We start from the raw sequence: 57,671 nt of genomic DNA on the forward strand, positions 1-57,671 counted from the left end.
AACGTCTCCGGCCACCGCATGGGCACCGCCGAGGTGGAAAGCGCTTTGGTGCTGCACGAGAAAGTCGCCGAAGCGGCCGTGGTCGGCTTCCCGCACGATGTGAAAGGCCAAGGTATTTATGCCTATGTGACGCTGATGAGCGGCGTTGAGGCTAGCGATGCGTTGCGGCAGGAGTTGGTCGAACTGGTACGCCAGGAAATCGGCCCGATCGCCAAGCCGGATGCCATTCAGTGGGCGCCGGGACTGCCGAAAACCCGCTCGGGCAAGATCATGCGCCGGATTCTGCGCAAGATCGCCTGCAACGAGTTGGACAGCTTAGGCGATACCAGCACCCTGGCCGACCCTGGCGTTGTCGATCAGCTCATCGAGCACCGCGTCAACCCGTAACGAACCGTCATCGGCCCGATGGCAAGCGCTATCGGGTCCGCCTCGACTGTGCCGCCGTACGTCGCGTTAACGTTCTGCGGCTCTCGCAACACTATCGCTATCCGCCGCTCGCATCAGCGGGAGGCGGTGCCTTTGCGCGTGAGCAAACAGCCGAGGCTCCTCACTATTCACGGAAGGAGTCCGTACGATGGCTCAAACCAAAAATCGGTGGCTGATCGCTTTATCCGCCATCGCGATCCACCTCTCTATCGGCGCAGCCTACGCTTACAGCGTCTACATCAACCCGATTCGTCACAACATGGGCTGGTCAACGACGGAGATTACGCTGGCATTCACTATCATGATGGCGCTTGCCGGTATCGCGGCAGCGTTTTTCGGCACTTTCGTCGAGCGTAACGGCCCGCGTAAATCGGCTATGCTGGCCGCACTCTTGTTCGGTGCCGGTCAAGCCGGCTCGGGCGTGGCGGTGGCGCTTGATTCATCGACCTTGTTTCTGCTCACCTACGGGGTAGCGAGCGGCCTGGGGATGGGCCTTGGCTATATCTCACCCGTTTCCACCCTGGTTAAGTGGTTTCCGGACCGGCGCGGGCTGGCGACCGGCATGGCCGTCATGGGCTTCGGCGCCGGCGCCTTGATCACCGCCCCCATTGCCGCCAGCCTGATGGAGAGTATCGGCATCACTAACACCTTCTATGTACTGGGTGCCGCTTACTTCCTGTTCATGATGTTGGGCGCGTCCTACATCGCCCCTCCCCCGCAAGGCTGGTTGCCGGCCGGCATGCAAAGCAACGGCGCCACCGGCCAGCAAAAGCTCCCGCAAGACCTTACCCAGTGCACGGCAAAAGAGGCGGTGCGCACCCGGCGCTTTTGGATGCTGTGGACGATGATGTTGATCAACACCACGGCGGGCATCATGATGATTTCCGTCGCCTCGCCGATGGCGCAGGAGGTGGTGGGCCTATCGGCGGCCGCGGCGGCTACCATGGTGGGCATCATGGGCGTGTTTAACGGCGGCGGCCGGCTTGCCTGGGCGGCAGCGTCAGACTACATCGGCCGGCCGACCGTGTTCATGCTCTTCTTCATTCTGCAGATCATCGCCTTTATCTCGCTGCCCAGCATTACCAACGTGCTGTTGTTCCAGGCGTTGATTCTGATCGTGGTGAGCTGCTACGGCGGTGGCTTTTCTAATCTACCCGCCTTTATCGGCGACTTGTTCGGGGTCAAACAGCTCGGCGCCATTCACGGTTACATGCTCACTACCTGGTCGATGGGCGGCATTCTCGGCCCCTTGTTGGTGTCGCAGATTTACGAGCGTACCGGCAGCTATATTCCGGTGTTCTATCTGTTTACCGGATTGATTCTGATTGCCTTCGCGATCTCCCTGCTCATTCAGCAGGATATCAAGCGGATCAAACGGCAACAGGCGGGCGACCGAGAGCAAGAGGCGATCGATACACGGAAACCCGTCGAAGCTTGAGCATACCGTCCTGGGGCTGCGCCCCAGGACGATTCACGCGGCACGCTGAGCAACCCATTGCTCGAATTCCGACGGCGGCATTGGCTTACCGAAATGGAAGCCTTGGCTCCGGTGCCAATGCCGTTGTCGCAGACGCTCGGCGACCTCGGCCGTTTCCACGCCTTCGGCAATCAACTCCAACTGCCTGGCGGTGGCGAACGCACTTAAGGCATCCGCCACCGCCAGGCTGCCCACATCGTCGCCCAGCCTGCGGATAAGCGCCCGGTCGACTTTGAGAATATCCACCGGCAGGTCGCCAAGTTGGTCCAGGCTCGCGGGCCCCGCGCGATCGAGCACGATTTTCACGCCAGTCGCCCGCACCGCCGCTAGCGTTTGCCGAACCTCCGGCGGCGCTTGAATAACCGCCGACTCGTTCACCTCAAGCTGGAGATCGCCGGGGGCAAGCCCATTGGCCCTGAGCGATTCCTGAAGACGCTCCATCACCTGCGGCGTTTGCAGTTCCGCAACGCTTAAATTGACGCTCACGGGAAATGCCGGCATGCCCTGTTTGCGCCAAACGCCCTGTTGTCGGCACGCTTCTTTCATCACCCAGGCGCCTAGCGCCGGCATCAGCTCCGCCTTCTCGGCTACCGGCAGAAACACATCCGGCGCCAAACCCGAACCCGGCCACCGTAGCAACGCCTCGACACCGAGGAGTTTCCCTACGTCGAGGTCGACCACGGGTTGATAGAACAGCGCCAGCTCGCGGCGGTCGATTGCCTCGTGGATACTCCGACGTAACTTCAGCGTGTCCTCTAGCGCTTGATTGGCTTGCTCGGTGAAGAATCGAAACCGATTGCGGCCGGATTTCTTGGCTATGTACATCGCTCGATCCGCACAAGTAATCAGCGCATCGATGTCTTGCCCATCGCGAGGGTAGACGCTGATACCAACGCTTGAGGAGGTATACAGTTCGTGCGCTCCGAAACGGTAAGGAAGGGCAAGATTGTCCACGCAGTGCTGAGCGACTTTAGCGATGTCCTCGTCGGTCTGCACCTGGGAGAGGACGACCACAAACTCATCGCCGCCGATTCGCCCCACCAAGTCACCGCGGCGGACGCTATCGCTTAACCGCTGCGCCACCTCCTTGAGGACCGCGTCGCCCGCATCGTGGCCGTAGGTATCGTTAATCGGCTTAAAACGGTCCATATCGACAAACAGCACGGCAATCCGGCCGCCGTTACGACGCGCCGTCGCCAGTAACGGACCGGCGAACTCGTCCAGTAATACGCGATTCAACAGGCCGGTGAGCTTGTCGCGCTGAGACTCGTGGCGAATGCGCTGTTCGTGCCTTTTGCGTTCGGTTACGTCAACCGCCGTGCCGGTCACGCGGATAACGCTGCCCGTGGTCTCGTCGATAATTCCCAGCCCTCGCAGGGCAATCCAGCGGTAAGCGCCGTCGCGATGCCGAATCCGATACTCCAGTTCGAACGGTGGCTCCGGCCCCCAGCGGCAGCGGCGCAGGCGCTCGATAACCCGCTCGCGGTCGTCGGGGTGTAACCGCGACAACCAGGCATCCATGCGGTTAGGCAAATCCTGCTCGTTGCAGCCAAGCTGCCGCCTCCACTCCGGGGAGAAGTAAATCTCGTCGGTTTGGCGGTTCCACTCCCAGACCCCCAAACCGGAAATGTTCGCTGCCAACTGCAACTTTGCTTCGGTAGCGCGCAAGGTAAGCTCGGCCTCCTTACGCTCGGTGATGTCCAGCATCACCCCCATGACCTTCGCAGGCGTTCCCTGCTCGCCCCATTCGGTTACTTTCGCCCGACTTTGCAACCAACGCCACTGACCCTGTTTGTGGCGAATTCGAAATTCGGCGAGAAAGAACGCCGTCTCGCCGCGCAGGAAAGCCCGCCAGAGAGGGTAATCCCGCTGATAATCCTCAGGGTGCACGAAGCCTAACCACCATTCCAGGCTATGCCCAAGCTCCCCTGGGGCATACCCCAAGGCTATCTCTATTCGCTCTTCTTGCCGGAACTCATCGCTTGCAGGATCGTATTGCCACAGATAAAGCTCCGCAGCCTCTACCGCCAGCTCCAAACGGCGCTCGCTTTCCCGCACCGCCTGCTCGGCTTCGCGGCGATCGGTTATATCGCGGGTAACGACAGCAAAGCCGCGCACGCTACCATCGTCGTCGCGCAGCGCAGTCATTCCGGTTAGAACGTAATAGGCACGGCCGTTCCGCTTCCGGCACCAGCCTTCCGAGACGGCATGGCCGTCGCGCCGGGCTTGATCGAGCAGGCGAACAGGATCGGTAGCTAATACACCCGCCGAGCAGAAACGGGAAAAAGGCACGCCGAGCACCTCGGCCGGCCGATATCCGCTCATGGCTTGGGCGCCGCGATTCCAGCTTGTTATGTCGCCGCGAGCATCCAGCATGTAAATGGCGGAATCGGCGACGCTCTCGACCAGTTGCTCGTAGTCGGCAACGGTGCGGGCCAACTGCCGACGCTGGGCACGAGCCGCGATCTCGGCCTGGTCCATCAGGGCGGCCTGGCGGATAAGAAGGGCTGCGATCGCCACAATCAACAATACGCTGGCCAGGGAGAAAGCGAAGATGTGGTTGTACCACCCCTGTGCCTCGCCCTGATAAACCAACCAAAGTATGGCGACAGGCAACACGATCGTCGGCACCGACAAACGCCAAAGCACTTTGCCGCCGGTGGTTTGCGAGCGAATCCGGCGCGTGGGGCCATAAACCGGCTCTGCCAAAATCGTACCCACGGCTACCAGCAGCCCGGAAACCGCCACCGGTAAGGCCACCGGCCGGTAAGCGCCTAAGTGAAACAGGATTTCTTGGCCGTAGAGATACCCCGTAAAGACAAACAAGGCGAGCAGGAACCCAAGCCAGGCGGCCAATTGACTCAGCGCCGCTAACGCAAGCTGCCGGCTGTTCAACAAGCCGACGGCCGCGGCAAGCAATAAGGTCAGGCTGATAGTGCCCAGGGGCATTAGCAGCCAGGGCGAGATGGTAAAGCCCCCAGCATGCGCCAGCGCGTTGACCAGCGCTACCGTCGCCGCGAAGGCCGCGGCCCAGCGCCCGGCTCGCCTTCGCCACGGCCGCGACAAAGCCGGGTAGCTGAGCAAGAGCGCGGCGGCACAGCCTCCCAACGCAGCGGCTGCCGATAAGGAGGGGAAGAGAAAAGGATCGTAGGCCCCGGCATAAAACGGCCACAACAACACCGATATGGTGCTGACAAAGAAAGCGGTCCCACCCAACCAACAGATAGAGCGGGCGAGCCGATCGGCTGGATGCCCCGGTGCCATGGCGCCCCTGTCGCAACGTAAGCCCTGCAAGGCGGCACTGCGTAGCACAACAGCACGATACAGCTTAGCCGCTGTAACCATCCCGACGCGAACGATCCGCAATGCCCCGCTGCCGGTGTCTTTTATCGTCTATTGGTGCGGGCCGGAGAGATTCAAGTGAGCCCCCGTCCGACGACTTACTGGGGCGTCGCCGCCAGCCGGCGCGATAGCTCCTGTTTGAGTTCGTCAGCCGCTTCCTCCGCTTGCTCTAAAATGGCTTCGATGCGGTTAAAGTGCAGCATTCTGACATTGGAGCTGCTCGGCTTGATATAGATATCCGGCCCGTTTCGCTCCAGGCGGTGAGCGATCATCGATTGCTGCATGATCGTAAAGGTGCCGAACAGCAAATCCAGCCATTCCGCCTCGGTACTGTCTGTCGGCGTTCGGCTGCCGGAGACGTCCACGGCTACAACCAGGTCGTAGTCGCCTTGCAACAAATCGAACGGCAAAGGATTGGAGGTGCCGCCGTCGATCAACAGCCGGTCGCCCTTAACCACCGGTTTGAACAGCCCCGGCACTGCCATGCTCGCCTTGATGGCCGAGAACAGGTCGCCTTCGTCGATCGTCACCGTTTCGCCGCTCCAGTAATCGGTAGCGACGACCACCAGCGGAATTTCCAAGTCGTCGAAGCTGCGCGCCTCGACCCGACCGGCGATGAAGTCGATAAAGCCGCTGGGGTCGATCAACCCGCCGTTGGCCAGATCGATGTTGAGGAGGTCGATCAGCGTCAGTTCCGCCGAGGGGCGCATGAGCCGAAAGATCACTTGCGACTCGGAGCCATTGAACTCCTCGAAGATGGCGTGAATTTCATCCGCGCTCAGGCCCGCCGCGTACAGCGCGCCGATAATCGCGCCGATGCTGGTGCCGGCAATACGATCGGGCCGGGTGTCGAGTTCCTCGAACACCCTCAGCATGGAAATATGCGCTAGCCCGCCGGCACCGCCGGAGCCCAGGGCAAGCCCGATGGTAGGGTCGCCTTCCTGTTTGGGCGAGGCCGCGGCGGACGGCGCGGCGAATACAATCAAAATGCTCAACGCCAGGGCCGATGCCAGCGATTTCATAGGTTCTCCTTTACACCTGCGGCCGCGCCGAACGGCTGCGGCCGGTTCAACTCCTGAATAACAGGACGATCACCAGCACTGCAAGTGCTAAGGAGACACTTTGCCAAAAGCGTACCGGATCGCGCTCCAATAAGGGCGGACGCGTTTTATTGAGTATCGCCTTACTCGGCTGACGCAGTTCGAAGATGAATTCGGAGAGGTCTTGGTAGCGCTGGTAGGGGTCGGGGTGCAGTGCCTTTTTCAATACGTCGTTGATCCACACCGGAATGGCGCGTTCATCGCCCAGAATCGGCTTGTAACGAAGTTTTCGCTGGGCACCCTTGCTGCGCGTCTTGGCAACCTGGGTGCCGTAGGGCAAGTTGCCGGTTAGCATTTGGTAGGTAATCACCGCCAGGGAGAACAAATCCGAACGCGGGCTCCCCACCTCGCCCAAAAAATACTCCGGCGCGGTGTACTGAGCCGTGCCGAGCAGGTTGCTACGCTCGATGGGCGCGGCGATCTCGCGCAGGCCGGCGACGCTGGCGGAGCCGAAGTCGATGATTTTCACCGTGCCGGTCTTGTCGATCATGATGTTATTGGGCCGCAGATCCTGATGCAGCATCTCCAGCCGATGGAAGGCGCGCAGGCCCTTGGCGATCTGCTCGACGATACCCCGCACCGTCTCCAAGTCCGGCTTGGGATTGTCGATCATCCATTGCGCCAGCGTCTGACCCTCGATGTATTCCGTGACGATATAGAGGTGGCTGCGTTTGCGAGTCTGTTCGCAGGGCTTTAATACATAAGGGCTGTTAATCCGCCGGGCGATCCACTCTTCCATCAAAAAGCGTTCGAGGTACTCCGGGTCCTCGCGTAGGTCGACCGAGGGCGCTTTTATAACGACCGGCGTGTTGTGCTCGCCGTCCACCGCGAGATAGACGTGGCTGCGGCTACTGGCATGGACTTTACGGACAATCACATAGCCGTCGATGACGGCGCGGGCTTGCAGGTCGGGCGGGAAAGGCAGCTCGGTCAGTTGCTTATAAAACTCGTCGGCGTTCTGCTCCGGCAGGCTATCGACACGCAGCAACTGTGCGGTGAGATTATCGTCGCTGCCTTGCTCGTAGGCCTTATCGACCAAGCGCTTGGCCGCTACATCCAGGTCGTCGGCGTGCTCGTCGACGATGGTAACCATACAACGCGGGCTGACGTGCTCGTAAACGCCGTCAGTCGCGAGCAGGAAGACGTCGCCGGCCTCGATGGGCGTCGTCAGATAGTCGATCTCCAGCTGCGGACTCACACCGACGGCACGGCTAAGGTAACTCTTATCCTCCGCCACCCACAGCCGGTGGTCATTCGTCAGCTGCTCCAGATCGCCGCCGCGCAGGCGGTAGATGCGGGCATCGCCGGCGTGGAAGAGGTGCGCGGTATTGGACTTCACCACCAGCGCGCTCAAGGTACAGACGTAGCCGCGGTCCTTGTCGTAACGGTACTGGCTGCGGCGGGTTTGCGCGTGGAGCCAGGAGTTGGTGGCGGTCAGTACCCGCTGGGCCGATTTCTGCACCGACCACGCCTCCGAGGTGCAGAAATAGTCGGCGAGAAAGCTGCTAACCGCCACTTCGCTGGCAATGTGGCTGACGGTAGAGCTACTAATTCCGTCAGCCAGGGCAATGGCTACGCCTTTGGTCGTTAGCTGCGGCTGTTCGGGAATATAGGCGCCGTGAAAATCCTGATTGGTTTCCTTGCGGCCTTTGTCGGAGTACTGGCCAATGGAGACGGTCAAGGAGCTGGACATGCGAATTCCAAAGCGGGCCGCCGGCACAAGCGGCGGCCGCGTAGTGGCTACTACTGAAGTGCGCGCTTGGCGCCGGTGCGAACGTGGGTCGCGTACAGGGTCAAGCCGGTCAGCGTCAAGCCGCCGACGAGGTTGCCCAACACCACCGGGATTTCGTTCCAGATCATGTAATCCCAGACGGAGAAATCGCCGCCCATCATCAAGGCCGAGGGGAACAGGAACATATTGACGATGGAGTGCTCGAAGCCCATCGCGAAGAACAGCATAATCGGCATCCACATGGCGATGACCTTGCCGCCGACGGTGGTGGAAATCATCGCGCCGACCACGCCCAGGGAAACCATCCAGTTACACAGCACGCCGCGGATGAACACGGTGAGCATGCCGGCGGCGCCAAACTCCTTATAGCCCAGCGTCCGGTCCTTACCCATTTCCGAGATCGCCACGCCCACCTCGTCCGGCGGCGTAGAGAAACCATAGGTAAATACAATCGCCATGAACACGGCCACCGTAATGGCGCCGAACAGGTTACCCATGAACACCACGCCCCAGTGCTTGAGGATACCGCTAATCGTTACGCCGGGGCGGCGGTCCAACCAGGCCAGCGGCGTGAGCACGAAAACCCCGGTGAGCAAATCGAAGCCGAGCAGGTACAACATACAAAAGCCGACCGGGAATAACAGCGCACCGATCAGCGGCGAGCCCGTTTGCACCGATATAGTCACCGCAAAAGCGGCGGCCAGGGCCAGGATGCCGCCGGCCATGAAGGCACGGAGAAAGGCATCGCGGGTGGCCATAAACAGCTTGGACTCGCCAGCATCGACCATTTTGGTCACAAACTCTGAAGGCATTAAGTAAGACATAACGTCACTTCTCTCTCATAAGCCCAGGGCAAAAGAACCCCTACCCGTCGCCAAAGGGCGGGCTCGATAACATCGATCAACGCGGTGCAGAGCGCCGGCCGGGACGGCCGGCGCCGCTATGCAGGCGGGTTTAGGCGGCGATCTCGACCAAATCGCCGTTCAAACGGGCCGACCACACGCGCAAGTACTGCTCCGAGTCCTCCAGGCAGCGGCCGTCTTCCAGACTAAAGTGCTGCTTGTAGAGCGGTGCGGCGATGACGTACTCGTCTTTGATCCGGCCGACGATGCCGCGACCGATGACGTTGGCGCCGGATTTCGGGTCGCGGTTTTCAATGGCGAAGACCTGCTCGCCCTGCTCCGTCTCGGGCAGGTAGAACAGCGCCACCTGGGCGCCGTCGAACCAAGCGACGACGCCGGAGTTGGCGACCAGATCGTCGCGGCTGCAAAGTACCTGCCACGGCCCCGGCTGGGGGGCAAGTTGAGCGGATGACATACGTACGGCGTTGGCTTGACTCATTAGAGGGCCTCCTCGGTAACGGGAATTAGATGCAGTTCGGAGGCGCGCGCCGGTCGGCGCTGGCCTCGTTCTTTAACGAAGTGAATGTCCGGGTCGCCGCGCTCGTCATTGACGAAGGTGCGGAACCGCTTGAGTTTCTCGGGATCTTGCAGGGCGTTGGCCCATTCGCACTCGTAGGTATCGACGACGTGCTGCATCTGCGCTTCTAGCTCCTCGGCCAGACCGAGGCTATCGTCGATAATGACTTCCTTGAGATACTCCAGCCCGCCTTCCAGGCTCTCGCGCCACACCGAAGTACGTTGCAACTTGTCGGCGGTACGGATGTAGAACATCAGGAAGCGGTCGATGTAACGGATCAAGGTCTTGTCGTCGAGATCGGTAGCGAACAGCTCGGCGTGGCGCGGACGCATGCCGCCGTTGCCGCACACATACAGGTTCCAGCCTTTGTCGGTGGCGATCACGCCGACATCCTTGCTCTGCGCCTCGGCACACTCGCGAGTGCAGCCGGAAACGGCGAACTTGAGCTTATGCGGCGAGCGCAGGCCCTTGTAGCGGTTCTCCAGAACCAGCGACATGCCGACGCTGTCCTGCACGCCGTAGCGGCACCAGGTGCTGCCGACACAGGATTTCACGTGCGCACGGACTTACCGTAGGCGTGGCCGGTTCGAACGGCTTCGATCAACTCCGACCAAATGTCCGGCAACTGATGCAGCTCGGCACCGAACAGGTCGATCCGCTGGCCGCCGGTGATTTTGGTGTAGAGGTCGTACTTCTTTGCCACCTCGCCGAGCACGATCAGCTTCTCCGGCGTAATCTCGCCGCCCGGCACCCGCGGTACGACCGAGTAGGTGCCGTTCTTCTGCATGTTGGCCATGAAGGTGTCGTTAGTGTCCTGTAACGGCACCAACGCCGGATCGGTAATCGGTTTGTTCCAGCAGGACGCGAGAATGGAGCCGACGACCGGTTTGCAGATATCGCAGCCGATGTGGCCGCGGCCATGAGTCTTCAGCAGCTCGTCGAAGGTTTCTATGCCCTCGACGCGAATGATGCCGTAGAGTTCTTGGCGGGTGTAGGGAAAGTGCTCGCACAGGCTCTTATCGACTTCGACACCGCGCGCGGTCAACTCGTGCTCGAAAACCTGCTTGAGCAAAGCCGCGCAGCCGCCGCAGCCGGTTGCCGCCTTGGTTTGGCCCTTGAGTTCGGCCAGATCGGTGCACCCTTCGTCCACAGCGCAGCACACCGCCCCCTTGCTGACGTTATGGCAGGAGCAGATCGTTGCCGTATCCGGCAGCGCGTCGGCTCCCAAGACAGGGGCGCCGTCGGATACCGGCATGATCAGGCTGGACGGATCTTGCGGCAGCTTGATGCCGTTTTGTGCATATTGCAGCAACGTGTCGTAGTAGCTGTTATCGCCCACCAGTACGGCACCGATAACTTGCTTGCCGTCCGGCGAGATCACCAAGCGGCGGTAGCCGGCGTTGGCTTCGTCGATGAAGCGGTAGCTGACCGAGCCCGGCGTCGCGCCGTGGGCATCGCCAATGGAGCCGACATCGACACCGAGCAGCTTTAGCTTGGTGGACATATCGGCGCCGGTGAAAGCCTCGCATGGCTTGCCCGCGAGTTGGGCGGCAACGCAACGTGCCATGGTGTAACCGGGCGCGACCAGGCCGAAGATACTGCCGTTCCAGGAAGCGCACTCGCCGATGGCGAAGATGTTCGAGTCGCTGGTGCGGCAATGGTTGTCCACCACGACGCCGCCCCGCTCGGCGATCTCGAGCTCCGCTTGGCGGCCGAGCGCATCCTGCGGACGGATGCCGGCGGAGAAGACGACGATGTCGGTTTCCAGGAACTCATCGTCTTGGAAATTCATGCGATAGGCATACTCCTCGCCGGCGACGATCGCCTGCGTCGCCCGCGACACATGCACCGAGACACCCAATGCCTCAATTTGGGCTTTAAGTGCGGCGCCGCCTTCGGCATCGAGCTGTACCGGCATCAGGCGCGGTGCAAACTCCACCACGTGCGCCTCCAACCCCAGAGACTTGAGCGCGTTAGCCGCCTCCAACCCGAGCAAGCCGCCGCCGACCACCACCCCGCGCCGCGCACCGGCCGACGCGGCGCGAATCGCATCGAGATCTTCCAACGTCCGATAAACCAGGCGGGAATTTCCCTCGGCGCCAGGAATCGGCGGTACGAACGGGTACGAACCGGTAGCCAGTACGAGCTGGTCGTAGGGCTGGCGTCCCTGGGCGGTAACAACCTCTTGCTGCGCCCGGTCGATCTCCACCACCTGCGCGCCCAAGTGCAGATTTACACCGTCGCGCTCGTAGAAGTCCGCCTCGCACATAGCAAGCGATTCGGCGTCGCGACCACCGAAGTATTCGGACAAGTGGACGCGGTCATACGCACGCATCGGTTCTTCGCCGAACACGTGCACATCGTATCGATCGAGCCCGCCTTGCTCGATGAATTGCTCAACGAAATGGTGCCCGACCATCCCGTTACCGATCACAACCAGGGTGTCGCGCTTGTTCCGGGTGTCGTTAGCAGTCATAGCCTTTCCTCAGTCGAAGCCGCCGCTGGGGCCTGGCCAAAAAACAAAAAGGCGCCTGGAGCTGTCGAGTACTCTCGCAACTCCAGGCGCCTTTGCCTGGTGTTCATTCGTGAAGGAAACGCTGACCCGACCCCTCGCCCCACGCCCGTTGCGGGACTTGGCGGTCACGATCTAAATGCTGTTTTGCGTTTCCTTTTAAGCAAGGATGCGACCTCTAGGGCGCCGTTGCCCGATTCGCCGGTCCCGAGCCTGCTTAGGCCCTGTGAGCGCCATTGATCACGTGGGACTTCCTTGCGGATACAAAGGAGGGAGCAAAGAGCGTGCCAGGAAGGAAATAAGCGTTTCTCTCGGTCGAGAAGAGTGCGGCGAGGGCAAAAAAAGCCTGTCGTGGCGGGCACTACGAGCGCTTTAGCAGGCACTTTAGCATCATGCCCTAACTTAGTTCAGGCACTGCACCGGCACGGAAAAATGAACCAACTTAGTGCGCATGCACGCTTTTGGTTCGCCATTGTGGTGCAATGCGCCAGCAGTGCTCAATAGCCCATACCTCTTTAAAGGCAGCGCTTTTGTTCAATAGCATTGACGAGGCGAGCACCCATAACGACGTTTGAATGCCGTGGCAAAATTCGTTGCCGAGGCATAACCGGCTACCTCCGCGGCATGGGCCACCGTATGCCCGTCTAACAAGGCTTGACGGGCTTTATTCAGACGAATTTCCCGCAGCTGCTCAAACACGGTACGCCCCCATGCTTTACGCGCCAACGTTTGTAGCGACGACGGGTTGCTGTGAACAGCCCGTGCGATGTCGGCAACGCTCATCCCCAGAACTTCGTCGCTGGTCAGTAATTCGGTTAGGCGTTGCAAGCGGCGCCGTTCTCCGGGGCGCAGCCTGTCGCTGGTCGAAACGGGTGGCAGCAGCGTTGCTAACGCCTCGCTCGCCAACTCAACGCAATGAGCCTCCAAGTAAAGTCGCTGCAAGCCGGGCAAATAGACCGCGGGCTGAAGCAGACGCTGAACCAAACTGCGCGCCCGAGCCGATACCGCCCAAGGCATAAAAGCTAAATGCTGCCTGGCAAACGCTAGGAAACCGCCGCTGTCGGCCGTTTCGTCCAGACCGATCTCGGCCAACCATTCCTGGGTCAGCGTCAAGCTGATCTTGCGCTCCTCTCGTCCACGTTGCCAGCGACGGCTGAACCGCTCCTCTTCCGCTAGGTTGACCAACGCCGCTTCTGTGCCGCCCGTGCCCAGTCGAAAGCGACGATTGCCGAACGCCACATCGGTCAACCCTCCGGTCACAACCAAAATCTTGATGCCTGGCTGCAAGCGGTTGTGCGTATGCACATCGCACAAATCCCGCACCGCTGCGGAATGCAGGATTAAACCGGGACGCAAGCAAACCGTCTCGAAATGCCCACTGAGAACCGCTTGTTCGCGCTCAACCAAAGCGCCTTCGAATACGTAATCCTGTGCCACCGCATCGAGGCGTCGCAACAGCTCGGCGCACGAAATGCGCCGCTCTCCAAAGTTCGCGGTTTTAGCTAACTCAGCCTCTGGCACAAACATTTTTCTTTCTCCCGCAGAGGTATTCGCCACAGCATACTCATAACCTACCGCAAATGAGAATTATTATCTTTAAATAACTGAGTAAGGGTTCTCCGACGTGCCTAACCGCATCCTAGTAATGACTGGGAAACACTGTTTTCCGCTGCTACTGCTCGGCCTATGCTCTTTCTCGCTGAGCGCTCAAACGCCCGACTCGCCCCAGGCCTTGGACACGGTTGTCGTCACCGCCTCCTCCGCTGCGCAAACGCTTCGCGATGCACCTGCCAGCATTTCCGTTATTACTCGCGAGGATATCGAAGCACGGCCCGTGCAAGAACTTGCCGAACTACTAGGAACCGTAGAAGGCATAACCCTTTCTCGTAGCGGTAACTCGGTACCGGGGGTACAGATTCGGGGGTTCGACCAGAGCTACACGCTCATGTTGATCGACGGAAAGCGCGTCGACTCCACCAACGTCATGTTTCGCGGCAACGACTACGACACCGGCTGGCTGCCCATTGCCGAAATCGAACGCATCGAAGTGGTACGCGGGCCGATGTCTTCCCTCTATGGTTCGGATGCCATCGGCGGCGTGATCAACATCATCACTCGCAGAGTCGGCGATCGCTGGCGCGGCTCCGTCAAGCTCGATGCCGTTCGACAAGAACGTAGCGCAGCGGGAGACACGCGCGCCGCTAGCGTCAGCTTAAGCGGGCCATTAATTCCGAATGTACTAGGGCTGCGGCTGGGCGCAGGGTACGATCAACGCAAGGCGGACGGCGCGGTAAACGAGGCGACGGAAGACAACGGGACGGCCCTACCAGGCTTTCCGCGCATCGAAAACCGCCACTTGTCGGCGCGCCTTTCGTGGACGCCGACAGAAAGCCACGAGGTCGACCTCGACCACAGCCGCAGCGAGCGCGACCACCGAGGCTTTGAGTTGACGCGGGAAGCAACCTCGCTGCGCCATGCCGGCGACTTCGACTTCGGACACACCGACATCACTTTAAGCTATGACTCCACGCGCAATCTTACCGGCGCGGTCGGTGGCGGAGAAAATCCAAACCGGGCCACCGATATTGCCGCGACCGGCAAGGCGACCCTACCGCTCAATCTTTTCGACCAACTGCTTACGGTAGGCGGCGAGCTACGGCGAGAAGAACTGAGAGACCCAACTAACCTTGCAGGGATGCCGGGCGTTCCTGGGCATAGCGATAATCCGGAAGCGCGAGTTAACCACTATGCGATATTTATAGAGGACGAAGTCTGGTTGCATGACAGACTCATGCTCACGCTAGGCACCCGACTCGATCACCACGAACACTACGGCAGCCATAACAGCCCGCGCATTTACGCCGTTTACCACCTCACGCCTTCGATGAGCCTTAAAGGCGGTTGGGCAAGAGCGTTTCGGGCGCCGACGCTACTACAGAACAGCCCCAACTGGGGCTCGGTTTCCTGCGGCAGCCCCACGGTCGGTTGCTACATCATCGGCAATAGAGATCTCGACCCCGAAACCAGCACCAGCAAAGAACTCGGCCTACAGTTCGACTTCGGGCGCTGGGGCGGCGGCCTCACCGTATTCGACAATACGCTGAAAGATATGATCGATATCAGCAGCCGCACCGCCAATCCGGATCTCGCCCCCGAGTTTCCTAACTTTGTCGGTTTTCTTCCCGACGGTCGGCCGATTTTCGCGTACCAGAATATAGCCAGCGTAGAAACCCAGGGCCTCGAAAGCAGTCTCCGTTGGACGCTATCTCCCGCCTGGCAGCTGCGTGCCAATTACACTTATACAGACGCTAAGAACACAAGCGGCGACAGCGATTTGCCCCTCACGTACCGACCGCGCCATACCGCCAACGCTAACGTCGACTGGCGCCCAACGGCGCGTTGGTCCGCCCACGCTACGGCGCGTTACTCCGGCAATCAGTACATTAGTGTCCCGCAGAACGGGCAAAATAGAGTTCAAAAGTCCGGCTACAGCGTGTTCGACTTAAGCACCGCCTATCGGTTTGCCCAGCATTTCACGGTCCGCGCCGGCGTTCTGAACCTAATGGACGAAGGCGATAACCGGGAACTGGTCAGCGATTTCAACGAAGAGGGTCGGCGTTATTTCGTTTCGTTAACTGCCGAGATGTAACAACATGATGATTTCGCACCGGTTACAGAGCCTGTTGGCAGCAACAGCCATGACGATATTCCCATTAAGCCTCGCCGCCAGCGAAACCGCGCTAACGGCGGGCCAATCGAGCAAAGGCTATCTGGACGCCGAAGCAACCGGCCGTTATGTACTGACGCTTGCCCAAGGCGATTTTGTTCGGGGGGCGCTGGCAGGCACGGCCCTGCATCTACGCTTACGCGACGCCCAGGGAAAGCATATCCGCCAATTGGCATCCGGCCAAGGCGAGGTGCAGCCGTTTATGTTTGTTGCCGGCGACGCATCGCCCTATACGTTGGAGATCCGAACCGAGCAAAGCGGGGCGTATCGGCTGGCCATCGAAGAGATCGTTCCGCTAGCAGCGCAGACACCGCCGACATCGGAGCTTGCCAGCCCGCGCCTTCGTGCCCTCGCCAAGACCTTGGCCGAAGGCGGCGACAGCCAAGGCTTCTGGCAGGAAATCGAGCGCCAAGGCACGCCGCTGATCGAATCCTCGGAAACCGTCCCGGACCTCGACGACGACGAGCGCTTGGTGACTTTCCTGTGGCGCGGCGCTCGCCATAATGTCCGTCTATTAGGCGGCCCGTCCAACGATCACGATGCGTTGCAACGCTTAGCCGATTCCGATGTCTGGTTTAAGACCTATCGAACTTCCAGCAGCACCCGACTCAGCTACCGGCTAGCGCCGGACGTACCCGAACTGGATGCCCCCGCACGCCTTCGACGGCGCGCGATCCTCGCCACGGCGCAGGCCGATCCCCTCAACCCACGACGTTTTCCCGCACAGGCGGCAGATCGTTTCAACGCCCGATCCGTTCTCGAACTGCCGGATGCACCCTCGCAGCCCTGGGTCGAACCGCGCGCAGACACGCCGTCCGGCGAACTGGTGCGACACCGCTTGCAAAGCGACATCCTGGGAAATACGCGTAATATTTACTTATACCGCGCCGCCACCTATCGGCCCGGCAAGGAAGGCAATGCGCTGCTCGTGTTATTCGATGCCGAGGCTTACCTGCAAGAAGTCCCCACACCAACCATTCTCGATAATATGGTTGCAGCGGGCATAATCCCGCCCACGGCGGCGATTCTCATCGACAACCCCAGCCGCGAAAGCCGCTCCCGCGAACTCCCCCCGAATCCGGATTTCGCCCGCTTCCTCGCCGCCGAGCTGATGCCGTGGGCACGCGAGCAAGGCATTTACGCCGATGCCGGGCTCACGGTGATCGCTGGCGCCAGCTACGGCGGGCTAGCCGCCACCTACGCCGGCTTTACGCACCCGGAGCTATTTGGAAATGTGTTGAGCCAATCCGGATCGTTCTGGTGGGCTCCGGGCAGCGAACCCGGTGTTTCCGGTGGCGAAGCAGGCTGGTTAGCACGGCAATTCATTGGCGCACCGCGTAAACCGCTACGTTTTTATCTGGAAGCCGGCCGCTTCGAAACCCACCGTGCGAACCACGCCGGCATTCTGGAAACCACGCGGCATTTACGCGATGTGCTACGCGCACTCGACTACCCGGTGCACTACCGAGACTACTCCAGCGGCCATGACTACTACCATTGGCGCGGCACGCTCGGAACCGGTCTGCAACTACTCATCGGCATTGACAAGGACGCGGCCGACTCTTGATCCAGAACCGGCCGCGTCCACGGCGAGGTCGATTAAAACCGCAGCACGGCGTCGATAGACCAGGCATCTTGCGAATCCATCGTCCGATAACTCACCCCGCCGCCCAGTGCAGGGGTGAGGAATTTGCGGGCGCGAACCTCGTGAATGGTATCCGACGGTCCGGAGTCGTAGTCCCGATAATAGACCGCCCCTCCCACGCTGATGGCTCGGTTGAAATAAAAATCGGCACCTAAACCGTACTGATCGTAGTGCTCCATGAAATCCGCATGGGCGGTAAGATTCAACGCCTGCGCACCCCAGCCGGTATAAACCCACTTACCGCGTAAGTGCCAGTTACCGTCGTCGGCATCCGAATATTCGACCGAAATCAAAGAACCGTCGATGGGCGCATAACCAACGCCAGCGCTCCAATCCGTTTCGTTCCCCCAAGCATTGTCAAAGTAGGATAAGCTCGCCAAAAGCAGGAGCCGATCGAAATAAAAGCCCGCACTTATCTGCGAAAGATCTGCTTCGTCGTCTCCCGGGTCGGCGCGCGAAAAACTAGCGCTCACCCTGCTTGCCCTCTCCATGAAAGCGGCTTCTGCAAGCGGATAAGCAGCGTTGCGCACCGGCGCGAAGTAATACGTACCCCTTACCGACCAAACATCGAAATCGTCGAGGTCGTTGGCACTCGGCTCTACTCGTTGGTAGCTGCCGCCAAGTTCCAAGCGGTGATCGGAAGCCGCCGCCACGTGCGGCAATGCCAGCGCGCCCAGAAGGACGAGGGAACAAAAACGCGATGCCGACATCGAAAATATTCCTCTATTAGTTGTTCGTTATTTCGAGCATGCCCTGACATGTTCGGACGATATAATACACGCAATGTAAGAAAACGTATGCTCGACAAACAATCATTTTCGACTACGGATCGTTGCGGACAGAAAATCTTCGCGTTGCGCTAAGAAAACACGCCAATTCCCGCAGAAACAGCAGGCAACTAGTCCTTTTGTTATTTTAATAAATTCTCCTAAGCCAGTTATTTCGTGACATTTTGTCAGATTTAACACGCAGCTATTGTTTTGCCCGCTTATTTCTCGCATTAGCGTCGACGGCACCAAGCAAAAACAACGGACAACCCGTTTCCGTTTACGTCGTCGCCTCGGCACCACCGTCAGTAGAAAGCCACGAAAACATCATTAAAGTGTCATTGCCGCCGGCTACGGTAGTCGCTCCGATGAAATCCCAAAGAGGATATAAACAATGCGATTACGTCTCCGTGCGGCGGCGGCTAGCTGCTGCTTAGCCACGCTATTGGCAACGCCCGCACAAGCGGCCTTCCCCGACGACGTCACTTTCTTCGCCATACTGGATGTCGGCTTTCACTATCTCGATAACGGCCCCGACGGCGAGGACCAGCTCGGTCTCACCCACGGCGGTTTAACCGGCTCCCGCTGGGGCGTGCGCGCGGTGGAGAACATCAGCGACGACCTGCGCGCGATGGCGGTGCTGGAGGGGGAGTTAACTCCACCGACGGCCGAAGCTTGCAGGGGCCTGCCGGCAACCAGCGCTTATTCGGTCGGCAGGCCAATATCGCTCTGGAAAGCCGCCAGTGGGGCAAGATCACGCTGGGGCGGCAAAACACCCAGATGATCACCTGGATGAATAAATACAACCCCTTCGTTAATGCCAACTTCTCATCCATCAAGCGAATCGACCCAGCGTTCGCCGACCGTATGGACAATGCGGTGAAGTATGAAAACCGCCTGGGCGATGTAACCGTCGCAGGCTATTACAGCTTCGGTTGGAACAACGACCAAGACTGGGCCGACGACAAGCTCGGCCGCATGGCCGGCGGAGGCATTCGCTACAACCCAGGCGCGTTGGACATGGCGCTGCTCTATCACAGCAAACATGCCAACAACCCGGCAAACGGCGCCAGCAGCGACAACCGGGAGGACCGGGCCGTGGCTGGTGTTTCCCTCAAGCTCAATCCGTTGACGTTCTACGGCGGCTATCGCTGGCTAGAACAAGAGCTAGCCGATCGCGAACTCACCAGCCACCTGTATTGGCTAGGCACCCAGTTCGAGATTACGCCCGCCTCGCGCCTGTCGTTCGCGGCGTTTCATCTGGATGGAACGGTGTGCAGCAATCTCAACGCCGCCAGCTGCCCAGCCGCTCATGCTAGCGAATCGCAGCGACCGACTCTGCTCGTTGTCGGCAAGGAGTACGACTTTAGTCGCCGCACCACGCTTTATACCAACGCTGCCTACGCGGCCAACGACCGCGGCTCGTCGGTGAGCGTGATAGGCGGCGGTTACGGCGCAAACGTCGACCCGGGCGAGGATCAGTTCGGCCTCATCGTCGGCCTTCGCCACCGTCTGTAACACAACAGGAGCCATCGGGCAGGGGCTCAAACGGCCCCTGCCTTTTCTAGTGAGGGGTGAACATAAAGCAATGTTTTCTGTTTCTACGCAGCGCGAGCGCGCTTTAAATGTGTACGCCGCCGGCCCCGGCAGTTTGATGAAGCGGTTGATCGCCGATTTTGCAGCGCGACCCATATCGATGTCAATCTGTTTCAAGCGACTACGGGTAAAGTGCTCGCCCGTCTGGAGGCGGAAGCGGATAACCCGCGGGCGGATGTTTTTATTTCGGCGTCTTGGGATCTCGCCATCGAGCTCGATAAGCGCGACTGGCTGCTGCCCTACGAGAGCCCAGCAGCCGCAACCGTGCCCGCCGCGTTCAAAACACCGACCTATATCGCGCAAGCCTTCTCGGCACTCGGCATCGCCTGGAACCGCCGTAGCGGAACGCCGGAGCCGCAGGATTGGGCGGACCTCGCGCAACCTGCCTTCCGGCATCGCATCACCACCCCCGACCCGAGTCTGTCGGGTGCTTCGCTGGATCTTCTACTCGGGCTGCAGGATGCCATGGGCGACGCAGCTTGGAACCTACTGACGCAGCTACGAGATAACGGCATGACCCTCGCAGCCGCGAATGATCAAGCGTTGTCCCCGGTTTTACGCGGTCGAAAAGCGGCCGTTTTCGGCTGTGTCGACTACATTGCCTACAACCACAGCGAAAAGGGCGCGCCCCTGAAGGTCATTTTCCCGCATAGCGGCACCGTGATCGCACCGCGCCCGATGATGATTTTAAAATCCTCTCGCTCGCCCGAACAGGCTCGCAAGCTCATCGATTATCTGCTGTCGGAGGCCGGTCAGCGCAGCGCGGCGGATGCTTGGTTAATGCCCGCAAGGCAGGACATTGCGGCCAAACGGCCGCCTTTCCAAGCACTGCGCCTGCTACCGTTAAGCAATGCGGTAGATGCCCATCGGCGCGCTGCTCTGGCGCGTTTTGCAGGCTTATTCGACGGCGAGCCCGGCGCGGCGCCGGGCTCTACAGCTACATCGCCACCGGCAATTTCTTGCGGCTAAACGCCGTTAGTCCGACCAGGAGCGCAGTGGTAGTGAAAATCGCCACTACGCTCATGGCCATGCCGACACCCGGCGAACCCTGCTCGAACTGATTGAACACAAAGGTGGACACGGTACTCATGCCGGCTGGCGCCACCATCAACGAAGCAACCAGCTCACGCGATGCAATCGCGAACACCAAGAGCATCGACACCGCCAAGCTAGGCGCCAGCAATGGCAGGATGATCCGGACGAACGCTTGGGCGAAACCGGCGCCCGCCACGCGCGCTGCCGCCTCCAGATTCTCGCCCATCTGCCGAAAGGCCGCGGAGCAATACCGAACCGGATACGGCAGCAATAAGCAACTGTACGCCAACAGCAAGATAAGACTGGTGTTGTAGACCGTTACCGGCCAGAAGCTTTGGTTCCAGGCCAGGATGAGGCCGACCGCGACAACAATCCCCGGCACCGTGTTCGGCAATAAGGACATCAAATCCAGCAGCCGTTTGCCCTTAATGCTCGCCCGCACCACCATATAACCGACCAACGCACCCAATACACCCGTCAGCAGCGCAGCGCCCACCGCCAGGCCGAGGCTGGTTCCGAGCGCCTTTAATGCCCCGTCGCGGTCGCTTGCCAACGCCTCGAAGTGACGTAGCGAGACGTTATCCCAAGCCAGGCCGCCGGATAGGGTGGCGGTTAAGGAAGTTGCCAGCACCGCCAATAGCGGCACGGCGACCGATAACACAGCGACCGCAACGAAGTAAGCCAACACCAACCAGCGCCAAGGGCCTAGCTCAACCGGATCGAAAGCCACGGGTTTGCCGCTGATGCTGACGTAATTACGCCGTGTGGCCAGCCAGTGCTGGAGATAAAAGGCGCCCATGGCCAGCAGGACCAGCAAGACGCTCAAGGTCGCGGCACCGGGCATATCCAAAGGCCAATCGGAAAAGCGCTGGTGGATGCCGGTCACTAACACGTGGAAGCCGGCCTGCGCGCCCAGCGTCGCCGGGGTGCCGAACTCCTCGATGGTTAGCGCAAACACCAGCAGCAACCCCGCCACCAGCCCCGGAATCGCCAACGGCAAGGTAATCCGCAGCAAGGCAACCGAAGGCCGCGCCCCGCATACCCGGCCGACGGCGGCGAAACGACCGCCAACGGCAACTAGGGTACGCGAAACGGCGAAGTACACGACCGGGAACACGTTCAAGGTCATCACCATCACGATGCCCCAGAAGGAGAATAAAAAGTCGTTGCCGTTAATGCCGACTAGCTGCTCGGCATAGCCCCGGTTCTGGAGGGTCATGACCCAAGCCAGCGCGGCAATATAGGGCGGAATCATGAAGGGTATCAGGAAGATCAGATCCCAGACGGCACCGCCGGGCACGCGGGTCAGTGCCCGCAAGGCACCCAACGGCACCGCCAGCACGGCGGCAACCAGCACCACCGCCAAACCAAGCCGGAGCGTGTTCCCAATAAGGACCAGCAGTTCGGGGTCGGCAAGCGTCGGTTGCAAGCTGCTAAAGGGGGCCTCAAGGCTGCCCCGGGTTATCCCGGGGAAGACCACCTGTAGCGCTATGAACAGCAACGGCAAGCCCACCAGCAGGAGCAGGCCAAACAGCGCAATCGCCATGATGACCGACTGCCCCGATAAGCTACCGACCCCACGCTTAAACGTCGAGGCAACCCTACTCATCGGCTCACTGACTCATGACTTGCCGAAAACGCCGTAAGATCTGCTCGCGCTGCGCTGTCATCTCGGCGCTGTCGACATCGATGACGTTGAGCGCCGACAAGCTTGGCCGCAAGCCTTCAACGTCGCTTCTGGCCGGCATCAAATAGGCTTCGGCAACGCGCTGCTGCCCCTGCTCCGACAGCATAAAATCGAGAAAGGCTTTGGCTTGGTCGGGCTGTCGGCTATAGCTAAGGATCATCATCGGCCGCGGCGCGAGCACGGTACCGCTGGTCGGGAAGATCACCTCAATCGCTTCCCCGTTTGCCCGCTGGCCTAGGGCAATATAATCCACCGCCCCGAAAACCGCCGACTTCGCCCCTTGCAATACCGGATTAAGCGCCCGCGCGTTCGGGCCGGGAACGACCATTCCGTTCGCCCTCAGCGACTGCATCAAATCCCAGGTCGGCTCCTCGCCGAGCGCGGTCAGTAGCCCGGTCAGCAATTCGAAGGCAGCGCCGCTTTGCGCCGGATCCGGCATCGTGACTTCATTACGGTATTCGGCACGGGCGAGATCGCTCCAGTCGGTGGGTTTTGGCGTATCGCTGCGGCTATTCCATACCAACGCCAAGGCCGCGACACCTTGCGCGATGTAATGACTGTCCCGTAAAGAATCCGGCACCTGCTCGGCGCCGGCGGGCGTGTAGGCCAGCAAATCGCCCGCTTCTTTCAACGCTTCGGCGGAATCCCAGGAGGCGGAAATCAACACGTCGGCCACCGGATTCGCGCGCTCGGCCTCAAGCCGGGCCAGAATCTGCCCGGTCGTGCCTTGAAATACCTCGACCCGCGTACCGGTTTCGGCTTGAAAATCACGCGCCAGGTTGGCAATCAGCCGGTTAGGCCCCGCCGAATAGACGGTAAGACTCTGAGCCTGGACGCTCACCGCGCTCAAACCCAAACTGACCGCTAGAATAGACACACCAAGCGGTTTTCGAACCGAACGGGTTGAGGTGGACAATAACTGTTGCAGCCCGCCCACTACCGTGGTCAGGACATTTTCTAGGCGTTTCATTGTTTGATCCTCTTCGGGATTTCATCGGAGCCGCCAGCCTAGAAGGGCGTTGCTACGGGCTTATGACAGTTTCGGGAAGATTTCGATAAGAGTAAGAGGCAGCGCCGGGCAGCCCGCCCGGCGCTGTACTATCCGTTATGCCGGAATCGCGAACGGTTGCGGTTTGAGCTTGATGTCAATCGGACTGCCGTCGCTAGACCAGGCGCAGAGCGCCTCGGCGTTCATACTTACCCGTACCGGCGTATTCACCGGCGGGCAGTCCGACACTTGCATTTTTAGCTGCGGCCCGTTTTCCAACTGAACACGCACCGCATAGTATTCGCCCTGAAACACACGCTGGCTAATGCTGCCCTTAATCGGCCCTTCGGCATCCAAACTTAAGCCGCGCCGGGGAAACAAAACCTGGACTGGGCCTTGGTGAGCGTACTGGGGGCAAATCTCGACCGCTTGCCCGCCCAGCAATAGGGTTTGGTGTAATAACTGCCCCTCCAGCAAGGTGCCGGCATCCAGAAAGCGGGCGATGTCCGGCGAAGCCGGGGCGTTATAAAGGCTTTCCGGCGCAGCCAGTTGGGCAATGCGACCTTTTGCATGACCGCCACCCGATCCGCCAAGGCGTAGGCTTCCTGTTGATCGTGGGTAACGAACACCGCGGTAAGCCCCAACTCGTCGATTAAGGTGCGGATTTCAAGGGCTAGCTGCTCGCGCAGGCTTTTATCGAGATTCGATAAGGGCTCGTCCATCAACAACAAACGAGGCTGACCGACAACGGCCCGGGCCAACGCGACCCGTTGTTGCTGCCCGCCCGAGAGCGTATCGGGACTGCGCCCGGCCATCCCGCCCAGACCCACCAGCTCTAGGGCCCACTGAATCCGTCGACTGCGCTCGCTGCGCCCAAGCCCCTGCATGTGTAAGGGAAACGCCAGGTTCTCGCCGATCGTCATGTGCGGCCATAGGGCGTAATCCTGAAACACCATCCCAAGCTTACGGCGCTCCGGCGGCAAACAGCGATTCCGATCGGCAACGACTTGGCCTTGAATCAGAATCTCTCCCGCATCCGGCGCCATAAGGCCGGCGATACAGCGGAGCAAGGTTGTCTTACCGCAGCCCGAAGCACCTAGTAATGCCAGAACTTGACCTTGAGGGACGCTAACGTCGAGCTCGACAAGGGCCGCAGCATCGCCGAACGTTTTGGTTAAACCTCGAATGTGTAAGGGAAGGGCGGTATCGGCCGTCACAGTCGCCTCCTTCTGATGTTAGCCGTCCTTTCTACCCGTTTTGGATGACAAACGAATGACACAGAGGCTGATTTCCCTGCTTCCGCCCCCATGTCGACTCTGGGAATTTCGCAATGACCAGGAGGCTCGATTGTGTCCTTACGCTTAGGAGATACCGCACCGGACTTCATACAGGACTCGACCGAAGGCAAGATTCAGTTTCATGACTGGATCGGCGATCACTGGGCGGTGCTGTATTCTCACCCAGCCGACTTCACCCCCGTATGCACGACCGAATTAGGCCGCACGGCTAAGCTGTCGGAAGCGTTTGCAGCACGCAATACGAAAGTCATCGCATTAAGCATCGACCCCGTAGAAGCGCACCATAAATGGATGAGCGATATCGAAGAAACCCAAGGTCAGGCCGTAGATTTCCCGATCATCGCCGATCATGACCGCAGAGTCGCCGAACTTTACGACCTGATTCACCCGAACGCCGGTACCACCGGCACGGTTCGAGCAGTATTTATTATTGATCCCGCCAAAAAGATCCGCGCCACCATCACGTACCCAGCCAGCACGGGACGCAATTTCGCCGAGATACTGCGGGTGATCGACTCGCTGCAACTCACCGACAGTCACAGCGTAGCCACACCGGCAGATTGGGAGCAGGGCGACGAATGCGTCATCCTACCCAGCATCAAGAGCGAAGAAGAACTCAAGGCCCTCTTCCCTAAGGGCTGGAAAGAACTGAAACCCTATCTGCGGACAACGCCGCAGCCGAATAGATAAAAGCGCTCAGGCTTCGGGCTCATAGCTCACCTCCGGCCAAGCGTCCTTGATTTCGGCCGCCTGATGCTCGGCAGCGAACTGCTCCCATAAGATCCCGTTGCAGTCGAGATCGCTAGTAAAGGCTTCGGCACCCGCCACCTCCCAGCCCAGGTGGCGAAGCTTACCGGCGTCTTCCTCCGCGACTTTGCGCACCGAGACGTTCAACGTATCCGTCCGCCACAATGCGTAGGCACCCGCAATCACCAGCTCGGGCGCTTGCCCGAAACGTTGACTATAATCGGCAACGGTAGCTTCTATGTCCGCCACGCCCAATGCTAAATGAAGCTTTTTCATGCTACTTATTACTCTCCATGGCGATGGGTTATCGCTTTACTCAGAAACCTACGATTCTACAGCTATGGTATGGCGGCTCGCCTTCATTGGCTCGGCTGAAAACGTCGGCGGGCAAATGGACGGTATCGGCAACCGCCGACAGCGGTAAATCGATGATCAGCAGCGGAACGATTAACAAGGAATAACCCAAGGACGACAGCCAGTATTCGCTGAAAATCCCTTGCAATACCCACTCGTTGGCGCACTGCCACGCCTTCATATTCGCACTGACACCGCTGTAAACGAAGCCGGGCCCGACATCGTACTCGCCACGGACGCCACCATCGATTCTAGCGCCAAGGGTCGAACAACCGGCGATAACACTACCTAACCACAGCATGGCCAGAACCAAGCTACACCGATTTAGATACAAGCTACGTTGCCCCGAGCACGCTGGTACGAAGCCACGGCACGCCCCCTCTACCCCGTCAATTCCGCTTATTGTTAAGCATTAAGAAGATGCTTAACAACGACCTTACCATCATTTCTTTGCCGGCTCCGACAAGTCCAACTGATGCGAGACCCCAACCGCTTGCACAAACGTTTCGTCATGAGATACCAGCATAAGCGCACCGGGATATTCGCTAAGCGCATCTTCCAGCAATTCCCGAGAATCGAGATCAAGATGGTTGTCGGGCTCGTCCAACAAAAGCAAATCCGGTGCCTGCTCAGCCTGCGTGACAGCCAACAAAGCCACTTTTAATCGTTCGCCGCCACTTAAGGCAGCTACGGGCATGAGGGCTTTATCGCCGCGTAGGCGGACGCTACCCAACCAGGTCCGCCACGTGCTGCGGCTAATCGTAGGATGCAAGCGATGCAGGTTATCGACGGCCGATGCTCGTTCGTCTAGCAGGCTAAAGTCCTGATCCAAGTACAGACACCTACCGCGTACGCGGCAACGCCCGGCAAGCGGCGCCAGCCGAGCGGCGATGACCTTAAGCAAGGTCGACTTGCCGGACCCGTTGGCACCTTTCAGCCGCCACCGCTCGCCGCTGCGTACGTTCATGGTAATCGGCGAGCGGTTTAGCCACGGCAACGCTAAACCCTCAAGCTGTAAGCATATCCCGCCCCGCAAAGCTGGCTGTCCCATGACGAGCTGCTGCCGCCGCAGCCTATCTCGCTGCGCCTTCGCCACGCCTAATTGCTCCCGCAACTGCTCCTCGCGCTGAGCCTGCCGCACTTTATCGCGTCCGCCACTATTCTCGGCCTTTTGCGCCTTGGCATCGAGAAGTACTTTGCTTTGCGAGCCGGATCGACGCAAACGCTCGCCTTGCCGTCGGCGCCTGGCCGCTCGCTGCTCGGCCGCTTGTCGCTCGCGATCAACGCGCGAAGTTGCTTTTCCGCGCGCCCGACGCGCTGTTCCAGGGCTTCGACTTCCGCCATTCGCACCGAACGGTACAAATCGTACCCCCGCCGTACTCTCGCAGCCCCTGCTCCGTCAGCTCTAAGATATGCCCGACCCGCCTTAATAAATCCCGGTCATGGCTAGCCACCAAGGCACCGCCCGGATGAGCAAACACCTGCGCCATAAACCACTCCCGACCGGAGGCATCCAGGTGGTTAGTCGGCTCATCCAATAATAAAAAGTGATCCTGCCGCAGTAATGCGGCGCATAATGCCACCCGTGTACGCTGCCCACCGCTGAGCTTAGCCATCGGCGTGTGCAGAGGAATATCCAGCCCTGCGTCCGCTAGCCGTTGCTGCCACTGCACCGGTAAATGCCATAGATCGGCCACCCGGTCCAAATCGGCTGGGCTGCCCCGCCCCTGCTCAATCAGGGCAAAGACTTCGTACAAATCGGTCACGCCTAAAGCGTCGGCTACCCTTGGCCCGTATGCGTCGTGGAGTTGATCGACGCGATAGACCGGACACATCCAGCTGATTTCGCCTGAGGAAGGCGTTAAGTCACCGGCCAAAAGCTTAAGTAACACGGACTTGCCGCGACCGTTAGGGCCGATCAGACCGCTAACGCCCGCACCCAGCGTCGCACTCAAATTCTCAAACAAGCGCTGTGCGCCGAATGCCATTGAAAGCTGAACGAAACGACAAACCGTAGACATACCCTGCCTCCCAATTGCCAGGGCAGGCAGCGGTACGCTATCGGTCGATCATGATTCGTAAGGAAGAAGCAAAGCGCTCACGCCGCCTGCACACGAATACCAACCCCAAACCAGGGCTACGCGTTGGAACTCCGTGTGAACAGGCATTACTTCATTGGCGTGCTCGCTCCAAAGAAAGGATTCGATTCGTACTAGCATAATCGGGCGACATCGCATCTGCAACACGGCCCGCCGAACCGGTAACTCTATGCGTGAAGGCGTACTAGGCGCGCTCAAGCAAAGCGACGCTGAGCTTGACGAAATCGGCCGACGTTAGAATACCCACCAGCCTACCGTCCTCCAGCACCGGCAAACTCCCGTGCTTACACTCGAGAAAGAACTTACCGGCCTCGACTAAAGACAGCTGCGGTTGAATCGTCTCGACGTCTTTGCCCAGTATTTCGGACACGGGGCGTTGCTCGGTTTGCGAGGCCACTCCCTGAATACCGAATTGATCGGTTATCCGGAGGATTTCGGCCAACATGGCTTTCTGCGTTACCACGCCGACAAACCGATCGCCCTCGTCGACCACCGGCAAATGGCGAATGCTATGCGTATTCATTAACGCTCGGGCCTGAGCGATTGTCGTGGTGGGCCGAACGCTAATAACGTCGGACGTCATGATGTCTGCGGCGGTTTGCGGGTTGGTGATCATCGTGTAGTTCCTGAGTCAATCGTTGAATCCGCTAGACAACACATCGGCAGCAACGGGATAAACCAAAGACCCTACCATTGGCCCGGAAATCGAGGCGCTTCTATCAGGGTGCGGAAAAACTGTTCGACGCCCTGACCGGAGGGCGCAGGGATATAGCCGAGGTTACGAGCCGGGAACAATCCAAGAGAGCCGTTTCCGCATCCTGCTAAAACCTGTCGACCGGCTCAAATAACCGGCAAATGTCGCCGTTCCCGCCTTAGGGAGGATTCATCCAAACAAAGGGGGGTAGACAGACCTGTCTTTCTATGCCAATATAGCACCATACACACAGCCAAGAACGAATTTAGAAAGTAACGACAATAAGGGGAAACGCACATGAAAACGAAAGCTACCGCTCTGTTAGTTGCCTTACTCGCCGCTTCCAGCGCTTCCGCATCGGACGCTTTAGATCGTCACCTGATCGAGCTAGGCTTCTTAAGCGCTCCGGTCGAGCAAAGCATGATCGTCCGCAACGCCGGCGTCCAACCGCAGGATGCCATTGAAGCCAGCGCTATCGAAGCCGGATTCCTTACGCTGCCGGCTACCTCTTCGGTAGCCACCGTTCAACTACAACAGCACAAATCGGGCATGGATATCTTGACCGAGAACTTGCTGAGAAATGGCTTTATTACGCCCACGCTAGATACTATCTCGGTAGAATCCGGCGCGACGGCAACCAACTAAAGCTCCGACGGCGGCACTCCACTCGTCGGTAGACCGAAAATCAAAAGCCCAACACGCTCAGGCTTCCTGAGCCGTTGGGCTTTGTTCATCCCGCTCTCCTATTCAATACGGCCTTTGCCGTACACTTACGGCTGTCCCGCATACGCAAACGGATTTTGGTAACGCCAAGCATAAGGACTGCCTCTTGAACCGATCAGCGACTTTCCTCCCCATTAGGGCGATACTCGCCGTCCCTTCGCTAGCGGTCTGTTTATTAGCCGGTCCGGGGCAAGCGGAAGCGGCACCGGAAGACGCCCCCATGCCGACGTACCTCGCCAATTACTGGCGCGTTCCCGCACACATGGCAACCGACGTCGTAGAGGGGCAGTGGCTTACAGAGCCGGGGACGCTAGTCGCGCTCTCCAGCGTGGGGATAGCGTTCTTGTTGGACGAATCCATACGGGATTACTGGCAAGACAACATCCGCTCCGACGCCACCGAAGATGTCTCGAACCTCCTGTTTGAAGCCGCCCGGTTCGATGTCGCAATACCGGCTTTACTTGCCGGCTATGGCCTAGCCACCGTAACCGGCGAACACTATCATGCCGACAGTTTAGCCTTAGTCGCCCAATCGGCAGTCATCAGCCAGGTCGGCACCAACGCGGTAAAACGGCTGGCCGGCCGCCATCGCCCGGAAACCTCGCCGGAGGATTCAAGTCGCTGGGGCGCCGGCGAGAAGGCTTTCTTTTCCGGCCATGCCTCGGGAGCCTGGGCCGTCGCCACGGTAATGTCCTACCGTTACAGCGAAACGCCGTTTGCCGCTCCCGTCAGTTACGGGCTAGCAACAGCGGTATCGCTGGCCAGAATCGACAGCGACGACCACTGGACATCGGACACCATTGCCGGCGCGCTTTTTGGCTATTGGGTCGGCAAGACGGTGGCCGAACACAGCCCGTTTCCGCAAAGAAATGCTTATGTGTTACCGATGATGGACGGTGACAGCACCGGAATTCGCCTACATATCGCATTTTAATTGCCCGACTCAACGGCAGGAGCTTGTCAATGTCCGGCGTCACTCAGCAAGCGTTAGTCGACACGCTGCTCAAGCGGCACGGCCTCACCTATGCAGAAGAGCTAGGCATTCAAGTCTCTCGTAACACCCCGTCGGAACTGTTCCAATTGCTCTGCGCAGCGTTACTATTCAGCGCTCGTATTCGATCCGGTGCGGCAAAAGAAGCCTTTCAAGCACTCAAGAGCGCCGGCTGGATAACGGCGGAGAAAATGGCGGCAAGCACCTGGGAGGAGCGGACGCGAACCCTCAACCAACACGGGTATGCGCGTTACGACGAAAGCACATCCCGCATGTTAGGAGAAACGGCAAAACGCCTTCTAGACGATTACGCCGGGGATCTCCGCAGGCTGCGCGAAGCCGCGGGCAGCAAACCGTCGTTAGAGCGACAACACCTCAAAGGCTTCAAAGGTATCGGCGAAGTCGGTGCCGATATTTTCTGCCGGGAAGTACAGGTCGTCTGGAAAGAGCTATACCCGTTCGCCGACAAGCGCGCCCTCGCCAGTGCCGCCCGGTTGGACTTACCCACCCAAGCCGAGCAGCTTGCTCGATTAGCGACCCCGGCCGACTTTCCTCGTCTGGTAGACGCACTAGTAAGAGTCGAACTGGCCAAACAGCACGAACAGATCAAAGCCTACGCACACTAACCCTACCGGGAGAGGCAGTTTTTATTGTTGCTGCTCAGGCGGCGGCGTCTCCACCCACGTGCCGCGATCGCAGCGCAACACCTTAGCGCCGCTTTGGACTTCGCTCCCCTGCGGAAACGCTTCCCCATTAAAGAAACAAGACGTCTCGCCGGGCTCGATAGCGGCCGCCCGCACCTCCTCTTCACCCAGTTCGCAAATCGGCGAGTTTCGGCTTTGTGGGTCCGGCGTTCCCAGTTGCCGCAAGCCCTGGCTCATTCTGCACCTCCAAATAGCCTGTCGCCCAATCCGGCCTAAGGCTAGATAGGTCATGAACAAAAGCGTTCAAGCCTTCCCGTTCTTGCCGCAGATTACGCCCGTTTAATCACAGACTTGACACCTTCCCTATCCGTCGCGACCTCTAGTCGGTAGAGGGCAGCCGTAGGACAGACACGATGCCACAAGATCAGGAGCCAGCGTCCAAATTGGCGCAGTTGCTGCGCGAGCGGCAGACAGAGATTCTTGGTCGGTGGATAGAGGCTACCAACGCTATACCGGCGCTTGACCGGCTATCGGACCCTGCTTTAACCAGCCATTTAACCGCCGTTATCCGGCGTATCGTCAATGCGCTAGAGAACCCCGATCAAAACCGAACCGAAGCAAAGGACAAGACGCCCCAGCCACACGATAAAATGCGGCTACGGCAGGGCATCAGCCTTAGGCAAATGATGAGGGAGCACCGTCTGCTTAGGGAGATCGTCCTAAGTCTTTGGAGCGACCAAACTCCCAGCGGCGATACACCGACCTACCTTTCGCTTTCGGCTGCGATGGACGACGTATTCGAAGCCATGATCGAAGAATATATCGTGCGCCGCGACGAGGCCATTCGGGCGAGCTTATCCGCATCGGTGCAGCACGACGACAACGACAACGCATTCCTGCGGTCAGCATTGAACGCCGCCCTCGCCTGGGCCGGAACGGCCCAAACAGCGACCGTCTGGCTCACTCGCCGCGACGGTTTCGAGCAGGTTTTCTCTACCGATGAACGCCGAGAAGCGGTGGCGACACCGCCGATTGCGGACGTGGCACGCAGCGGCAAACCGAGCTTTGTCCACAGGCCCCAAGCGGAGAGCTGCTTTCTGCCGATGCTCGCCGGCGAGCACTGCTTGGGCGTCTTAGAGGTGATCGGCCCCGTACTAACCGAACCCGACCGACACCTGTTTCGGGTAGTCGCCGATCAATTAGCGACGACGCTCCACCTGCTCGCCATCCGCCAACAACAACGAGAACGGGCGCGGAGCCTCGAACAAACGGTCGATATCATCGAAAAAGGCGACCCGCTGATGGTCGTCGATCGCGATTGGCGAATCATCTACGTCAATCGCGGCCAGGAGCGACTCAGCAAGACCCCACGCTCGAAAACCCTCGGCAAAACCTTGTGGCAGATGTTTTCCTTAAGGCCCGACCGCGTACAGTTCTATCGCCGCATCATGCGCGAACGTAGCGAGGCTTTCTTCGAAACCTACTATCCCCCGCTCGACTTGTGGATGGATATTTCCGTATACCCCACCTCGCAAGGAGGCCTGGCCTTATTTCTACGCGACATCAACCGCCGCAAACGCGCGGAAGAAGCGCTCGCCAACGCGGAGGCGCGTATTAGCCTTCTCGTCGATAGTGTGGAGGACTACGCTATCGTATTGATCGACCAACGCGGGCGCATCGCCAGCTGGAACAAAGGCGCCGCACGAATGACCGGCTGGACGGCGGCACAAGCCATTGGCTGTACGGGCGACTTATTCAAACCGCGACAAAGCGCGGCACCGAGTATTGAGAAGCTGCTGGAAAAGGCGGTCACGGAAGGCAGTGCTCACCTGGAAGGTTGGCACTGCCGTCGCGATGGCAGTCGCTTCTGGATCGACGCGACCCTATCGCCGATACAGGTCAGCGACAAACAAGCGCCCCAGTTTGCTTTGGTCGCGCGCGACTTAACCACCTCCAGGCAACGCGAAGAATCATTACGATTTCTAGAAGAGGCCGGCCGAGTTCTCGCGCAATCGCTTGAGTTCTCGCAAACTGCCGAACTCGTGGCTAACCTCGCCGTTCCGCGCTTAGCCGATTGGTGCGTGGTCGATTATTTGGTCGACAAACAGCTAACCCGCCCCCTAGCCGTCGCCCACACCAATCCGACCAAAGTACGCTGGGCCAACGAGCTTCGCGAACACTTCCCCCCGATCCTGAGGCTAAGCTCGGCATCTACGAAGTCATCCGCACAGGCAAACCCCAATTGATAGCGCGCATTACCGACCAAGTCTTAAGCCAACTTGCCTCAAACGACGACCACTTGGCGTACCTGCGCGAACTTGGGATGCATTCGGCCATGGTATTGCCTCTTACTGCCCGCGGCCGCACGCTCGGAGCAATCACCCTGATCACGGCCGAGTCCGGACGCACTTACGATCAGCACGATCTCATTTTCTCGCAAGAAGTTGCGGGCCGCCTCGCATTGGCCCTCGACAATGCCCGCTTGTTCGACGCCAGCCGGCGCGCCGTAAAACTACGGGAGAAGACGCTAGCGTTAGTCTCCCATGACCTGCGATCGCCCCTGTCGGTTATCGGCCTTAGCGCCGATATGTTGCGCCGGCGCCTAAACAACGAAAGCCTCGCCAATAAGCAGCTTCAGAACATTAGTTGCGCCGTATCGCGAATGGACCGCCTGATCAGCGATCTGCTCGACATGGCAAGCATCCAAACCGGCAGCTTAAGGATCGAGTGGGAAGAACGAGAGTTAGCCCCGTTTCTCGAGGAAATGCTGGAATTACACCGCGATTTAGCGGCCAAGAACCAAATCGAGCTACACGACCAAGTCAGCCTACCGCACGCCGCTCGTGCCTGCGCCGACTACGACAGGCTTGGCCAAGCACTTACTAACCTGCTAGGAAACGCCATCAAGTTCACCCCCGCCGGAGGCAAAGTCGAACTCTACGCCTGTGAAAAACAAGGTTCCGCAAGAATCGAAATCCATGACACGGGCCCGGCATCAGCGACGAAGACCTACGTCATGTCTTCGAACCGTATCGCACCGGCCAAAAGCATAATGAACGCGGGACCGGGCTAGGACTCTATATCAGCAAAGGCATCGCCGAAGCCCATGGCGGCCATATCGAAGTCGATAGCGAGCCGGGCAAAGGCAGCCACTTCGCACTTGTTGTTCCATTGGCAGCTAACCGACAGGACACTAATCGACCGAGACCGTAAAGCCCCAAACGGTACGAGAGGCCGATCACGAGCTACCTTATATCCAGGCGCAAATATTCCGTATACTGTCGCCTAAGTTATCAATGCATTAGCTGAGGTGCTCGCGTGAAACCACCTATTTTTCTGCCCACCTCGAAAAACCAACCACCCAATGCCCGCGCTGCGGTTTGCGCTATCCGACCGATGAAGAGAAGTGTGTGCATTGCGGGGATCTATCCGACGCCGAAGTACGCAGCTTACGGGCAAAAATCGAAGAACAACACGAAGCGCATACCAACCTCGGGCGATTATTCATAACGCTTGCCGCGATTCTCGCGGTGGTAATGGCGTTGGCGCTTTTATAGGCCTTTCGCCTTCTGCCGGAAGCAGGCCCCGGCGGTACCGGGTGCCGATCGCTGGCGGCTCTGGCTTAATCCCTGTTCTTCGGCCTTCGGCTCGACAGGCAGAGCCGTTAATCGTTAATGCGGCCTTAATCGAAAAGAGACACCGACCGTCTCCCTTCTTCCCAAGGGAAGCGGTCGGTGTCCCCTTACCGACCTACAGTATGGTCCGGTTGCAAAGCGGAAAAACCGCCTTCCAACGCCTCGGCGGCAGCAAAGAAAACAACTGCGCGCGCTGAATAGGCGCAAGCCCGGCCAAACGTGCGGCAACCTCCTCGTCGCTTAAACCCAACAAAGCCCTTGCAGCGACCGTCCAGTCGCCACCGGCGAGCAGGCCCTCAAAATCCATGATTCTCTTTTCGTTCATGGCAAACCTTCCCGACGACACTGGCAGGCCCGGTCCGCCAGCGGACCGGGCCCGGCTGACTTAAAAGCGCAAAGCCTCAATGCCGAAACCGGCGGCCCAACCGCTGGCCCCACCGTCTTCCAGCTCCTCGTAATAGCTAACGTCGAACGAGACTTGATCGTTCAGCAACATTACCCTTAGCCCCGCCTGGACGGTCGGGTCGTCGCTATCGTTACCAAACACCTCGGCCACCGCTTCGACCGGACCGAACAGCGCGACTTCGGTACCCACCCCCCAGAATAGATCCGTCTCGCTACCGTCGCGGACATGGGTCGCCCCCACATTCACATGCAGCAACATACGATCCGGTACCGGCTCCAAGGTTACAGGGATCAACAACGCCCCCTCTTCCACCTCATCCGTATCGGTGTCGTAGATCACGGCGCCAAAGAGCGAAATGCCGTAACCGTAAGCGGCGCGATCGAGAACGGCCCACTTGCCCTGAAGCTCCAAGACTTCTCGGCCGAATCGCGGCATACCAATGACGCCGGTTAACTGAAAGGGCCCCTCGCCCCTTACCGTACCTTCGACGAAATTCGCCTCCTCAAAATCGCTGTACCACAGCTCCAGCACCATGCTCCGCGGTTCGATCAGATCGGCATCCTCAACCACATACTGCCCGGAAGCCCATACCGCGGCAGGCGCAGCAAGCAGAGCGGCAGCCACTCCCAGAGCGGACGTAACGGAACGATTCAGTGCATTGTGCTTCTTAAACATGATGAAACCTTTTTCTTGAGACCGTAGCCTTAGCAGCAACTCCCCTGCTGCCGCCAAGGCAAGACTTAATAAAGGGTAAGGCGTTGTGCGTACCTACCTATCCCGAGATACCGAGCAGCCAGGCAGCGCTTAGGAAATAAACCGCCAGTCCGCTGAAATCCTTTATGGTGGTAATAAAAGGATCGGCCCCTGGCGCGTGATCTACACCCAGCTTCAGCAACAGGTAGGGCAACAGGAAACCAAGCAGGCACGCGGTAGTAATGGAGAACATCAGCGAAATACCGACAACCACGCCCAACAACGGGATATCGTTGGGAGCGCCTTGCCACGCCCAGGCAACCAAACCGCCGATAGTGGCCAGCACAAGCCCCATCGCCAACCCCACTTTCAGCTCCCGCACGATGTGCACGCGGAAAAACTGCTTAAGGTTGATATGCCCCAGCGCTAAGCCGCGCGCGAAGATCGTGGTCGACTGGGTGCCGACGTTGCCGCCCATGTCCATCACCAACGGAATAAAAATAGCCAGCGCTACAATCGCTTCCAAGACCCCTTCGAAGTAATCGATAACGCCGCCGACCATCAAGCCGCCAATCAGCGTCACCATCAGAAACGCCATACGTACTTTGACCGGGTAGCCGATACCGCCGGAGGTCAGCTTTTCGCTACGAACCACTTCTTTATGATGCGTAAGATCGCCGATGCCGGCTTTCCAGTAGACATCTTCGGAAGCTTCTTCTTCCAAAATGTCCATCGCATCGTCAAAGCGTAGAGCGCCGACCATGCGGTTCGCCTCGTCGATAACCGGCAGCATGGCAAGATCGCGCCGCTGCAACAGCCGAGCGGCGTGCTCCCGATCGGCATCTTGTTTAACAAACAAGTCGCGGCCCTCGACCAAGCCGGCGACCGGACGCTCAGCATCGGCCCGCAGCAGTGTGCTGAGCCGAACGAAGCCCAGGTGGCGACCGCTGGAGCGCGCTACAAACACAACCGATGCCGCGGCGTTGTCTAATTCAGACTCTCTTACCGCATCCAGCGTCTCCTTCACCGAAGCATATTCGCCGACTTTGATGAAGGTGTTGCGCATGACCGACTTCACCGGATTAACCGAAGGCTCCTCGGTCAAACCGGCCCCCTGAAGGCGGAGGGTTGCTTCATTCGTCATAATTAAAACTCCCAAACAGAATAATTATCTTGTCGACAGGAGCTCTTTTATCTAAATAAAAAAACATTTATTTAGGCAAAAGAATTCCTACCGACCTTTTCGGAAAAAGGTCGAATATTACGCACAGCAAAGGCATAACAGCAGCCTGAAGCCGTTACCGCTACGTATCCATCTTGTCCTTTTGGGGAGCACCAGGCTGACCAGCCTGGCCTTATAGATCAACCGCTTACGCGGAATTTCATTAGGCAGGCGGGGAGGCCGGGCGCTGGCCGCAAAGGCGGCTCGCCCCTAAGCTGGGCATTCGACTACTCGGATCGTCCATTTACTTTCTATAACTCCAATTCATATTGAGCGAGCAAATCCTAACAACGAGAAAACAAACCAGTCAACAAAAAAATCGAAAAAACCCAGAAAAATAAAAATTCATTTTCGAATTAAAAAAAGATGCCCACAGCAAACCGCCAAACGATCCCGCCACAAGATCAGGGAGCGTTCGGTATTCTTCAACACGCCAACGCGCTAGCAAGCCAAGCAAGCACTGCTAACGGCGACATGGAAACGCATACGGGTAAAATTACGACAACCCGGGCGCTCGCTTTTTTGAACCGCTGTTCTGCGGGAAGCGAGCCGGGTCAAGAAGAGAGGCTAAGACCGAGGGGACGCTTACCGCGCGAGCAGGGTTCGCTCAACGTTTGACTGGCATCTACAACTACTAGAGTCCAAGGAGGTAAGCCCTCTGGTTTAGGATTCGTGCCCGACTATACGAGAACAGGTGCAGAAGTCAAGCGCAGATTCGGCATTCTGCCGGCACGCCTCCACGCATCACCGAACGACACAGCCAGAAGAAGCCTGCCCAGCACACAAGAAACGGAGCGAGGATTACGCCGGCGGCACGTAAAAAGCTCACCCTTTTGCTGTTTCGGCCGACTACAAACAACATACAAAGCTTTATCATTACCTTCTACGACGGCCTAAGCGCCACGAAACAAAGACAAGCTTATGAATCATGAACTTAGGGAAAAGGCTAGGCAGGCCCTGGCAAACCTTTTGCAACGAGCAAAAGGTTTGGCATACAGAAAGATCACAGACGAAGGGTTTATGATCTCGCTTTTCTCGGTCGGCATCCCTCTCCTCGTTGCCATCCTTTTTTAGGGGCGTTCTTTGCGGTCAAGATAGAAGACTGGAAGCTATACCAACACGGCAGCACCACGACGGGCCAGCTCATTAACCAAACATCATGTGGCTCCGGACGCTACCGAGTGACGCCCCCATACTGCTACACGATAAAATTTACCGATCAGCAGGGCGAAGAGTTCACCTTTCGAGCCTATGGCCACGAAGATCATCGGCTTGGGATGTACCTGAGAAACCAAACATATTCCGTGGTTTACCTCCCTGACCAACCCACCGTCGCGAAGCGTATGGGAGATACAAGAGACGCTAGCCTGTCCTTTTTCATCGGCATAGCGGCATTAGTTGCGGCGATTGCTTTTCACATCGGCAATCGCCGCAACAATCGTCAGATCAGCGCCAGCAGGAAACTGCTTGAGAAGCTGGAAGAGATGGCAGCGGAAGGGAAGGCTAGCGAAGCCGTGAGTATGATTGCTGGGGCTGGTAAAGACATCCCCAAGAACGCCCTTTTTGGACAACTCGCCGCCAAGCTGTATGAGCACGGACATCACGATGAGTCCGACGCTATATTGACCAGAACTTTAGATGCTTACAAGCAACAAAAAGTATCCTATAAGCGTGACCATGCGCTTAGCATGCTCGCTTACCATCTAAACAATGCCGGCGACCGTATAGGCACGGCCCGCGTAATCGCGCTAATAAAACATAAGGATGCGAAAACGGGTTTGGCCTTCTTACTAGCCGCCCCCCGAGACCATAATAAAAGGCAACCATAGGGGGACGAACTCCCTCCTTGCCAGGAGCCCGAGGCAGGGCGCCGAGCGGACAAGTCCGAGCCTGCCCCCGAACTAGCGGGCTGCTGAAAATCATTTCGGCAACCCGCTAGAGCAAAACGGTCTGCTGCAACAGCATGAATACGCCCGTGCCCGTAGCAATGCTCAGCAGGGCGTTCCGACGCCAGACATGCAGCCCGGCCGTCAGCGCTATCGCCAGCATATAAGCCCCAATTTCCAGCCAAGCGAGGCCCGGCAGATGCCTTAAGCTATAGATGACTAATAAAGCCATCACCGCCGGCGGCAAATAACGGCCAAGGTAAAACACTAGTGGGTGTTGGCTGTCGCGCAGCAAAACAAACGGCAAGGCACGCGTTGCGATCGTCGCCAAGGCCATGATACCGATGGCGGCCAACAGGTAGAGACTATCGCTCACCAACCGGCCTCCTGGCTCTATCCAACAACAGCAAAACGGTCGTCAGGCCTAATGCAACAAGTAACAATTGCTCGGCACCCACCGCAATCGCTGCAACGGCCGCGCTAAAACCGGCAATAAGAAAAGGCCGCCAAGCACGAACGGTGTAGGCTTGTTCGATAGCCAGCACCACGAATAAGGCTACCAGTACAAATTCCAAGCCGGCGGTTTCCAACGTTAGCCCCGCCCCCAGCAAGGCACCCAGGGTACATCCGACGACCCAATAGCTTTGGTTGAGTGCCGCGATCTTTACATAAATTGTCGAGGAGCGTGGCTTGGGCGGCAGACTGGATAATAAGGAGTACGTCTCGTCGGTTAGCGCGAATATCAAATACGGCCTAGCGAATCCGCCGGCGGGAAACCGCGCAGCCATCGATAGCCCGTAGAACATGTGGCGCGCATTCAGCAATAAGGTGGCTATGCCGATTTCGACGACTCCGGCACCCGCAGCCAATAGGCCAACGGCCATAAACTGCGCAGCACCGGCGTACACGGCCACTGCCATCAGCATGGCGTAGTACCAGGCAAAACCCAGCTCGCTAAACAGCACGCCGAAAGCAATCCCGAGCGGAATGTATCCAAATAGAACAGGAAGGCTGGCGCGAAAAGCGGAGGTTGGCTCAACGCTTGTTGTCATTTAGTGCATCAAACTCATCAACGCTTCGCCAACCACTTGTCGAGTTGGTCCGCAAAGGCTTTACGATCGCTGTTGCTTAAGGCTTGCGGACCGCCGGTTTGTACGCCACTGGCCCGCAGGGTGTCCATGAAATCCCGTAGCGTCAAGCGCGCTTTGATGGTACTCGCGGTATAGAGCTCTCCCCGCGGGCTCAAGGCCAAGCCGCCTTTCTCGATAACCTCGGCAGCAAGCGGGATATCGCTCGTGATAACAAGGTCGCCCGCCTCCAGCCGCCGGACGATTTCGTTATCGGCGACATCGAAACCGGCACTCACCTGGACCGCCTTGATATACGGCGACGGCGGCACCCGTAACGGCTGATTCGCCACCAACACCAGTGGCAATCGGGTACGCTCGGCAGCCCGAAACAGAATTGTTTTTATGGCCGCCGGGCAAGCGTCGGCATCGACCCATATCGTCATAGCGTTGGCTCCCGGAGCCTTGGTTAGTCAAAGATGCGCGTAATCATACCGCCGAATAGCCGCCGTTACCCGCACCCGCGCGAGCGGCGGCAAACCGATAACCAACCAGCGCCTACTGCTCGGTCGTCTCTGCCGTTTGCCATAGTAAATGAGCGGCCGTTGCAACGGAAACCGATAAGTAGATAGCACCGCCGATGACCCACATGATAAGCCCGGCCAACTGTTGATCCTCTAAGCCGGTAAGCCCCCACAGCGGAGCGGTCAACACGTGATAATCGAATAAGGCAACTGAGGCGAAGGTTAAGACCGCGCCCAGCAAACCCATGTGAATAGACGTCGCCAAGGCGCCTACAAACGCCTGCCCCTGCTCATGCCCCGAAGCCGGCTGTAACAAGCTCCGCCAAGCCGCTACCGCGGTACCGAACAAGGAAAGGTGCATTAACCATAAGACGGACTCGTAGCGCAACGCCATTTCGTAAGGAATCGGCAAATGCCACAGCCAAATACAAACGCCGTGTGCACCCCACAACAGAATGGGATTGCCCGGTAACCAACGCCGCCGAAAAACGCCGCTAAGCACCAGTAAAGGTGCTGCCAGCTGAATCATGACCAAATGCTGCGCGACACGCGCGGAAAACAGGGCAGAGGTCAGGTTACACAAGGGAGAAACCAAGGCCAGGAACAATAAGAGCCAAGCACCCGCATAGCACCATTGCCGTTGCCGCGATGCGCTCCGCAAGCGGAGATACCCAAAGATAGCCGCCGCCGCAAAAGCAAATAGCAATTTCGGGTCTAAATTCCAGGCCAACCAAAGTTCGCCGGGTAAGGACGGTACGCCGCAGTAGGGAATATAAGGCAAATTCGCTAAGCGGTCATACATGGATTAACCCCTCGGATTTCTGCGTAGCTTCCTTGTAAGTGGTGGTTTTGTCCGTGTTGTAAAGGAAATCTGGGGCTAACTCGTAGCGATTGGCGGCAATTTGCCACAAACGCCAAGCTTGGAAATATCGCCGACACAAAACGGTCATCGATTTGTCAGCGATGCAGCATGGCCGCGTCATCTTCCGACACTACCCTCGCCTACACCACTTCAGGAGCGTTGAGGCGAACCATGAGCGAGCAAAGCCGTAAAGCCCCTCTCCCACGCAAGCATTCATTTCTACACCCCATTGGCCGCCCTGTAGAGCGGGCTTTCGAGCATTTGGCGGGTAGGCATCGGCTGCGGCCACTTTACGAAGCGCCCCAGCCGGACCAAGCGCCGACCGCCTTTGTTAGCGAAACCTTACAAGCCCTAGACATCAAGCCCCAGGTTGAACAAACGGATTTGGCCACAGTACCGCCGCTTGGCGGCACCTTAGTCGTCGCCAACCACGCACTCGGGGCGATGGACGGCATTTTATTGACCACCGCCTTATTGCAAATCAGAAGCGATATTCGCATTCTCGGCAATCAGCTACTCAGCCAAGTACCGGCGCTCGCCCCGCTTCTGGTCGGCTCTCTCGATGCCGCCGAAGACGACCTTGCACCATTAAAAGAAGCCATCGACTGGCTTGAACAAGGCGGTTTGTTGCTAGCGTTCCCGGCCGGGCAAATGGGCTTGGCTCCTCGGCGCAACCACCATCCTAACGACCTCGTCTGGCACCCGTCCGTGGCCCGCCTGGTTACGCGCACCGGTGTCCCTGTGGTACCGGCTCACATCGACGGCCGCAGTAACCGCCTCCTGCAACTGGCAAGCCAGATTCACACCCAGTTGCGCAACGTGTTTGCGCCGCCAGAACGCGTCGAAAGCAAAAGATCCGACGTTATGTTGCGTTTTGGGGCGCCTTTGCGTCCCGAGCGGCTGTGCAATTTGAAACGCGAAGACATGTTGGCGCTAATGCGATTACGTTGCCATGCACTGTCGGAGACGCGAGAAATAACCACCGGCGTCGAAGCCATGCTCGCCGGCCCTTGGCCGAACCGGGTAACGCCGAGCAACTTGCCGCGGAAGTCGCCGCACTCGATAATCGCGCCTGCTTGGCAGCTCACGGCGAACTTGCCGTTTACTGCGCCGACTCACGGGATATTCCCCACCTTCTGCAAGAAATCGGGCGGCTGCGCGAATTGACTTTTCGTGCTACCGGCGAAGGCACCGGACGCGCCCGCGACATCGATTTATTCGACAGCTATTACCAGCATCTTTTTATTTGGCATAACGTACGCAAAGAGATCGTGGGCGCTTACCGCCTGGGCGAGGCCGATAAGATCGTCGCCCGTTACGGCAAGAAGGGGCTGTATACGCGATCGCTGTTCCGCTTCGGCCGCCCGTTACTGGCCCAACTCAACCCCGCGCTGGAGTTGGGGCGTTCGTTTATCCGCCCCGAATATCAGCGCAGCTTCACGCCGTTGATGTTGCTTTGGAAAGGCATTGGCGCCTATGTGGCCGACAATCCGCAGTATCGCGTCCTGTTCGGCCCGGTCAGCATTAGCGCCGATTATCAAACGGTTTCGCGCCAACTACTGGTCGATTTTCTAACCGCCAACAGCTACTTGCCCGAATTAGCCCGCTTCGTTCGGCCACGCCGTCCGTTTCGGCAAACGATGCGCCATAGGAACATCGCACTAACGATCCCGACAGATGCGGAACAAATTTCGCAGTTACTGGAACAGCTGGAACACGACGGCAAAGGGATGCCGGTATTGCTGCGCCAATACCTAAAGCTCGGCGGCCGTGTGCTCGGCTTCAGCGTCGACCGCGCCTTCGCCAATGTGCTCGACGGACTGATCATGGTCGACCTAACCGAGACCGATCCTAAGGTGTTGGCCCGCTATATGGGGCGGACCAAAGCAGCGCAGTTCCTCGCCCATCACGCTGCGTCACAAGCCCAAGCGGCCGGTTAAGGGTGGTGGCGCCACATCTTGCCGGGAACCGGGAACGATGCTCTGAACCGGCCATGCGTCATCGAAACGACCGAAATTTGTCACGCAACCGTCATCCACTCCCGTCACCATGAGCGCTCCCGCAGCAGGAGACGACCAAAGATGCGCATCGTCATCGTTACCGACGCCTGGCACCCGCAAGTCAACGGCGTCGTCACCACCCTCAGCAAAGTCGGCGCAGCGCTGGCAGAAAAAGGGCACTCGGTGCGCTACGTCACGCCGGCCGATTTCCGCACCGTACCTTGCCCGACCTATCCGGAGATCCGTCTGGCGCTCCGGCCTGGGCCGCGCCTGCGGCACATCGTGCGCACAGTCGCCCCGGACGCTATCCACATTGCCACCGAAGGGCCGTTAGGTTGGGCCGCACGCGCTTACTGTTTACGGCGAAAGCTTCCATTTACCACCGCTTACCACACGCAATTCCCCCAATATGTGCGCCTGCGCGCACCCATTCCGCTGCGAGTAAGCTACGCGCTGTTACGACGCTACCACGGAGCGGCCTCCCGCACCTTGGTCGCTACCGAATCGCTGCGACAAGAGCTGACGGAGCGGGGCTTTCGCAATCTGAGCCTGTGGTCGCGTGGCGTCGACAGCACGCTGTTTCGACCGCGAGATAAACATTATCTCGACCTTCCAAGGCCGATTGCGATGTATGTCGGACGGGTGGCGGTTGAAAAGAATATCGAAGCGTTCCTGAAACTCGAGCTACCCGGCAGCAAAGTCGTGGTCGGCGACGGGCCGGACCTTGCCCGCCTGAAGCAGGCCTATCCGGATGCCCATTTCGTGGGCTATCAAAGCGGCGAGCGCTTAGCGAAACATGTCGCCGCTGCCGATGTTTCGGTATTTCCAAGCCTTACCGACACCTTCGGGTTAACCATGCTCGAAGCGATGGCCTGCGGCGTCCCCGTTGCGGCATACCCCGTTACCGGCCCCAAAGACGTCGTCCAACATGGCGTTACCGGGATACTGGATACGGATTTGGCGAAAGCCTGCCAGGCCGCGTTGCAGCTTGACGGCCAGGCTTGTATCGCCTTCGCCCAAAGCCGAAGCTGGGATGCCTGCGCCGAGCAGTTCTTAACGGAACTCGAACCGTTTCGCTGGCCGGAAGATCGGCCCCGCGAGCAGCCGGCGGCGTGATCTCTGCGCCCGCTCGAAGCGCGGGCTTCTGAACAAGCCCACCTCCCCCTCGGCCATCCTGCTTGGCCAGCGCGCCTTTACGCTAAGGCTAGCAAGGGCTAGCCGATCAACAGAAAGCTTCCCAAAGCCAACAATGCGCCGAGCAAGCCGCCGCAAGCAACGTCGGTGGGATAATGCAAACCGAGGACAACGCGAGAAGCGGCCACAAGCAGTGCAAAAGGTACGAGCAGCCACGCTAACGGCGGAAAGTAAAGTGTGGCGACCAGGGTAAAACTGACGGCATGCAAGGTGTGGCCCGACGGAAAACTGTACAAATCCAGAGGGTCGGCCCCCAAGGTGATGGCCTCATGAACGCTGTAGGGCCGCGCCCGGCTGGTACGCTGTTTAATGACCCGATACAGCACGACCCCGACAACCGCGACCGCTAGCATGTGCAAGGCCGCGAACAAGCCCTGCATGCCGTACAGGAACGGCAACGCCACCATTAGGACATACCAAAAAACCCCGTCGCCCAAGCGGCTGACGGCCGCAAACAAGCCGCGCACCAACCGCGAGCGACAAGAGCGGTTAAGTAAGACGCAGAGCGCCAAATCGTGCCGAACGATCAATTGCAGCATAGCGGGCTCACCTCGATGAAAACTGCCGATCACTGGAGCAGCTTCTCGCCCGAAGATGGCCCGCGTATGACGCCATTATGCTGTTTTTATGACATAGAACTAATCACTAACATTAGACAAAACGCATACTGTCGAAAACGCCGCTCGTCGGTAACCAACCGGCTGCTTCTAGTAAAGTCCACCCGCCCAGCAGCGCGAACAAGGCAGCGGCCGCCCAACGAATACCTCTTAGCGGTAAGCTGTCGGCGAAGCGGTGCCCGAACAGCAAGGCCGGCGTTGTGACGAGCAGAATACCCAGAGTCGCCCCCAGCACCACCGGCACCACGCTACCGGAGCCGCCGGCCAGGGAAACAACCGCAAGCTGCGTCTTATCCGCCATTTCGAGCACGAAGAATGCCACGGCCGCGGTTAAAAACAGGCTATGCGCCGAGTGCTTCTCGGCTATCGCGTCGTCTTCCGGGATCAAAACCCAAACCGCCATCACGAGAAAGACCAGGCCTACGATCCAAGCGTGCCAACCGGCGGCGATGACGCTAAACAACCACACGCCGACGAGAGCCGACAACGCCTGATTGACGAACAAACCGAGCGACATCCCCCAAAACACTGGCCAAGGGCGTCGATAACGCATACCGAAAAGGAGGGCGAGGAACAGACTGCGGTCGCCGATTTCGGCAATACCGACCGCGAGCGTGGACAGGAAGAAAAGCTCCATGACAGAGAACGTTCCGGGCCGGGCGGCGTCTTACGAGATCCAGTGACGATGACATCCGCCGCCCGACCAAGAGCGCAACTTGCCGGGCACCGGCAAGCCGAATGTCATTGCCACAGGTCTCGTCAAGCCGTAGCGGCCGCACACGCCATGGCCCTTCGGACCAATTATGTTGACGTGCGCCTCCATCGAAGCACGATGGAGCGACTACTCCCCTGAGTCGGCATAACTAAACCACGATGGCAGGCAAAAGTCCACCTTGAGGAGACACTGAGACCATCGTTTGCCCGGCCGGCGAGGCGGGCTAAGCCGCTACCGGTAAATCCAACAGCACGACAGCCACACCGAAGTAAATCAACAGGCCGGCGATATCCGCCAACGAGGTCACCAACGGCGTGCTGGCCGTTGCCGGATCCAGTTTGCAGCGCTGTAACAGCACGGGAAGGGCCATACCGATCAGGCTGCCGGCCACCACTACCAGCACCATGGCGATGGCTACAACGGCAGCGACTTCCGGCGCGGCGCGGGTAAGGCCGAGCAACCAGACAGCAGCGCCGACCGTCACGCCCAAAGCCGTAGCCACCCCGATCTCCCGCCCCAACACATAGCCCCAGTCGCGGGGCCGCACATCTCCCGTCGCCAAGGCAGGACCGCCACGTCGCAGCCTGTGCACCGGCATTACCGCCGGAGTCGACCACCAAGGGGAGAAAAGTCACCAGCACCAGCATGGCTTGCAGGGAGGCCTCAAATTGGGCGATGACGCTACTGCCGATCGCCCCGACAACGATCAAAAGCAACAACCAACCGATTCGCTTGCGGTAGAGTAAGCCGATACCGGCATCCCGTAGCCGCAACCCAAGCAAGCCGACGCCGCCCAGTTTTTGGAAATCTTCGGTCGAGGCTTGTTCGGCGACATCGAGCAAATCGTCAACCGTCGCCATCCCGAGCAAACGCGCTTCGTCGTCAACGATAGGCAACGCCTCCAGGTCGTAATGCCGTACCATCTGCACGCCGCGCTCGCGGTCGGCATCGGCGCGGATGAAGATAGGCGGCCCTTGCAACAAACTGCCTACCTGCGACGCCGGTTCCGCCAAAACCAGGCGTTTCAGCCGCAACGCACCCAGAAAGCGCCCATCGGCGTCTTCCACGAACACGACGTTCGTCATCGCCAAGCGCGCCGCCTGCCGCCGAACCTCTTGTAACGCCTTGGCCACACTCCACTCCGGCCGCAACCGGAGGCAATCCGGGTCGGCTAAGCGGCCGATGCTCCGCGGCGGATAAGCGAGTAAACGGCGCGCGCGAGCCTGCTCCGGCTCCGGTAAGGGTGCAATCAAGGCATCGATAGACGAGGCATCGAGCGCACCTAGCAAAGCGGTCCGGTCATCGGCCGGCATGTCTTCCAGCAAGGCCGAGGTTTGATAGTTCGCTAAATCCTCCACCAGCCACGTCTGATAAGGCGGCTTGAGCTGACTCATAACCTGAGCCGCTTTCTCCTGCGGCAACATTTTGAGCAAAAAAACCCAATCCGGCCGATCTTGCTCTAATAACAAATGCGCGACGTCGGCGGCAGGCAAGCGATCCAACAACTCGCGCAACGCCGGCCAACGGCGCTGCTTAAGCAGCTTTCGTGTATAAGCGACATGTTCTTTCATACTGCACCGTTACCGGCCGAACAGGCCCACACCGCGATCGTTACGCGCCTCGTCGATCGGCAGTAAAGACCAACTCACTTCGCTGACGACCCCTTCTAAGCTCAACCGCGCCACGGCTTGCTCAAGGAAATCGTTATTTTTCCCGGTACCCGATAACTCGGCCTCTACCCGCACTTTGTCGCCGCCGTCGCCATCCGCGCTGTGTAAACCGCGCAGCAACAGCGGTCCGTTATTAACGATATGCATCAATAAGGCCCGAATATGCGCTTCGTCGTCGCGACGAACCACAATGCGCAAGCGGTAATGGCTCTCAACTTCGGTTTGCTCGTCGAGCGGTTGCCGATTAATCCAGCCAGCTAACGGGCGGAGCGTAAAATGCGCCAGCAGCACCACGAAGGTCACTAAGGTAGCGTGAATCACGAAACCGGAACCGGCCAACACCCCAACCGCCGCCGCACACCATAAGGTAGCCGCCGTGTTCAAGCCGCGTACGTTGAAGCCATCGCGCATGATGACCCCGGCGCAGAGAAAGCCGATGCCGGACACCACCTGCGAGGCCACCCGGGTCGGGCTAAGCTCGCCCTCGACCATCACACCGAGCATGACGAATGCCGCGGCCCCTAAGGACACCAAGGCATTGGTTCGCAAACCGGCCATTCGCTGCCGGCGCTGGCGCTCGACACCGATCAACGCGCCCAACAACACCGCCATCAGCAGATGTCCAGCCGCAACGAGATAAGGCATGATTGTAGCCATAACGTACTCCCCTCTCCCCAACCCACTGGCAAACAGGCCGGGGAACTCGCCGAACCGGCTTCCGCGGCAAGCGGAAGCGGTCGTTATCCGGTGGGAAGCACAAAATGCCTCTCTCTCGTAGCTCGCCTGCCGCCAAGCAGGCACGACAAGGGACATTTTGTGTTTCCCACACGCACACGATGACACGTTTGCATGACAGGCAAAGCTAAACGCTCGCCTGGCGGGCGAAAACGGTCACTGCGGAATAAAACAAGGAAAGCGGAGTCGAAACGGACGTCGACGGGCAGTCAACGGATTGGATTCGCACTCGCTTCCTACCGTTTGGCGGGAAGCGAGCCAGAGATCAGCGGATTCCTGGACGCTTACCGCACGAACGGGATAAGCATATGGTTGCTACGGCAACTACAACTACTAGAGTCCAAGGAAAAATGCCCTCTGATTAGAACGAGTAGCGCCGAGTATACCCACAATTGGGCGGCAAACAAGATGATTAACCACTAGCGGTCGATCACTAGCGACAAAATCTGATTTATTATGTTCGCCTCTACCGAGCCAGTTTGCGCGAGGAATAACGGAATGCCTCAGCCCACAAAGCCAACTCAATCCGCACGCCGCTTCGGCCGATGGCTGCAACGCGCTATAAAACCGCGCAACCCCTATTACGACCCCCAAAAGCCCCATCACACGCCGCACGGCTTTCGGAATAACTATCCGCATGGCGCTCCGACGGGGAAAGATTTCCTACGCTGGCAATGGCAGCGGTTTCGGGCCGGGCTACCGAAACCGCCGGCAGCCCCGATCATGCCGATCGAGCCGGACCTGGCCTATCTGCACGCAAATCGGGAAGAAGCAAGCGTGACCTGGATCGGGCACGTCACATTGCTCTTGCAAATCGGCGGCCTGAATGTGCTCACGGACCCACACTTCTCCAACCGCGCCTCGCCGTTCTCCTTCACCGGCCCGCCACGCCACCAACCGCCGGGGATCGCGTTGGCCGACTTGCCGCCCATCGATGTCGTCATGCTCTCCCACAGCCATTACGATCATTTGGATCGGCGTAGCGTACGCGCACTGTATCGGCAAGCGGGCGGGCCTCCGCTCTTCCTGCTGCCGCTGGGCTTAGGGCGCTGGTTCAGCAAGAACGTCACAAAAGGCGATTGGGAGCACTTACGAGAGCTCGATTGGTGGGATACGTACGATCACCGCGACGTACGCTTCACGTTCCTGCCCGTCCAGCACTGGAGCTCGCGCACGCTGTGGGACCGCGATACGACATTATGGGGTGCTTGGGCGGCGGAACACCCTAGTTTTCGGTTTTTCTTCTCCGGCGACCTCGGCTATTCGCAAGATACCCTCGACATCGGCGAGCGAATGGGCGGGTTCGATCTAGCCGCTATCGGGATCGGCGCCTACGAGCCGCGCTGGTTTATGCATAATCAGCATATTCATCCGGAAGAAGCCGTCCGTATACATCGCGAACTCAGAGCACGGCGCTCGCTTGGCATCCACTGGGGCACGTTTGAACGACTCACCGACGAGCCGCTGGACGAGCCGCCACAGGTGCTCGCCGCTGCGCGCGCGGCGGCGGGCATAAGCGAGGAGGAGTTTTTTGTCGTTCGGCACGGCGAAACCTATCGCCCTGCCGACATCCTCGAACAGCAGCCACTCGAAGCCAGCGCAAGCGAGAGCTAAGCTTTGCGGGATTAACCCGAAGGGGGTGGGGATGACGGATCACGGCGAAGCTTGGGTAGCGGCCGAGTTGACGAAGGCTTCTAAAGTGTCGATATCGACCGGTTTCACGAAATGACGGTCAAAACCCGCCGCCAAGGCCTTATCCCGGTCGGAGGCCTGGCCATAACCCGTTAAGGCAGCCATCAAGGCGTTTTTGGTGGCGGGTTCGCGCCGCATGCGGCGGGCAACCTCATAGCCGTCCATACCCGGCAAGCCGATATCAAGCAATACCACGTTCGGCTTCGCTTGCGCTGCCAGGCGCAAAGCGTCAGTGCCATCGTTAGCCACCATCACCTCGTGCCCGGCATCTTCGAGCAATAATGCCAGGGTTTCGGCGATCTCAGAACTGTCGTCAACCACCAGCACACGTACACCGCCAAGCCCTCGATGCTGAGACCGCTCGACCACCATCTGCTGCTCTGCACGAGAGGGTTGCCCGGCGGCCAAAGGAAATCGGACGATAAACTCCGAGCCCCGATGCGGGCCGGCACTGTGCACCGCTATCGTACCGCCATGCAGCTCAACCAGATTCTTAACAATCGTTAAACCGATCCCCAGACCGCCCTTTGCCCTATCCAGACCACGCTCGGCTTGGCCGAACAGATCGAACACATGACGCAGCACCTCCGGCTTCATCCCAATACCGTTGTCGAGCACTCGCAGCTCGGCATTATCGCCTTCGGTCGTTAAGCGCAGATCGATATTACCGCCCGCATCGGTATATTTAGCCGCGTTGGCCAGCAAGTTCACCAGAATCTGTTCAAGTCGTATCGCATCCCCTTCGACCCATACCGGAACACTAGGTCGGGCAACCCGGACACGATGCCGCTTCTCGTCAACTAAGCTTTGTACGCTCTCTAACGCGCGATCGACAATATCCGACAGATTCACAGGCTCTGTCCGAAGCGTCACTAATCCGCGCGTTACCCGAGAGACATCCAGCAAATCGTCAACCAACGCGCTCAACCGCCGTGTCTGTCGCTTGACGATGCCGAGATAACGAGCAGCTTCCGGAGCTTCCGGCCGCTTCTCCAGCAGGTGCACGGTATTGCGTATAGCGGCTAAAGGACTACGCAACTCGTGGGCCAGCATCGCTAAGAATTCGTCTTTGTGCCGATCGGCTTCCTGCAGTGCTTCCTCGGCAAGCTTACGGTCATGAATATCGACCGATACCCCGAACCAACGGATGATTCGACCGCTATCGGCCTCGCAGTAAGGCACGGCCCGGACAAGAAACCACCGATAGTCGCCATTCTTCGCCCGTAAGCGCATCTCCGAGACGAAAGTTTCGCCACTATAATGAGACTCTTTTAAACCTGTCAGCACCCGTTCTACGTCAGCCGGATGAACGACCTTATACGCAGCTTCCTCAACCGTGGTTGCTTTATCGTCCTGGCCAGTATAGGTAAACCATTGGCGGTTAAAGAACTCGATGTTCCCCTTGGGGTCGGCAATCCAGATAATCTGAGGAACGGCATCAGCCATTTGCCGAAAGCGTGCTTCGCTCGCCCGTAGCGCTTCTTCGATGCCTCTGCGCTCGGTGACGTCCAACAACGAGCCGATCATCCGGCAAGACTTACCGGACTGGTCGCGGGCAATGTAGCCGCGGTCCATGAACGTCGCATAGCTCCCGTCGCGCTTACGCAGCCGGTATTCTTCATGCCATCCGTCTTCGCCTTTCTCGACGGCCATGTGTAGGCTGTCGACAACCCGCTTCCGGTCATCGGGATGGATCAGAGCCTCCCAAGCCCCAAGGCTGTGCCCCATTTCCTCGGGGGTATAGCCAAGCTGCGAAGCGACGGCATCGTTCCACGCCAACCACCCCGTTTCGATATCCCAATCCCAGATAATGTCATTCGTGGCGCGGCTGATTAAACGTAGTCTTTGATCGCTGTCCACCTCGCTATCCCTCGTCCCGGAGCTGACTCGTTCGTTCGACCATTACCGCTACACTCCCGGTCCATGTTCCTTACGGACTTCCAGCTGCCTGCTTCTGGCTCTAACAGGCGGCGAGCTTTGGCTGGCAACGTCCTTACCCTTCTTTTTTCATTAGAACGCTCTGTCCTACAGCCGTCCCTGCGCTTTCTTCGACAGCCTGCAAAGGGTGGGGGTACGACTTACTGTTTGCTATAGTTAAGTAACGACTAATGCTGGGGTGAATGCTGTTGCTCCCCTATGTTGCCCACGAACGCCTCTAACTCGGCAAGATCTACCGGTTTCGTGAAATGCCGGTCGAAACCCGCCTGCTGTGCGCGCTCAACATCGCGCGCCTGCCCGTATCCGGTTAATGCCGCCAACACCGCACCTTCCGTACGCGGATTCTGGCGTAGACGATCAGCCACTTGGTAACCGTCCATACCCGGCAAACCGATGTCGAGCAGGATCAGCTCCGGCTCTATTTTCTCGGCCGCACGCAAGGCACTTCGACCATCGGTTTCTACATGCACTTGATGGCCCAGCTCTTTCAGCAACAGCGACATTGTCTCGGCAATGGCGGGGTTATCCTCCACCAACAAGATACGCACTTTGCTACTCGAGTGGGGATGGGAACGAGAATTGTCGGCCTCCGGCACCGCCGCAGCGGCGGTCAACGGGAGTTTCACCACGAATTCGGCCCCTTTCTCAAGACCGTCGCTAAAGGCTTCTAGGCTGCCGCCATGCAGCTCGGCGAGCCTTCTCGCAATGTTCAGACCGATGCCAAGCCCTCCCTTCGCGCGATCGAGCCCTACCTCTGCCTGATCGAACAGATCGAAGACCTGCTGTAACTGCTTAGGAGTCATTCCGATGCCTGTGTCGCGAACTCGGACCTCGGCGTAGCATCCATCGGCGCCCAGCTCGATGCTTATATGCCCACCGGCATCGGTGTACTTGGCCGCATTAGTCAGCAAGTTGACTAAGATCTGTTCCAAGCGAATCCTATCGCCCTCCACCTCAACAGGCTTTAGGGGATAGCTCACCTCAACCCAATGTCGCTTTTCCTCCATCAGGGGTTGCACACTGTCCAATGCATGCCGTACCGTCTCGGCCAGATCGACCTCCTCTTTCTTCAACTCGATGCGCTGGCGGCTTATGCGGGATACATCCAATAAATCGTCCACCAGCCCGCGGAGCGTATCGGTTTGCCGCTCCAGAATATCGAGGTAGCGTGTGACACCGGAACCGGTAACGCGCTTTACCAACTGCGCACTGTTGTGAATAGCCGTCAATGGGTTTCGTAGCTCATGGGCAAGTGTCGCCAGAAATTCGTCTTTTCTGCGCGCTTCAAGACGCAACTGCCGGTTAGCAGTGTCCAGCTCTTCGCTACGTTTTAGTAATTCGACGGCCATTTCCTGATTCTTGGCCTGCAACGATGCCGTAAGCTTGCGTTCGGATTCGCGGGCCGCGAAAGCCGCACAAACCGAGTAACATCCTCGACGCGGTGCAAGATATAAAGCAGCTCTCCTTGCGGCGATAACACCGGCACATTGACCGGACTCCAGTAACGCTCTTCAAAGGCGCCCTCCCGACCCGGGATATCGTAGCGCTGGCAAGCCATGGTGTCGGGCGCATTGGTTGCGACCACACGCTCAAGCGAAGCGCGCAGGTTAGTAACGCCGGTGGCGGTAGGGTCGTCGGGGTTGTCGGGAAAAGCCTCGAAGACACCCTGTCCTAGTACCGCATCGCGAGTCACACCGGTCACCGCCTCCCTAGCCCGATTGACCCCCACGATGGTAAACGGCGCGGCAGGCAACAAGAGCAGATAGGCATCCGGACACGACTCAAACAGCCACCGGAAATGGGAGTCGGGAATCGCAACCCGGTCGGACATAGCAAGATCCTGACGCAAGCGGTAAACGTTGAGCCCAGGCGGGCTGATTGGCGTAAAAACCTGAGGCTACTTTGCAGCGAGGCAAGGGTTATTAAGAAAATAGCCGAAGCAGTGAAGACAGACTCATCGCAACAAGCAAGCCACCGCTACGCAACTCACGATCAGTACCGGTACCGACCACCAATGGAACTCGCGCCAAAGCCCTCTTTGACGCGCCAAACGCAGTGCAATTAAGTTCGCCAGCGAACCGATCGCCAGGCCGAATCCGCCTACACTGACGCCCCACGCAAGCCGCTGCCAATCGTCGGCAAGCCCTTCTAAGAAAATGGCGGCAGGCACGTTAGAGATAAGCTGCGAGAACAGAACGCCCGCCGTAAACATACCGCCCGGCCATTGCTCGATATGGCTACCGAGTAATTGAAACGCCGGCAGACTCGCTAACAGACCGAGGTCGACAAACATGAGGACAAAGATCAGCAATAATAACCAATCGACCCCCAAAACCACGCGGCGGTACAACCCGGCATAGAGAACCAGCACGGCGAGCGCGGCATAAGGCCCCCAGCCGGTTTCCACCAAAAGCAAAAAAGGCAGGTAAGACAGCAAGGAAAGCCACAGCAGCCGCTTGTTCAAAACAGGCGACTCGAAATCCCCCGCAACGCGAATCGGCTTTCGAGAAAACGCCAGCGGCACCGCCAGCACCAAGATCAGCATAAGAACCAGAGACAGGGGCGCCATCACGCTAACGAATTCGAAAAAACCGACGCCCGAAGCCTGCCAGAGAAAAAGATTTTGCGGATTTCCAATCGGGCTAATCGCAGAACCGGCATTCACCGCCAAGGCTTCGAAAACGATCAGACGCCCTACGGGCAATTCGCTCACAACGCGCAAGCCCAACGTCAACGGCACAACGATAAACAACGCCACATCGTTGGTAACAACAGCCGACAACGCCGCAGAAAACCCCACCAGAAAGAGCGCTAGCGTTCGCTCGCCGCGGACCCGCGACAATAACCAGCGCCCGCACTGCGCCAAATAACCGCTTTCTTCCAAACCCCGGCTTAGCACAATCAAACCGGCCAAGGCGGCAATCGTGTGCCAATCCACCAAACCCGGCAGTTCGCCCGAGGAAAGGTCGGCGACGAAATACAACGGCGGCAGCGCCAACAACAAGGCAAGCAGTAAGAAGTCTTCGCTCAGACGCGAGCAAATACGGCGCAACAGGTACATCGGTGGGAATCCCAATTGGCGGGAAAAACGGACGCTAACTATTCGGCCTCGTAGCGCGCATCGAATAAGGCCTCGATAATCCGGCAATCCGCCACGCGCCCCCCGCCGCATTGAACGACCACCGAACGCAATTCATCGGCAAGCCGCTCTAGCGATGCAATCCGCTCTTCTAAACGTTCAAGATGATGCCGAGCGATGCGGTCGGCACTCGCACAATCCGAGTCCGGGTGCTCGGCTAGCGCCAACAGCTCGCTGATCGTTTGCAAATCCAAGCCCAACGACCGCCCATGACGAATAAAACCAAGTCGTTTAATCGCGGTCTCATCGTAATACCGGTAACCGTTCGCAGCCCGCCGCGGTGGATTGAGTAACTTAAGCTTTTCGTAATGGCGAATCGTCTCCCGCGAGCACCCGCTAAGTCGCGCCACCTCGCCTATCTTGAACATATTCGCTAACCCCGCTTGACCCTGCAATGATTACAGGGTTTAGCCTAAGTATCGTCAGCCATAAAGGCAATGAAAAAAGCGCGACGCCGGCCAACGGCAAGATGCACGGCGAGCGAGGCTGCTTTTTCATTGCTGCCGGAAAGATACTCAGGAGCAATGAGGCATGACCGTTTTTAACGAAATTCTCGCGGTAGCGCTTACCGCCGCGCCCTGGCTGCTGGCGGGTCTGTTCGCAGCCGGTTTGATCAAAGCCTTGATCCCGCAAAGCCTGCTGCAACGTTGGGTCGGCGGTCGAGGCCTGCTTGGCATAGGACGAGCAGCCGTAATCGGAGCGCCATTGCCGTTATGCTCCTGCGGTGCGATACCGACCGCGCTGACGCTACACCGTGGCGGCGCCGGGCGCGGCCCGACGACGGCTTTCCTGATCGGCACGCCCAGCGTCGGCGTCGACTCGATTGCGCTCACTTACGCGCTGCTCGGCCCCTTTATGGTCATAGCGCGGGCAGGTGGCGCGGTCGTCACAGCCATCACAACCGGCGTGATGGTCGCGTTCAGCGAACGCCGCGACACCATCCAGCAAGCGCCTGCAGCCGCCCCCGCCGGCACGTGCTGCGCAAGCGACTGCGGCGATCATAGCAAGCCGTCAGCGCCGGCCACGCAAACCCGTCTCAGCAGTCGCTTACAGGAGGGAATGCGTTATGCCTTTTCCGATTTACTGCAAGACATCGGCGGCTGGATACTGGCAGGCCTTATTATCGCCGGCGTGATCGTGAGTTTCGTACCTCCGGAAGCAATGGCTAATTACGGCAGCGGCATCTTGCCCATGCTGCTGTTGGCCATCATTGGCATTCCGCTTTATATCTGCGCCAGCGCCGCCACACCCATAGCCGCGGGAATGCTGCTTGCCGGTGTCTCTCCCGGCACGGCACTAGTGTTCTTGTTGGCAGGCCCCGTTACCAGCATGGCAACCTTAGCCGTACTTAGAAAAGAGTTAGGCACGCCGGCCTTGGCCTATTACCTGGGTGGAATCTTCATCAGCACCATCACGCTCGGCCTCTTGACCGACCAACTGGCGAGCCTGCTAGGCGTTAACGTCGTCAGCCAAGTCGGGGCCGCTCACGAATTATTACCCGCTTGGTTAGCCTGGTCGTCCCTGTTTATATTAATTGCCCTAGGCGTGCGCCCCTACCTGCGTCGTTTGATAAAACGATAGCTATAGCATTCAAGGTCGAAGCAGCGATAGGATCAGAAAAAGATAATAAACCAGCAGATTCGGACGTTAGGAATATTATGACCGCTCGCCAGACTTTACACATACTCGATCAAGCCGTCGCCCTCGACGGCGTCGATAGCAACACGTATACCGGCCGGACCAATCCCGCCTATCAAAATATGATCGGTCCGTTCGGCGGCGTCATCGGCGCAACCTTGTTGAATGCCATTATTCAACACCCGGAACGCCTCGGCGAACCGGTTTCGTTCACCGTCCACTACGCCGCCCCCATTAGCGACGGCGAATTTACTGTCCGACTAAGAATCATGCGAACCAACCGCAGCTCGCAACACTGGTTCGTGGAGCTAATCCAGGAGGAACAAACGGCCGCTTTTGCTACCGCCGTTACCGCCATTCGGCGCGATACCTGGGGCACGACAGACGCCGAATACCCACAGGTTCCAAACGCCGAGTCGGTTGCAGTCACACCGCCACTACCGCACGCACCGTGGACAAACTGCTACGAGATGCGATTTATCGACGGTTTCCCGGGTGTAGACGAACAACGAGAGCATCCCTCGCAATCGCGGCTGTGGTTACGCGACCAGCCACCGCGCCCGCTCGATTTCGTCTCGCTGGCCGCCATTTGCGACGCCTTCTTCCCCCGCCTTTTCGTACGACGCCCCAAACGCGTTCCCTTTGGCACCGTGGCGCTCACAACCTACTTTCACGCCGATACGGCGCAACTGGCCGAGCAAGGCAGCGCGCCGGTACTTGGCCTTGCCAAGGGAGTACATTTCGGCAAAGGCTTCTTCGATCAAAGCGCGGAGATCTGGGGCTCGGACGGCGCCCTGCTAGCCAGCAGCCATCAGATCGTTTACTACAAGGAATAAGCGACGGCGCGGCGCGCCGATAATGCCCCAAACCGGAAGGAGTCCTCTATGGCCGGCACCGACCCTCTATCGCGCTTACTGAAGATAGAACATCCGATTATTCAAGCGCCGATGGTTGGCGTCTCCACCCCGGAGCTAGCCGCCGCCGTCTCGAACGCCGGTGCGCTCGGCTCGATCGCGATCGGCACCAGCACGCCGG

At 58.8% G+C, this 57,671-nt stretch carries 55 protein-coding genes, 3 pseudogenes and 1 riboswitch (1 of these 59 running past the window's edge); of the genes and pseudogenes, 22 read left to right on the forward strand and 36 right to left on the reverse strand.

The genetic code is table 11. The features are described 5' to 3' along the window. Together CAI21_RS16050 and CAI21_RS16055 are read left to right on the forward strand one after the other, a co-directional pair. A partial coding sequence (locus CAI21_RS16050) for an AMP-binding enzyme (protein WP_404840885.1) occupies positions 1–387 on the forward strand: 387 nt, incomplete at its 5' end. A gap of 187 nt (positions 388–574) precedes the next feature. After that, the gene (locus CAI21_RS16055) at positions 575–1,864 is read left to right on the forward strand and encodes an L-lactate MFS transporter (RefSeq protein ID WP_116303225.1); all 1,290 of its coding nucleotides are present in this window, start codon (positions 575–577) and stop codon (positions 1,862–1,864) included. A gap of 33 nt (positions 1,865–1,897) precedes the next feature. Here the strand turns inward: CAI21_RS16055 and CAI21_RS16060 are convergent, their stop codons facing one another. From CAI21_RS16060 to CAI21_RS16090, 8 genes are all read right to left on the reverse strand, one after another. Then, entirely contained in the window at positions 1,898–5,269 is a 3,372-nt protein-coding gene (locus CAI21_RS16060) for a sensor domain-containing protein (protein ID WP_147305145.1), read from the reverse strand. A gap of 74 nt (positions 5,270–5,343) precedes the next feature. Next, positions 5,344–6,267 (reverse strand): patatin-like phospholipase family protein, encoded by a 924-nt coding sequence (locus CAI21_RS16065; RefSeq protein WP_116303227.1) that lies wholly within the window; start codon positions 6,265–6,267, stop codon positions 5,344–5,346. Positions 6,268–6,313: 46 nt separating this feature from the next. After that, complete coding sequence (locus tag CAI21_RS16070) at positions 6,314–8,038, reverse strand: bifunctional protein-serine/threonine kinase/phosphatase (RefSeq protein ID WP_116303228.1); 1,725 nt, start codon at positions 8,036–8,038, stop codon at positions 6,314–6,316. Positions 8,039–8,088: 50 nt separating this feature from the next. After that, positions 8,089–8,901: a formate/nitrite transporter family protein gene (locus CAI21_RS16075; protein WP_116303229.1), complete on the reverse strand. Its 813-nt coding sequence runs from the start codon at positions 8,899–8,901 to the stop codon at positions 8,089–8,091. Between the two features lie 130 nt (positions 8,902–9,031). Continuing rightward, on the reverse strand, positions 9,032–9,418 hold the full coding sequence (nirD, locus tag CAI21_RS16080; RefSeq protein ID WP_116303230.1) for a nitrite reductase small subunit NirD: 387 nt from the start codon (positions 9,416–9,418) through the stop codon (positions 9,032–9,034). After that, positions 9,418–10,050: a nitrite reductase large subunit NirB family protein gene (locus CAI21_RS25115; protein WP_258868155.1), complete on the reverse strand. Its 633-nt coding sequence runs from the start codon at positions 10,048–10,050 to the stop codon at positions 9,418–9,420. The genes nirD and CAI21_RS25115 overlap by 1 nt, the downstream gene beginning before the upstream one ends. Further along, entirely contained in the window at positions 10,047–11,972 is a 1,926-nt protein-coding gene (gene nirB / locus CAI21_RS16085; RefSeq protein ID WP_258868156.1) for a nitrite reductase large subunit NirB, read from the reverse strand. The genes CAI21_RS25115 and nirB overlap by 4 nt, the downstream gene beginning before the upstream one ends. 570 nt (positions 11,973–12,542) lie before the next feature. Further along, positions 12,543–13,535 (reverse strand): helix-turn-helix transcriptional regulator, encoded by a 993-nt coding sequence (locus tag CAI21_RS16090; protein ID WP_116303231.1) that lies wholly within the window; start codon positions 13,533–13,535, stop codon positions 12,543–12,545. Positions 13,536–13,632: 97 nt separating this feature from the next. On the opposite strand from CAI21_RS16090, the gene CAI21_RS16095 reads away from it, so the two are divergent. Further along, positions 13,633–15,657, forward strand: coding sequence for a TonB-dependent receptor domain-containing protein (locus CAI21_RS16095; protein WP_220348547.1), 2,025 nt, complete (start codon positions 13,633–13,635; stop codon positions 15,655–15,657). Between the two features lie 4 nt (positions 15,658–15,661). Next, positions 15,662–17,302: an enterochelin esterase gene (gene fes, locus CAI21_RS16100; protein WP_220348549.1), complete on the forward strand. Its 1,641-nt coding sequence runs from the start codon at positions 15,662–15,664 to the stop codon at positions 17,300–17,302. A gap of 32 nt (positions 17,303–17,334) precedes the next feature. Here the strand turns inward: fes and CAI21_RS16105 are convergent, their stop codons facing one another. Continuing rightward, positions 17,335–18,090, reverse strand: coding sequence for a putative porin (locus CAI21_RS16105; protein ID WP_116303233.1), 756 nt, complete (start codon positions 18,088–18,090; stop codon positions 17,335–17,337). Positions 18,091–18,541: 451 nt separating this feature from the next. Between CAI21_RS16105 and CAI21_RS24100 the strand changes: the two genes are divergently transcribed. The 3 genes and pseudogenes from CAI21_RS24100 to CAI21_RS16115 form a co-directional block, all read left to right on the forward strand. Beyond that, positions 18,542–18,931, forward strand: a complete 390-nt coding sequence (locus CAI21_RS24100) for a porin (protein WP_220348552.1) — start codon at positions 18,542–18,544, stop codon at positions 18,929–18,931. Continuing rightward, positions 18,823–19,665, forward strand: coding sequence for a porin (locus CAI21_RS16110; RefSeq protein WP_220348554.1), 843 nt, complete (start codon positions 18,823–18,825; stop codon positions 19,663–19,665). The genes CAI21_RS24100 and CAI21_RS16110 overlap by 109 nt, the downstream gene beginning before the upstream one ends. A gap of 141 nt (positions 19,666–19,806) precedes the next feature. Beyond that, positions 19,807–20,712: pseudogene (locus CAI21_RS16115) on the forward strand (extracellular solute-binding protein); the annotation flags it as partial. Here the strand turns inward: CAI21_RS16115 and CAI21_RS16120 are convergent. The 4 genes from CAI21_RS16120 to CAI21_RS16135 form a co-directional block, all read right to left on the reverse strand. Then, a complete protein-coding gene (locus tag CAI21_RS16120; RefSeq protein WP_116303234.1) occupies positions 20,681–22,387 on the reverse strand; it encodes an ABC transporter permease in 1,707 nt (568 codons plus the stop codon). The pseudogene CAI21_RS16115 and the gene CAI21_RS16120 sit on opposite strands and share 32 nt — an antisense overlap. 4 nt (positions 22,388–22,391) lie before the next feature. Continuing rightward, positions 22,392–23,435, reverse strand: a complete 1,044-nt coding sequence (locus tag CAI21_RS16125; RefSeq protein ID WP_116303235.1) for an ABC transporter substrate-binding protein — start codon at positions 23,433–23,435, stop codon at positions 22,392–22,394. Between the two features lie 135 nt (positions 23,436–23,570). Continuing rightward, positions 23,571–23,810, reverse strand: coding sequence for a TOBE domain-containing protein (locus tag CAI21_RS23280; protein WP_181919475.1), 240 nt, complete (start codon positions 23,808–23,810; stop codon positions 23,571–23,573). A gap of 2 nt (positions 23,811–23,812) precedes the next feature. Beyond that, positions 23,813–24,670 carry an ABC transporter ATP-binding protein gene (locus CAI21_RS16135; RefSeq protein ID WP_116303237.1) on the reverse strand — a complete coding sequence of 286 codons (858 nt, stop codon included), beginning with the start codon at positions 24,668–24,670 and terminating at the stop codon, positions 23,813–23,815. Between the two features lie 132 nt (positions 24,671–24,802). Here CAI21_RS16135 and CAI21_RS16140 point away from each other — a divergent pair, with 132 nt between their 5' ends. Continuing rightward, positions 24,803–25,441, forward strand: coding sequence for a peroxiredoxin (locus CAI21_RS16140; protein WP_116303238.1), 639 nt, complete (start codon positions 24,803–24,805; stop codon positions 25,439–25,441). 6 nt (positions 25,442–25,447) lie between these two features. Here CAI21_RS16140 and CAI21_RS16145 read toward each other — a convergent pair whose 3' ends face one another. The 5 genes from CAI21_RS16145 to CAI21_RS16165 form a co-directional block, all read right to left on the reverse strand. Next, positions 25,448–25,774, reverse strand: a complete 327-nt coding sequence (locus CAI21_RS16145; RefSeq protein ID WP_181919476.1) for a VOC family protein — start codon at positions 25,772–25,774, stop codon at positions 25,448–25,450. Positions 25,775–25,814: 40 nt separating this feature from the next. Next, positions 25,815–26,153, reverse strand: coding sequence for a YceK/YidQ family lipoprotein (locus CAI21_RS16150; protein WP_220348556.1), 339 nt, complete (start codon positions 26,151–26,153; stop codon positions 25,815–25,817). A gap of 141 nt (positions 26,154–26,294) precedes the next feature. Beyond that, positions 26,295–27,074: an ATP-binding cassette domain-containing protein gene (locus CAI21_RS16155; protein ID WP_116303241.1), complete on the reverse strand. Its 780-nt coding sequence runs from the start codon at positions 27,072–27,074 to the stop codon at positions 26,295–26,297. A 58-nt stretch (positions 27,075–27,132) separates the two neighbouring features. Next, the gene (locus tag CAI21_RS16160; protein WP_116303242.1) at positions 27,133–27,873 is read right to left on the reverse strand and encodes an ATP-binding cassette domain-containing protein; all 741 of its coding nucleotides are present in this window, start codon (positions 27,871–27,873) and stop codon (positions 27,133–27,135) included. 262 nt (positions 27,874–28,135) lie between these two features. After that, complete coding sequence (locus CAI21_RS16165; RefSeq protein ID WP_116303243.1) at positions 28,136–28,567, reverse strand: CBS domain-containing protein; 432 nt, start codon at positions 28,565–28,567, stop codon at positions 28,136–28,138. 375 nt (positions 28,568–28,942) lie between these two features. On the opposite strand from CAI21_RS16165, the gene CAI21_RS16170 reads away from it, so the two are divergent. From CAI21_RS16170 to CAI21_RS16180, 3 genes are all read left to right on the forward strand, one after another. Then, complete coding sequence (locus CAI21_RS16170) at positions 28,943–29,290, forward strand: hypothetical protein (RefSeq protein WP_116303244.1); 348 nt, start codon at positions 28,943–28,945, stop codon at positions 29,288–29,290. A gap of 184 nt (positions 29,291–29,474) precedes the next feature. After that, positions 29,475–30,302: a phosphatase PAP2 family protein gene (locus CAI21_RS16175; protein ID WP_147305146.1), complete on the forward strand. Its 828-nt coding sequence runs from the start codon at positions 29,475–29,477 to the stop codon at positions 30,300–30,302. A 29-nt stretch (positions 30,303–30,331) separates the two neighbouring features. Continuing rightward, complete coding sequence (locus CAI21_RS16180) at positions 30,332–30,985, forward strand: hypothetical protein (RefSeq protein ID WP_116303246.1); 654 nt, start codon at positions 30,332–30,334, stop codon at positions 30,983–30,985. Positions 30,986–31,006: 21 nt separating this feature from the next. Here the strand turns inward: CAI21_RS16180 and CAI21_RS16185 are convergent, their stop codons facing one another. Further along, positions 31,007–31,240 carry a hypothetical protein gene (locus tag CAI21_RS16185; RefSeq protein ID WP_116303247.1) on the reverse strand — a complete coding sequence of 78 codons (234 nt, stop codon included), beginning with the start codon at positions 31,238–31,240 and terminating at the stop codon, positions 31,007–31,009. A gap of 176 nt (positions 31,241–31,416) precedes the next feature. Here CAI21_RS16185 and CAI21_RS16190 point away from each other — a divergent pair, with 176 nt between their 5' ends. The 3 genes and pseudogenes from CAI21_RS16190 (at position 31,417) to CAI21_RS23285 (ending at position 34,560) form a co-directional block, all read left to right on the forward strand. Further along, positions 31,417–33,249 carry a PAS domain S-box protein gene (locus tag CAI21_RS16190; RefSeq protein WP_116303248.1) on the forward strand — a complete coding sequence of 611 codons (1,833 nt, stop codon included), beginning with the start codon at positions 31,417–31,419 and terminating at the stop codon, positions 33,247–33,249. Next, positions 33,225–34,216: pseudogene (locus CAI21_RS16195) on the forward strand (GAF domain-containing sensor histidine kinase). Before CAI21_RS16190 ends, CAI21_RS16195 begins: the two are co-directional and overlap by 25 nt. A 197-nt stretch (positions 34,217–34,413) precedes the next feature. Beyond that, positions 34,414–34,560 (forward strand): hypothetical protein, encoded by a 147-nt coding sequence (locus CAI21_RS23285; RefSeq protein ID WP_181919477.1) that lies wholly within the window; start codon positions 34,414–34,416, stop codon positions 34,558–34,560. A 193-nt stretch (positions 34,561–34,753) separates the two neighbouring features. On the opposite strand, the gene CAI21_RS16205 is transcribed toward CAI21_RS23285, so the two are convergent. From CAI21_RS16205 to CAI21_RS16215, 3 genes are all read right to left on the reverse strand, one after another. Continuing rightward, positions 34,754–34,963: a hypothetical protein gene (locus tag CAI21_RS16205; RefSeq protein ID WP_147305147.1), complete on the reverse strand. Its 210-nt coding sequence runs from the start codon at positions 34,961–34,963 to the stop codon at positions 34,754–34,756. Between the two features lie 60 nt (positions 34,964–35,023). Next, entirely contained in the window at positions 35,024–35,719 is a 696-nt protein-coding gene (locus CAI21_RS16210) for a hypothetical protein (RefSeq protein ID WP_116303251.1), read from the reverse strand. A gap of 97 nt (positions 35,720–35,816) precedes the next feature. Continuing rightward, on the reverse strand, positions 35,817–36,881 hold the full coding sequence (locus CAI21_RS16215; RefSeq protein WP_116303252.1) for a magnesium transporter: 1,065 nt from the start codon (positions 36,879–36,881) through the stop codon (positions 35,817–35,819). Positions 36,882–38,140: 1,259 nt separating this feature from the next. On the opposite strand from CAI21_RS16215, the gene CAI21_RS16220 reads away from it, so the two are divergent. Continuing rightward, positions 38,141–38,788: a hypothetical protein gene (locus tag CAI21_RS16220; RefSeq protein ID WP_116303253.1), complete on the forward strand. Its 648-nt coding sequence runs from the start codon at positions 38,141–38,143 to the stop codon at positions 38,786–38,788. 106 nt (positions 38,789–38,894) lie between these two features. On the opposite strand, the gene CAI21_RS16225 is transcribed toward CAI21_RS16220, so the two are convergent. From CAI21_RS16225 to CAI21_RS16240, 4 genes are all read right to left on the reverse strand, one after another. After that, positions 38,895–39,221, reverse strand: coding sequence for a branched-chain amino acid transporter permease (locus CAI21_RS16225; protein ID WP_116303254.1), 327 nt, complete (start codon positions 39,219–39,221; stop codon positions 38,895–38,897). Continuing rightward, positions 39,211–39,897 (reverse strand): AzlC family ABC transporter permease, encoded by a 687-nt coding sequence (locus tag CAI21_RS16230; RefSeq protein WP_116303255.1) that lies wholly within the window; start codon positions 39,895–39,897, stop codon positions 39,211–39,213. The genes CAI21_RS16225 and CAI21_RS16230 overlap by 11 nt, the downstream gene beginning before the upstream one ends. Before the next feature lie 17 nt (positions 39,898–39,914). Beyond that, complete coding sequence (locus CAI21_RS16235) at positions 39,915–40,358, reverse strand: YaiI/YqxD family protein (protein WP_116303256.1); 444 nt, start codon at positions 40,356–40,358, stop codon at positions 39,915–39,917. Positions 40,359–40,470: 112 nt separating this feature from the next. Continuing rightward, positions 40,471–41,238 carry a cytochrome c oxidase assembly protein gene (locus tag CAI21_RS16240; RefSeq protein WP_116303257.1) on the reverse strand — a complete coding sequence of 256 codons (768 nt, stop codon included), beginning with the start codon at positions 41,236–41,238 and terminating at the stop codon, positions 40,471–40,473. Positions 41,239–41,469: 231 nt separating this feature from the next. Here CAI21_RS16240 and CAI21_RS16245 point away from each other — a divergent pair, with 231 nt between their 5' ends. From CAI21_RS16245 to CAI21_RS16255, 3 genes are all read left to right on the forward strand, one after another. Continuing rightward, positions 41,470–42,465, forward strand: coding sequence for a 1-acyl-sn-glycerol-3-phosphate acyltransferase (locus tag CAI21_RS16245; RefSeq protein WP_181919478.1), 996 nt, complete (start codon positions 41,470–41,472; stop codon positions 42,463–42,465). Continuing rightward, positions 42,462–43,238, forward strand: a complete 777-nt coding sequence (locus CAI21_RS16250) for a GNAT family N-acetyltransferase (RefSeq protein WP_181919479.1) — start codon at positions 42,462–42,464, stop codon at positions 43,236–43,238. The genes CAI21_RS16245 and CAI21_RS16250 overlap by 4 nt, the downstream gene beginning before the upstream one ends. A gap of 141 nt (positions 43,239–43,379) precedes the next feature. Beyond that, positions 43,380–44,414 carry a glycosyltransferase family 4 protein gene (locus CAI21_RS16255; protein WP_116303259.1) on the forward strand — a complete coding sequence of 345 codons (1,035 nt, stop codon included), beginning with the start codon at positions 43,380–43,382 and terminating at the stop codon, positions 44,412–44,414. Positions 44,415–44,512: 98 nt separating this feature from the next. On the opposite strand, the gene CAI21_RS16260 is transcribed toward CAI21_RS16255, so the two are convergent. From CAI21_RS16260 to CAI21_RS16275, 5 genes and pseudogenes are all read right to left on the reverse strand, one after another. Then, positions 44,513–45,031 carry a phosphatase PAP2 family protein gene (locus tag CAI21_RS16260; protein WP_116303260.1) on the reverse strand — a complete coding sequence of 173 codons (519 nt, stop codon included), beginning with the start codon at positions 45,029–45,031 and terminating at the stop codon, positions 44,513–44,515. A 112-nt stretch (positions 45,032–45,143) separates the two neighbouring features. Next, positions 45,144–45,746: a TMEM165/GDT1 family protein gene (locus CAI21_RS16265; RefSeq protein WP_116303261.1), complete on the reverse strand. Its 603-nt coding sequence runs from the start codon at positions 45,744–45,746 to the stop codon at positions 45,144–45,146. A gap of 53 nt (positions 45,747–45,799) precedes the next feature. Beyond that, a riboswitch (yybP-ykoY riboswitch) is annotated at positions 45,800–45,971 on the reverse strand. 76 nt (positions 45,972–46,047) lie between these two features. Beyond that, a complete protein-coding gene (locus tag CAI21_RS25120; protein WP_116348205.1) occupies positions 46,048–46,386 on the reverse strand; it encodes a magnesium transporter in 339 nt (112 codons plus the stop codon). Positions 46,387–46,714: 328 nt separating this feature from the next. Continuing rightward, positions 46,715–47,395: pseudogene (locus CAI21_RS26080) on the reverse strand (magnesium transporter MgtE N-terminal domain-containing protein); the annotation flags it as partial. Between the two features lie 9 nt (positions 47,396–47,404). Continuing rightward, positions 47,405–48,151: an MgtC/SapB family protein gene (locus CAI21_RS16275; protein WP_116303263.1), complete on the reverse strand. Its 747-nt coding sequence runs from the start codon at positions 48,149–48,151 to the stop codon at positions 47,405–47,407. A 576-nt stretch (positions 48,152–48,727) separates the two neighbouring features. Between CAI21_RS16275 and CAI21_RS16280 the strand changes: the two genes are divergently transcribed. After that, complete coding sequence (locus tag CAI21_RS16280) at positions 48,728–49,843, forward strand: MBL fold metallo-hydrolase (protein ID WP_116303264.1); 1,116 nt, start codon at positions 48,728–48,730, stop codon at positions 49,841–49,843. A 39-nt stretch (positions 49,844–49,882) separates the two neighbouring features. Here the strand turns inward: CAI21_RS16280 and CAI21_RS16285 are convergent, their stop codons facing one another. The 5 genes from CAI21_RS16285 to CAI21_RS16305 all read right to left on the reverse strand — a co-directional run bounded on the left by CAI21_RS16285 (position 49,883) and on the right by CAI21_RS16305 (position 55,366). Continuing rightward, positions 49,883–51,781: a PAS domain-containing hybrid sensor histidine kinase/response regulator gene (locus CAI21_RS16285; protein WP_116303265.1), complete on the reverse strand. Its 1,899-nt coding sequence runs from the start codon at positions 51,779–51,781 to the stop codon at positions 49,883–49,885. Positions 51,782–52,026: 245 nt separating this feature from the next. Beyond that, a complete protein-coding gene (locus tag CAI21_RS16290) occupies positions 52,027–53,208 on the reverse strand; it encodes a hybrid sensor histidine kinase/response regulator (RefSeq protein ID WP_116303266.1) in 1,182 nt (393 codons plus the stop codon). Beyond that, entirely contained in the window at positions 53,190–53,690 is a 501-nt protein-coding gene (locus CAI21_RS16295; RefSeq protein WP_116303267.1) for a PAS domain-containing protein, read from the reverse strand. The genes CAI21_RS16290 and CAI21_RS16295 overlap by 19 nt, the downstream gene beginning before the upstream one ends. 123 nt (positions 53,691–53,813) lie before the next feature. Next, complete coding sequence (locus CAI21_RS16300; protein ID WP_116303268.1) at positions 53,814–54,920, reverse strand: SLC13 family permease; 1,107 nt, start codon at positions 54,918–54,920, stop codon at positions 53,814–53,816. A gap of 38 nt (positions 54,921–54,958) precedes the next feature. Next, positions 54,959–55,366 (reverse strand): MerR family transcriptional regulator, encoded by a 408-nt coding sequence (locus tag CAI21_RS16305; protein ID WP_116303269.1) that lies wholly within the window; start codon positions 55,364–55,366, stop codon positions 54,959–54,961. Between the two features lie 163 nt (positions 55,367–55,529). Between CAI21_RS16305 and CAI21_RS16310 the strand changes: the two genes are divergently transcribed. The 3 genes from CAI21_RS16310 to CAI21_RS16320 form a co-directional block, all read left to right on the forward strand. Next, the gene (locus CAI21_RS16310; RefSeq protein ID WP_116303270.1) at positions 55,530–56,579 is read left to right on the forward strand and encodes an SO_0444 family Cu/Zn efflux transporter; all 1,050 of its coding nucleotides are present in this window, start codon (positions 55,530–55,532) and stop codon (positions 56,577–56,579) included. 77 nt (positions 56,580–56,656) lie between these two features. Continuing rightward, positions 56,657–57,472, forward strand: a complete 816-nt coding sequence (locus CAI21_RS16315; protein WP_181919480.1) for an acyl-CoA thioesterase — start codon at positions 56,657–56,659, stop codon at positions 57,470–57,472. Positions 57,473–57,520: 48 nt separating this feature from the next. After that, positions 57,521–57,671 carry the start of an NAD(P)H-dependent flavin oxidoreductase gene (locus CAI21_RS16320; protein WP_309544962.1) on the forward strand. The gene runs 629 nt beyond the window's last position, so only the first 151 of its 780 coding nucleotides appear in the window; its start codon is at positions 57,521–57,523; the stop codon falls past the right edge of the window.

It is taken from the genome of Alkalilimnicola ehrlichii (genome assembly GCF_003399765.1).
Classification (GTDB): Bacteria; Pseudomonadota; Gammaproteobacteria; order Nitrococcales; family AK92; genus AK92.

Bases quoted from the DNA above. Each gene is read 5' to 3' on its own strand.
- CAI21_RS16305 (WP_116303269.1), bottom strand. From the start codon at position 55,366: ATGTTCAAGATAGGCGAGGTGGCGCGACTTAGCGGGTGCTCGCGGGAG.
- CAI21_RS16295 (WP_116303267.1), bottom strand. From the start codon at position 53,690: ATGTCCGACCGGGTTGCGATTCCCGACTCCCATTTCCGGTGGCTGTTT.
- CAI21_RS24100 (WP_220348552.1), top strand. From the start codon at position 18,542: ATGCGATTACGTCTCCGTGCGGCGGCGGCTAGCTGCTGCTTAGCCACG.
- CAI21_RS16160 (WP_116303242.1), bottom strand. From the start codon at position 27,873: ATGTCTACGGTTTGTCGTTTCGTTCAGCTTTCAATGGCATTCGGCGCA.
- fes (WP_220348549.1), top strand. From the start codon at position 15,662: ATGATGATTTCGCACCGGTTACAGAGCCTGTTGGCAGCAACAGCCATG.
- CAI21_RS16090 (WP_116303231.1), bottom strand. From the start codon at position 13,535: ATGTTTGTGCCAGAGGCTGAGTTAGCTAAAACCGCGAACTTTGGAGAG.
- CAI21_RS16235 (WP_116303256.1), bottom strand. From the start codon at position 40,358: ATGACGATATGGGTCGATGCCGACGCTTGCCCGGCGGCCATAAAAACA.
- CAI21_RS16265 (WP_116303261.1), bottom strand. From the start codon at position 45,746: ATGGAGCTTTTCTTCCTGTCCACGCTCGCGGTCGGTATTGCCGAAATC.
- CAI21_RS16165 (WP_116303243.1), bottom strand. From the start codon at position 28,567: ATGATCACCAACCCGCAAACCGCCGCAGACATCATGACGTCCGACGTT.
- CAI21_RS16300 (WP_116303268.1), bottom strand. From the start codon at position 54,920: ATGTACCTGTTGCGCCGTATTTGCTCGCGTCTGAGCGAAGACTTCTTA.
- CAI21_RS16075 (WP_116303229.1), bottom strand. From the start codon at position 8,901: ATGTCTTACTTAATGCCTTCAGAGTTTGTGACCAAAATGGTCGATGCT.
- CAI21_RS16245 (WP_181919478.1), top strand. From the start codon at position 41,470: ATGAGCGAGCAAAGCCGTAAAGCCCCTCTCCCACGCAAGCATTCATTT.
- CAI21_RS16185 (WP_116303247.1), bottom strand. From the start codon at position 31,240: ATGAGCCAGGGCTTGCGGCAACTGGGAACGCCGGACCCACAAAGCCGA.
- CAI21_RS16065 (WP_116303227.1), bottom strand. From the start codon at position 6,267: ATGAAATCGCTGGCATCGGCCCTGGCGTTGAGCATTTTGATTGTATTC.
- CAI21_RS16070 (WP_116303228.1), bottom strand. From the start codon at position 8,038: ATGTCCAGCTCCTTGACCGTCTCCATTGGCCAGTACTCCGACAAAGGC.
- CAI21_RS16120 (WP_116303234.1), bottom strand. From the start codon at position 22,387: ATGAGTAGGGTTGCCTCGACGTTTAAGCGTGGGGTCGGTAGCTTATCG.
- CAI21_RS16180 (WP_116303246.1), top strand. From the start codon at position 30,332: ATGTCCGGCGTCACTCAGCAAGCGTTAGTCGACACGCTGCTCAAGCGG.
- CAI21_RS16170 (WP_116303244.1), top strand. From the start codon at position 28,943: ATGAAAACGAAAGCTACCGCTCTGTTAGTTGCCTTACTCGCCGCTTCC.
- CAI21_RS16210 (WP_116303251.1), bottom strand. From the start codon at position 35,719: ATGTTTAAGAAGCACAATGCACTGAATCGTTCCGTTACGTCCGCTCTG.
- CAI21_RS16315 (WP_181919480.1), top strand. From the start codon at position 56,657: ATGACCGCTCGCCAGACTTTACACATACTCGATCAAGCCGTCGCCCTC.
- CAI21_RS16280 (WP_116303264.1), top strand. From the start codon at position 48,728: ATGCCTCAGCCCACAAAGCCAACTCAATCCGCACGCCGCTTCGGCCGA.
- CAI21_RS16260 (WP_116303260.1), bottom strand. From the start codon at position 45,031: ATGCTGCAATTGATCGTTCGGCACGATTTGGCGCTCTGCGTCTTACTT.
- CAI21_RS16275 (WP_116303263.1), bottom strand. From the start codon at position 48,151: ATGGCTACAATCATGCCTTATCTCGTTGCGGCTGGACATCTGCTGATG.
- CAI21_RS16310 (WP_116303270.1), top strand. From the start codon at position 55,530: ATGACCGTTTTTAACGAAATTCTCGCGGTAGCGCTTACCGCCGCGCCC.
- nirB (WP_258868156.1), bottom strand. From the start codon at position 11,972: ATGACTGCTAACGACACCCGGAACAAGCGCGACACCCTGGTTGTGATC.
- CAI21_RS16205 (WP_147305147.1), bottom strand. From the start codon at position 34,963: ATGAACGAAAAGAGAATCATGGATTTTGAGGGCCTGCTCGCCGGTGGC.
- CAI21_RS16215 (WP_116303252.1), bottom strand. From the start codon at position 36,881: ATGACGAATGAAGCAACCCTCCGCCTTCAGGGGGCCGGTTTGACCGAG.
- CAI21_RS16125 (WP_116303235.1), bottom strand. From the start codon at position 23,435: ATGAAACGCCTAGAAAATGTCCTGACCACGGTAGTGGGCGGGCTGCAA.
- nirD (WP_116303230.1), bottom strand. From the start codon at position 9,418: ATGAGTCAAGCCAACGCCGTACGTATGTCATCCGCTCAACTTGCCCCC.
- CAI21_RS16240 (WP_116303257.1), bottom strand. From the start codon at position 41,238: ATGTATGACCGCTTAGCGAATTTGCCTTATATTCCCTACTGCGGCGTA.
- CAI21_RS16150 (WP_220348556.1), bottom strand. From the start codon at position 26,153: ATGCTGTGGTTAGGTAGTGTTATCGCCGGTTGTTCGACCCTTGGCGCT.
- CAI21_RS16145 (WP_181919476.1), bottom strand. From the start codon at position 25,774: ATGAAAAAGCTTCATTTAGCATTGGGCGTGGCGGACATAGAAGCTACC.
- CAI21_RS16055 (WP_116303225.1), top strand. From the start codon at position 575: ATGGCTCAAACCAAAAATCGGTGGCTGATCGCTTTATCCGCCATCGCG.
- CAI21_RS16105 (WP_116303233.1), bottom strand. From the start codon at position 18,090: ATGTCGGCATCGCGTTTTTGTTCCCTCGTCCTTCTGGGCGCGCTGGCA.
- CAI21_RS16230 (WP_116303255.1), bottom strand. From the start codon at position 39,897: ATGACAACAAGCGTTGAGCCAACCTCCGCTTTTCGCGCCAGCCTTCCT.
- CAI21_RS16190 (WP_116303248.1), top strand. From the start codon at position 31,417: ATGCCACAAGATCAGGAGCCAGCGTCCAAATTGGCGCAGTTGCTGCGC.
- CAI21_RS16290 (WP_116303266.1), bottom strand. From the start codon at position 53,208: ATGGCCGTCGAATTACTAAAACGTAGCGAAGAGCTGGACACTGCTAAC.
- CAI21_RS16255 (WP_116303259.1), top strand. From the start codon at position 43,380: ATGCGCATCGTCATCGTTACCGACGCCTGGCACCCGCAAGTCAACGGC.